The organism is Arthrobacter sp. 05N425 (assembly GCF_056397125.1).
The window spans coordinates 1-55,855 of the sequence record NZ_JBFTMU010000014.1; the positions used below are offsets into that span (position 1 = coordinate 1).

53 protein-coding genes, 1 tRNA gene and 1 other RNA gene (1 of these 55 cut by a window edge) are annotated in these 55,855 nt (G+C 67.9%); 26 read left to right on the forward strand and 29 right to left on the reverse strand.

From position 1 onward, the window contains the following. Window positions 1–42: 42 nt before the first annotated feature. Window positions 43–675 carry a uracil-DNA glycosylase family protein gene (locus AC1DGE_RS14260; RefSeq protein ID WP_441417922.1) on the reverse strand — a complete coding sequence of 211 codons (633 nt, stop codon included), beginning with the start codon at window positions 673–675 and terminating at the stop codon, window positions 43–45. Between the two features lie 196 nt (window positions 676–871). Continuing rightward, on the reverse strand, window positions 872–2,080 hold the full coding sequence (locus AC1DGE_RS14265) for a cobalamin-independent methionine synthase II family protein (protein WP_441417921.1): 1,209 nt from the start codon (window positions 2,078–2,080) through the stop codon (window positions 872–874). A gap of 378 nt (window positions 2,081–2,458) precedes the next feature. Here AC1DGE_RS14265 and AC1DGE_RS14270 point away from each other — a divergent pair, with 378 nt between their 5' ends. From AC1DGE_RS14270 to AC1DGE_RS14285, 4 genes are all read left to right on the forward strand, one after another. Next, on the forward strand, window positions 2,459–3,748 hold the full coding sequence (locus AC1DGE_RS14270; protein WP_441417920.1) for an adenylosuccinate synthase: 1,290 nt from the start codon (window positions 2,459–2,461) through the stop codon (window positions 3,746–3,748). A 393-nt stretch (window positions 3,749–4,141) separates the two neighbouring features. Continuing rightward, complete coding sequence (locus AC1DGE_RS14275; RefSeq protein WP_476917655.1) at window positions 4,142–4,609, forward strand: hypothetical protein; 468 nt, start codon at window positions 4,142–4,144, stop codon at window positions 4,607–4,609. Window positions 4,610–4,697: 88 nt separating this feature from the next. Further along, window positions 4,698–5,246, forward strand: a complete 549-nt coding sequence (locus tag AC1DGE_RS14280; RefSeq protein WP_441417918.1) for an RNA polymerase sigma factor — start codon at window positions 4,698–4,700, stop codon at window positions 5,244–5,246. Then, a complete protein-coding gene (locus AC1DGE_RS14285; RefSeq protein WP_476917656.1) occupies window positions 5,243–5,971 on the forward strand; it encodes a hypothetical protein in 729 nt (242 codons plus the stop codon). The genes AC1DGE_RS14280 and AC1DGE_RS14285 overlap by 4 nt, the downstream gene beginning before the upstream one ends. 109 nt (window positions 5,972–6,080) lie before the next feature. On the opposite strand, the gene AC1DGE_RS14290 is transcribed toward AC1DGE_RS14285, so the two are convergent. The 7 genes from AC1DGE_RS14290 to AC1DGE_RS14320 form a co-directional block, all read right to left on the reverse strand. Next, window positions 6,081–6,578, reverse strand: coding sequence for a CoA-binding protein (locus AC1DGE_RS14290; RefSeq protein ID WP_441417916.1), 498 nt, complete (start codon window positions 6,576–6,578; stop codon window positions 6,081–6,083). Then, window positions 6,575–7,930, reverse strand: coding sequence for an O-acetylhomoserine aminocarboxypropyltransferase/cysteine synthase family protein (locus tag AC1DGE_RS14295; RefSeq protein WP_476917657.1), 1,356 nt, complete (start codon window positions 7,928–7,930; stop codon window positions 6,575–6,577). Before AC1DGE_RS14295 ends, AC1DGE_RS14290 begins: the two co-directional genes overlap by 4 nt. After that, window positions 7,930–9,147, reverse strand: coding sequence for a dimethylsulfone monooxygenase SfnG (sfnG, locus tag AC1DGE_RS14300; RefSeq protein WP_476917658.1), 1,218 nt, complete (start codon window positions 9,145–9,147; stop codon window positions 7,930–7,932). The genes AC1DGE_RS14295 and sfnG overlap by 1 nt, the downstream gene beginning before the upstream one ends. Then, complete coding sequence (locus AC1DGE_RS14305) at window positions 9,140–11,245, reverse strand: acetate--CoA ligase (RefSeq protein WP_476917659.1); 2,106 nt, start codon at window positions 11,243–11,245, stop codon at window positions 9,140–9,142. Before AC1DGE_RS14305 ends, sfnG begins: the two co-directional genes overlap by 8 nt. Continuing rightward, window positions 11,236–12,147, reverse strand: coding sequence for an ABC transporter permease (locus AC1DGE_RS14310; protein WP_476917660.1), 912 nt, complete (start codon window positions 12,145–12,147; stop codon window positions 11,236–11,238). Before AC1DGE_RS14310 ends, AC1DGE_RS14305 begins: the two co-directional genes overlap by 10 nt. Beyond that, the gene (locus AC1DGE_RS14315; RefSeq protein WP_476917661.1) at window positions 12,147–13,202 is read right to left on the reverse strand and encodes an aliphatic sulfonate ABC transporter substrate-binding protein; all 1,056 of its coding nucleotides are present in this window, start codon (window positions 13,200–13,202) and stop codon (window positions 12,147–12,149) included. The genes AC1DGE_RS14310 and AC1DGE_RS14315 overlap by 1 nt, the downstream gene beginning before the upstream one ends. Before the next feature lie 123 nt (window positions 13,203–13,325). Further along, window positions 13,326–14,186, reverse strand: a complete 861-nt coding sequence (locus AC1DGE_RS14320) for an ABC transporter ATP-binding protein (protein ID WP_441417910.1) — start codon at window positions 14,184–14,186, stop codon at window positions 13,326–13,328. Window positions 14,187–14,524: 338 nt separating this feature from the next. Here AC1DGE_RS14320 and AC1DGE_RS14325 point away from each other — a divergent pair, with 338 nt between their 5' ends. From AC1DGE_RS14325 to AC1DGE_RS14350, 6 genes are all read left to right on the forward strand, one after another. After that, complete coding sequence (locus AC1DGE_RS14325; protein WP_441417909.1) at window positions 14,525–14,950, forward strand: CoA-binding protein; 426 nt, start codon at window positions 14,525–14,527, stop codon at window positions 14,948–14,950. 65 nt (window positions 14,951–15,015) lie between these two features. Further along, a complete protein-coding gene (locus tag AC1DGE_RS14330; protein WP_441417908.1) occupies window positions 15,016–15,429 on the forward strand; it encodes an MmcQ/YjbR family DNA-binding protein in 414 nt (137 codons plus the stop codon). Continuing rightward, window positions 15,426–15,974 (forward strand): DUF1990 family protein, encoded by a 549-nt coding sequence (locus tag AC1DGE_RS14335; protein WP_476917662.1) that lies wholly within the window; start codon window positions 15,426–15,428, stop codon window positions 15,972–15,974. Before AC1DGE_RS14330 ends, AC1DGE_RS14335 begins: the two co-directional genes overlap by 4 nt. Before the next feature lie 12 nt (window positions 15,975–15,986). Next, window positions 15,987–16,589 (forward strand): tetratricopeptide repeat protein, encoded by a 603-nt coding sequence (locus tag AC1DGE_RS14340; RefSeq protein ID WP_441417906.1) that lies wholly within the window; start codon window positions 15,987–15,989, stop codon window positions 16,587–16,589. 50 nt (window positions 16,590–16,639) lie between these two features. Beyond that, window positions 16,640–16,957: a putative quinol monooxygenase gene (locus AC1DGE_RS14345; protein WP_441417905.1), complete on the forward strand. Its 318-nt coding sequence runs from the start codon at window positions 16,640–16,642 to the stop codon at window positions 16,955–16,957. A 67-nt stretch (window positions 16,958–17,024) separates the two neighbouring features. Beyond that, window positions 17,025–17,318, forward strand: a complete 294-nt coding sequence (locus tag AC1DGE_RS14350; protein WP_476892878.1) for a DUF503 domain-containing protein — start codon at window positions 17,025–17,027, stop codon at window positions 17,316–17,318. 83 nt (window positions 17,319–17,401) lie between these two features. On the opposite strand, the gene purL is transcribed toward AC1DGE_RS14350, so the two are convergent. The 3 genes from purL to purS are packed head-to-tail and all read right to left on the reverse strand — an operon-like array spanning window position 17,402 to window position 20,743. Beyond that, on the reverse strand, window positions 17,402–19,735 hold the full coding sequence (gene purL / locus AC1DGE_RS14355; RefSeq protein ID WP_441417903.1) for a phosphoribosylformylglycinamidine synthase subunit PurL: 2,334 nt from the start codon (window positions 19,733–19,735) through the stop codon (window positions 17,402–17,404). After that, window positions 19,732–20,490 carry a phosphoribosylformylglycinamidine synthase subunit PurQ gene (purQ, locus tag AC1DGE_RS14360; protein ID WP_441417902.1) on the reverse strand — a complete coding sequence of 253 codons (759 nt, stop codon included), beginning with the start codon at window positions 20,488–20,490 and terminating at the stop codon, window positions 19,732–19,734. The genes purL and purQ overlap by 4 nt, the downstream gene beginning before the upstream one ends. Before the next feature lies 1 nt (window position 20,491). Continuing rightward, window positions 20,492–20,743: a phosphoribosylformylglycinamidine synthase subunit PurS gene (purS, locus tag AC1DGE_RS14365; RefSeq protein WP_011690410.1), complete on the reverse strand. Its 252-nt coding sequence runs from the start codon at window positions 20,741–20,743 to the stop codon at window positions 20,492–20,494. A gap of 245 nt (window positions 20,744–20,988) precedes the next feature. On the opposite strand from purS, the gene AC1DGE_RS14370 reads away from it, so the two are divergent. Both AC1DGE_RS14370 and AC1DGE_RS14375 read left to right on the forward strand, forming a co-directional pair. Next, window positions 20,989–21,174 (forward strand): hypothetical protein, encoded by a 186-nt coding sequence (locus tag AC1DGE_RS14370; protein ID WP_441417901.1) that lies wholly within the window; start codon window positions 20,989–20,991, stop codon window positions 21,172–21,174. A 290-nt stretch (window positions 21,175–21,464) separates the two neighbouring features. After that, window positions 21,465–24,725: a S8 family serine peptidase gene (locus tag AC1DGE_RS14375; RefSeq protein WP_476892877.1), complete on the forward strand. Its 3,261-nt coding sequence runs from the start codon at window positions 21,465–21,467 to the stop codon at window positions 24,723–24,725. Window positions 24,726–24,826: 101 nt separating this feature from the next. On the opposite strand, the gene AC1DGE_RS14380 is transcribed toward AC1DGE_RS14375, so the two are convergent. The 4 genes from AC1DGE_RS14380 to AC1DGE_RS14395 form a co-directional block, all read right to left on the reverse strand. Continuing rightward, window positions 24,827–25,207, reverse strand: coding sequence for a serine protease inhibitor (locus tag AC1DGE_RS14380; protein ID WP_441417899.1), 381 nt, complete (start codon window positions 25,205–25,207; stop codon window positions 24,827–24,829). Beyond that, entirely contained in the window at window positions 25,204–26,184 is a 981-nt protein-coding gene (locus AC1DGE_RS14385) for a 3-methyladenine DNA glycosylase (RefSeq protein ID WP_476892876.1), read from the reverse strand. The genes AC1DGE_RS14380 and AC1DGE_RS14385 overlap by 4 nt, the downstream gene beginning before the upstream one ends. Beyond that, window positions 26,159–26,722: an SSI family serine proteinase inhibitor gene (locus AC1DGE_RS14390; protein WP_476892875.1), complete on the reverse strand. Its 564-nt coding sequence runs from the start codon at window positions 26,720–26,722 to the stop codon at window positions 26,159–26,161. The genes AC1DGE_RS14385 and AC1DGE_RS14390 overlap by 26 nt, the downstream gene beginning before the upstream one ends. 69 nt (window positions 26,723–26,791) lie before the next feature. Beyond that, on the reverse strand, window positions 26,792–27,286 hold the full coding sequence (locus AC1DGE_RS14395) for a MarR family winged helix-turn-helix transcriptional regulator (protein WP_476892874.1): 495 nt from the start codon (window positions 27,284–27,286) through the stop codon (window positions 26,792–26,794). Window positions 27,287–27,364: 78 nt separating this feature from the next. On the opposite strand from AC1DGE_RS14395, the gene AC1DGE_RS14400 reads away from it, so the two are divergent. Beyond that, complete coding sequence (locus tag AC1DGE_RS14400; protein WP_175322223.1) at window positions 27,365–27,589, forward strand: hypothetical protein; 225 nt, start codon at window positions 27,365–27,367, stop codon at window positions 27,587–27,589. A 183-nt stretch (window positions 27,590–27,772) separates the two neighbouring features. Continuing rightward, on the forward strand, window positions 27,773–28,006 hold the full coding sequence (locus AC1DGE_RS14405; RefSeq protein WP_476917720.1) for a hypothetical protein: 234 nt from the start codon (window positions 27,773–27,775) through the stop codon (window positions 28,004–28,006). Window positions 28,007–28,099: 93 nt separating this feature from the next. Here AC1DGE_RS14405 and AC1DGE_RS14410 read toward each other — a convergent pair whose 3' ends face one another. From AC1DGE_RS14410 to ffs, 5 genes are all read right to left on the reverse strand, one after another. Then, a complete protein-coding gene (locus tag AC1DGE_RS14410) occupies window positions 28,100–29,458 on the reverse strand; it encodes an aspartate kinase (protein WP_175322225.1) in 1,359 nt (452 codons plus the stop codon). A gap of 400 nt (window positions 29,459–29,858) precedes the next feature. Next, window positions 29,859–30,437: a GNAT family N-acetyltransferase gene (locus AC1DGE_RS14415; protein ID WP_476917663.1), complete on the reverse strand. Its 579-nt coding sequence runs from the start codon at window positions 30,435–30,437 to the stop codon at window positions 29,859–29,861. 8 nt (window positions 30,438–30,445) lie between these two features. After that, window positions 30,446–31,045, reverse strand: a complete 600-nt coding sequence (gene recR, locus AC1DGE_RS14420) for a recombination mediator RecR (protein ID WP_146335883.1) — start codon at window positions 31,043–31,045, stop codon at window positions 30,446–30,448. Between the two features lie 51 nt (window positions 31,046–31,096). Beyond that, on the reverse strand, window positions 31,097–34,222 hold the full coding sequence (locus AC1DGE_RS14425; RefSeq protein ID WP_476917664.1) for a DNA polymerase III subunit gamma and tau: 3,126 nt from the start codon (window positions 34,220–34,222) through the stop codon (window positions 31,097–31,099). A gap of 27 nt (window positions 34,223–34,249) precedes the next feature. Further along, window positions 34,250–34,346: signal recognition particle sRNA small type (ffs, locus tag AC1DGE_RS14430), an RNA gene on the reverse strand. 225 nt (window positions 34,347–34,571) lie between these two features. Here ffs and AC1DGE_RS14435 point away from each other — a divergent pair. Continuing rightward, window positions 34,572–34,656 (forward strand) — tRNA-Ser (locus AC1DGE_RS14435). A 101-nt stretch (window positions 34,657–34,757) separates the two neighbouring features. Here AC1DGE_RS14435 and AC1DGE_RS14440 read toward each other — a convergent pair. Beyond that, window positions 34,758–35,669: an oxygenase MpaB family protein gene (locus tag AC1DGE_RS14440; RefSeq protein WP_476917665.1), complete on the reverse strand. Its 912-nt coding sequence runs from the start codon at window positions 35,667–35,669 to the stop codon at window positions 34,758–34,760. 367 nt (window positions 35,670–36,036) lie between these two features. On the opposite strand from AC1DGE_RS14440, the gene AC1DGE_RS14445 reads away from it, so the two are divergent. The 4 genes from AC1DGE_RS14445 (at window position 36,037) to AC1DGE_RS14460 (ending at window position 40,364) form a co-directional block, all read left to right on the forward strand. After that, window positions 36,037–37,155, forward strand: coding sequence for a M23 family metallopeptidase (locus tag AC1DGE_RS14445; protein WP_476917666.1), 1,119 nt, complete (start codon window positions 36,037–36,039; stop codon window positions 37,153–37,155). Window positions 37,156–37,256: 101 nt separating this feature from the next. Next, window positions 37,257–37,742: a glutathione peroxidase gene (locus AC1DGE_RS14450; RefSeq protein WP_476892868.1), complete on the forward strand. Its 486-nt coding sequence runs from the start codon at window positions 37,257–37,259 to the stop codon at window positions 37,740–37,742. Window positions 37,743–38,001: 259 nt separating this feature from the next. Further along, window positions 38,002–39,213, forward strand: a complete 1,212-nt coding sequence (gene fdhA, locus AC1DGE_RS14455; protein ID WP_441418939.1) for a formaldehyde dehydrogenase, glutathione-independent — start codon at window positions 38,002–38,004, stop codon at window positions 39,211–39,213. 206 nt (window positions 39,214–39,419) lie between these two features. After that, window positions 39,420–40,364 carry a phosphodiesterase gene (locus tag AC1DGE_RS14460; RefSeq protein ID WP_441418940.1) on the forward strand — a complete coding sequence of 315 codons (945 nt, stop codon included), beginning with the start codon at window positions 39,420–39,422 and terminating at the stop codon, window positions 40,362–40,364. 47 nt (window positions 40,365–40,411) lie between these two features. Here the strand turns inward: AC1DGE_RS14460 and AC1DGE_RS14465 are convergent, their stop codons facing one another. Both AC1DGE_RS14465 and AC1DGE_RS14470 read right to left on the reverse strand, forming a co-directional pair. Further along, window positions 40,412–42,052, reverse strand: a complete 1,641-nt coding sequence (locus AC1DGE_RS14465) for a stealth family protein (RefSeq protein ID WP_175322233.1) — start codon at window positions 42,050–42,052, stop codon at window positions 40,412–40,414. Window positions 42,053–42,090: 38 nt separating this feature from the next. Further along, window positions 42,091–43,002 (reverse strand): hypothetical protein, encoded by a 912-nt coding sequence (locus tag AC1DGE_RS14470; protein ID WP_476892867.1) that lies wholly within the window; start codon window positions 43,000–43,002, stop codon window positions 42,091–42,093. A 212-nt stretch (window positions 43,003–43,214) separates the two neighbouring features. Here AC1DGE_RS14470 and AC1DGE_RS14475 point away from each other — a divergent pair, with 212 nt between their 5' ends. Next, window positions 43,215–43,514 carry a type II toxin-antitoxin system VapB family antitoxin gene (locus AC1DGE_RS14475; RefSeq protein ID WP_175322235.1) on the forward strand — a complete coding sequence of 100 codons (300 nt, stop codon included), beginning with the start codon at window positions 43,215–43,217 and terminating at the stop codon, window positions 43,512–43,514. After that, window positions 43,507–44,187 carry a LytR C-terminal domain-containing protein gene (locus AC1DGE_RS14480; RefSeq protein WP_441418942.1) on the forward strand — a complete coding sequence of 227 codons (681 nt, stop codon included), beginning with the start codon at window positions 43,507–43,509 and terminating at the stop codon, window positions 44,185–44,187. The genes AC1DGE_RS14475 and AC1DGE_RS14480 overlap by 8 nt, the downstream gene beginning before the upstream one ends. Before the next feature lie 73 nt (window positions 44,188–44,260). Here the strand turns inward: AC1DGE_RS14480 and AC1DGE_RS14485 are convergent, their stop codons facing one another. Then, window positions 44,261–44,899 (reverse strand): TetR/AcrR family transcriptional regulator, encoded by a 639-nt coding sequence (locus AC1DGE_RS14485; RefSeq protein ID WP_441418943.1) that lies wholly within the window; start codon window positions 44,897–44,899, stop codon window positions 44,261–44,263. Between the two features lie 242 nt (window positions 44,900–45,141). On the opposite strand from AC1DGE_RS14485, the gene AC1DGE_RS14490 reads away from it, so the two are divergent. Next, window positions 45,142–45,390 (forward strand): hypothetical protein, encoded by a 249-nt coding sequence (locus tag AC1DGE_RS14490; protein WP_476892866.1) that lies wholly within the window; start codon window positions 45,142–45,144, stop codon window positions 45,388–45,390. A 15-nt stretch (window positions 45,391–45,405) separates the two neighbouring features. On the opposite strand, the gene AC1DGE_RS14495 is transcribed toward AC1DGE_RS14490, so the two are convergent. Both AC1DGE_RS14495 and AC1DGE_RS14500 read right to left on the reverse strand, forming a co-directional pair. After that, window positions 45,406–46,116: a DsbA family oxidoreductase gene (locus tag AC1DGE_RS14495; RefSeq protein ID WP_476892865.1), complete on the reverse strand. Its 711-nt coding sequence runs from the start codon at window positions 46,114–46,116 to the stop codon at window positions 45,406–45,408. A gap of 114 nt (window positions 46,117–46,230) precedes the next feature. Further along, window positions 46,231–46,767: an N-acetyltransferase family protein gene (locus AC1DGE_RS14500; protein ID WP_476917667.1), complete on the reverse strand. Its 537-nt coding sequence runs from the start codon at window positions 46,765–46,767 to the stop codon at window positions 46,231–46,233. A 194-nt stretch (window positions 46,768–46,961) separates the two neighbouring features. Here AC1DGE_RS14500 and AC1DGE_RS14505 point away from each other — a divergent pair, with 194 nt between their 5' ends. Beyond that, window positions 46,962–48,110, forward strand: coding sequence for an MFS transporter (locus AC1DGE_RS14505; protein WP_476893033.1), 1,149 nt, complete (start codon window positions 46,962–46,964; stop codon window positions 48,108–48,110). Window positions 48,111–48,352: 242 nt separating this feature from the next. On the opposite strand, the gene aceB is transcribed toward AC1DGE_RS14505, so the two are convergent. Beyond that, window positions 48,353–50,017: a malate synthase A gene (aceB, locus tag AC1DGE_RS14510; protein ID WP_476917668.1), complete on the reverse strand. Its 1,665-nt coding sequence runs from the start codon at window positions 50,015–50,017 to the stop codon at window positions 48,353–48,355. 205 nt (window positions 50,018–50,222) lie between these two features. Then, window positions 50,223–51,551: an isocitrate lyase gene (gene aceA / locus AC1DGE_RS14515; RefSeq protein WP_441418948.1), complete on the reverse strand. Its 1,329-nt coding sequence runs from the start codon at window positions 51,549–51,551 to the stop codon at window positions 50,223–50,225. A gap of 141 nt (window positions 51,552–51,692) precedes the next feature. Between aceA and AC1DGE_RS14520 the strand changes: the two genes are divergently transcribed. The 3 genes from AC1DGE_RS14520 to AC1DGE_RS14530 all read left to right on the forward strand — a co-directional run. Further along, window positions 51,693–53,204, forward strand: a complete 1,512-nt coding sequence (locus tag AC1DGE_RS14520; RefSeq protein ID WP_441418949.1) for a helix-turn-helix domain-containing protein — start codon at window positions 51,693–51,695, stop codon at window positions 53,202–53,204. A gap of 164 nt (window positions 53,205–53,368) precedes the next feature. Then, window positions 53,369–55,117: a pyruvate dehydrogenase gene (locus AC1DGE_RS14525; RefSeq protein WP_476917721.1), complete on the forward strand. Its 1,749-nt coding sequence runs from the start codon at window positions 53,369–53,371 to the stop codon at window positions 55,115–55,117. A 210-nt stretch (window positions 55,118–55,327) separates the two neighbouring features. Next, window positions 55,328–55,855, forward strand: partial view of a serpin family protein gene (locus AC1DGE_RS14530; RefSeq protein WP_476917669.1) — the 5' end (the start) only. It continues 747 nt past the right edge of the window; the window shows 528 of its 1,275 coding nt (coding positions 1–528); the start codon lies at window positions 55,328–55,330; its stop codon lies off the right edge, out of view.

Here is a 55,855-nt window from a genome sequence, read left to right on the forward strand (position 1 = left end):
CTCACCTTTCGGTGGGCGCCCGCCGTCGTTAACGCGGGTGGGTCAGCTGGCCTTGGCCAGTCCGGTGCGGGCCATGGCGTCGGCGTAGGCGACGCGCATGTCCTCGAGGTACTGCTCCTGGCGGGCCGGGGTGCCGGCGAACGCGCGGCCGCTAAGCGAGCGGACCTTGTACGTCTTCAGGCCGCGGCGCCAGATCATCGGCACCTCGGTCTTGAGCAGCAGGTTGGCCAGGCGGTTGGCTTCGGTTCCGTGCGCCACAATGACGGACGCGCGCGGCACCAGGGCGAGGAACTTCAGCAACGGCTTGAGGCCGGCCGAGATCTGGTCCGGGGTGAACTTGCCGTTCGGCTCCTCGCCCACGTGCCACGGGTGGACGTTCCACGGCATGACGAACTCCGGGCGCAGGCCCAGCTTCCACTGGATGCCGAGCATGCGGGTGGCAGCTTCCTCGTCCCCGGCCGTGATGAAGCCGGACGGATCCGCCGTGCCGATGTTGGAGTACAGGCTGATGATGCGGCACTCGTCGATGTCGTGGGCGGGATCCACGTAGGGGACCGTGGTGCCAGCTTTGGCGGTCTGCAGTGCGTCGCACAGTTCGTTGACCGGCGCGACGTTAGCTTCGTAACGGCGGCTCAGGAGCTGTTCGCGGAAATTTTCAGTGGCCAGGGCTGTCATGTATTGCTGGGTCTCCTGCGGATTGGTAAAGCTGCCAGACCGGCTGCTGGCACGCCAAAGACAGGGCGCGCGGAGGCCGGAGTGGTTTGAAAATGTGGTGTGGACCGATTCCTGTTCGGTCTCTACCAGTCTATCAAGCCCCGCGAAATGTCCGGCGAGTTGCCCGGGCCGGCAGCGGCCGGCCGGCCCGGTCCGGCTACCAGAGCCGCTTGCTGGCCCGCCGTGCGCCTTCCCCGAGCGCTTCGAGCTTGGCATAGGCGATCTGTGGATGGACGCGGCCGCCGAGGCCGCAGTCCGTGGACGCAATCACGTTTTCGCGGCCCACCAGGTCCGCGAAGCGCACGATCCGGTCCGCCACCAGGTCCGGGTGCTCCACGACGTTGGTGGCGTGGGAGACGACGCCGGGGATGATCGACTTTCCCTCGGGAAGCTTGGTGTCCTCCCAGACCCGCCATTCATGCTCGTGCCGCACGTTGGCCGCCTCGAAGGAGTAGGCGCCGGCGTTGATCTGCAGGACGGAGCCGATGATGTCCGCGAAGGGGATGTCCGTGGTGTGCGGTCCGTGCCAGGATCCCCAGCACACGTGCAGCCGGATCTGGTCCTGCGGGAGGTCGCGCAGCGCCCAGTTGGTGGCTTCGACCCGGAGCTGGATGAACTTCAGGTAGTCCTCGAGGCTTGGCTCGGGGTTGATCTGGTCCCAGCTCTCGGCCAGGGAGGGGTCGTCGAGCTGGACGGTCAGGCCGGCGTCGATGATGGCCTTGTATTCCTCGCGCATGGCATCGGCGCAGGCGTAGAGGAGTTCCTCATCGCTCTGGTAGTACTCGTTGGCGACGCGGGCGCAGGAGCCGGGGGAGAGGGAGGCGACGAACCCCTCGGTGAGGCCGGCCGCGGCCAGGCCGGTCTTGAGGTTGGTGATGTCCGAGGCCACGAGCGCCTGGCCGGTGTACGTCAGTGGCCCGGCGATTTTTGGCTGTGTGACGGCTTTGCGGTGGGCCAGGATCCCGGAGGAGGGGTCGTTGTACGCGTCGTTGAACTTTTGCCGGTCACGGCGGTCCGGGAACGAGGTGAGGACGATGTGGCCGGGCGAGGAACGGTGGACCTTGGCGTCGGCCCAGCGGTCCACCTCGGTGGGTTCCAGTCCGCCGAGCCGGGAGAAGGAGTAGTTCCACCAGGCGCCGTAGTCCACCGTGCTGGACATGGTGTGGCCGTACTCGCCGTCGTTGGGGATGTCGACGCCCAGATCCTTCTGGCGCTGCACGACGTCCACCACCGAGGTCTCCAGCAGATCCAGGAACTCGGGGGTGACGCCGTCGGCTTCCTTGGCCTCGTTCGCGGCGATGAGCTCCGGCGTCCGGGGCAATGAGCCGGCGTGGGTGACGCGGATGTGGTCGGTGTTCTGGGACATGGCGCGGTTTCCTTCCATCGGTCCTGGCGGTAGCACCCTCGCTGGCAGGCCGGCCACGGAGGCAGGCTGAGTCCGGCAGGGTTGCTGCGGCGTCAACGGTCCAGGTCCCTCGGCCGCTCGGGATGGTCACTCTCACTTAATTCCACCCACGCCTTTGCCGCAAGTCGTGCCCGCTATGTGTCGCAGTGTCCACGCGGGGAGCAAAAACGGTGCCGGCCACCGATTTCGGCTAAACTTGGGTGGTAAGAGCCCCGGACTCTGGCGTTGATGGTAAGAGCACAGCGGTAGATCCGGGGCATTCTCATGAACGGTGCTGAGCTGCGGTGACCACCTGGTGGATCACACACAGTCCGGCCCGAACGAATGGGGGAGGATCCCATGCCAGCAATCGTGATCGTCGGAGCCCAATGGGGCGACGAAGGCAAAGGTAAGGCCACCGACCTGCTCGGCGGCCGTGTCGACTACGTCGTGAAGCCCAACGGCGGCAACAACGCCGGGCACACCGTCGTCGTGGGCGGTGAGAAGTATGAGCTGAAGCTCCTTCCTGCTGGCATCCTGAGCCCGAACGCAGTCCCGGTGATCGGCAACGGTTGCGTGGTGAACCTTGAAGCCCTGTTCCAGGAGATCGATGGCCTCGAAGCCCGCGGCGCGGACACCTCCAAGCTGCGCGTCTCCGCCAACGCCCACCTCGTGGCGCCGTACCACCAGGTGCTGGACAAGGTCACCGAACGGTTCCTCGGCAGCCGCGCCATCGGCACCACCGGCCGCGGCATCGGCCCCGCCTACATGGACAAGGTGGCCCGCCTCGGCATCCGCGTCCAGGATGTGTTCGACGCCTCCATCCTGCGGCAGAAGGTCGAAGGCTCGCTGCGGCAGAAGAACGAACTGCTGGTCAAGGTCTACAACCGCCGGGACATCGAGGTGGACGAGATCGTGGACTACTTCCTGTCCTTCGCCGAACGCCTGCGCCCGCTGGTCATCGACAGCACCTTCGTGCTGAACAAGGCCCTGGACGAGGGCAAGGTGGTCCTCATGGAGGGCGGCCAGGCCACGTTCCTCGACGTCGACCACGGCACCTACCCGTTCGTGACCTCCTCGAACCCCACCGCGGGCGGAGCCTCCGTGGGCTCGGGCATCGGCCCCACCCGGATCTCGCGCTCCATCGGCATCATCAAGGCCTACACCACCCGTGTCGGCGCCGGACCGTTCCCCACGGAGCTGTTCGATGAGATGGGCCTGTACCTGCAGAAGACCGGCGGCGAGTTCGGCGTTAACACCGGCCGTCCGCGCCGTTGCGGCTGGTACGACGCCGTCCTGGCGCGCCACGCCTCCCGAGTGAACGGCTTCACGGACTACTTCGTGACCAAACTGGACGTGCTCACCGGCATCGAGCAGATCCCCGTTTGCGTGGCCTACGACGTCGACGGCGTCCGCCACGACGAAATGCCGATGACCCAGACCGAGTTCCACCACGCCAAGCCGATTTTCGAGTACTTCGAGGGCTGGACCGAGGACATCACCGGCGCCCGCACCCTGGACGACCTGCCGGAGAACGCCCGGAACTACGTGCTGGCCCTGGAAAAACTCTCCGGCACCCGGTTCTCCGCGATCGGCGTCGGCCCGGACCGCGACCAGACGATCGTGGTCAACGACCTCATCAACGACTGACGCTTCAGCAACCGACGCACGACGGCGGCGGCGGGTCACCTGCAATGGTGGCCCGCCGCCGTCGTCGTTAAAGCCGCAGTTCGGGACCGTCGCGGGGGCCGCCCAAAAAACAAAAAAGAAATTCTCATCGATGCGTAACCTTTCGGTGTGCCCCAGCGATTACTCCTTTGTAAGCGCCGCCCGGAGCCCTGGTCCCCCCACCAGGTCCGGCCGGCCTTGTAGCTGAAGATCCGACCGGCGCCTGCCCCCATCAGGCGCCGGGGACTTCGAGAGAGATCCGACGGGCACCTGCCCCATCAGGTGCCGACAGGACTTCGACCGTAAGTGCTGGCTGGCGCCTGCCCCCATCAGGCGCCGGCCAGCCTTCAACCAACCAAAGGATGTACGTTTTACATGAAGAGTGTTAGCAAGACCACCAAGATTGCTGTCGGCGCCGCGATTCTCGCGGTCGGAGGTTTCTCCGGAATCGGCCTGGCCAACGCGGCCCAGACGTCCAGCACCCAGCAGGCTGAAGTGAACCACGCTACGCCCGCCACCCCCGCTGTTCCGGCTGTTCCGGCTAACACGGAACTGCCCGACGCACCCGCCACCCCGGCCGTTCCGGCCGTTCCCGCTACCCCGAACGCTGACGGGTCCGCCAAGGGCGACGCCGACGTCGAGGGTGCCGCTGAGGGCTCCGTGTCCGCTGACAACGACGGCGTTGCCGTCGACGGTGCCGCCAATGCCAAGGGCGCTGCCGAGGCCAAGGCCCACGCCGGCGTAACCGTCGCCACCCCGGCCGTTCCCGCCGCCAAGGGCGCCCCGGCTGTCAAGGCCGTGCCGGCTGTTCCGTCGGTTGAGCAGCCCAAGCTCGACAAGTAAGCACCAAACGCCTCTCTTCGGAGGCGACGGGGTGCGGCCGCTAGACTATCGGGGGCCGCACCCCCTGCAGTAACGGAAGGAAAGCCTCTTGGCAGACCAGCTGAGCGACGATGAACTGTCAGCAGCTCTGGCTGGCGACCCGTCAGGATTCAGCGCCGTCTACACCGTGATCTCCCCGGCGGTGCTCGGCTACTTCCGGGCCAAGGGCGTTGACGACGCCGAGGCCCTCACCCAGGACGTCTTCGTGGACGTTCTGCCGAGACTGGCCAACGTCACCGGCGGCCACACCGGGTTGCGGACCTTCATCTTCTCCGTCGCCCATGCCCGGCTGGTCGACCACCACCGGCGCGCCGAACGCACACCGTACCTGGCCGAATATGACCCGCTGAACGACGCGCGGTGTTCCGCTTCCGCGGAGGACGAGGCGCTTGGTTCCCTGGGCGGCCTGTCCCACACACTTGCCCGGCTCAACGAAGAGCAGCGGGAAGTCCTGGTCCTGCGGATCGTCGCAGACCTCTCCATCGATCAGGTGGCCGGCATCATGGGTAAGACCCCGGGTGCCATCAAACAGCTTCAGCGGCGCGGGCTCAGTGCCCTGCGCGAACTTGTAACCGAAAAGGACCACGCAGCATCATGACCGGCACGCGCGACCCCCAGCAGGATGGCAGCATCCAGGCGATGCTCCGTGACTCCGGCCTCGAAGCTGCCGCCGAACTCCGCAGCACCCTCGAGCAGCTGCAGGCCCTGGTGCCGGAGCAGGCACCGGCGCCCCGCGCCGACCTTGCCGCGCTGCTCTCCGCCGGTTCAGCTGATGCGGTGGCCCGCTCCGCCGACGACCTTCCGGCCCGCTCCGCCGACGACCTTCCCGCCGGTGTGAGCAGCCTGGCGGACCGGCGGCGCGGCCACAAACGCCGGATGGCCCTGATTGGTGGCGCCGTAATCGGTGCAATGAGCCTCGGCGCCGGCGCCGTGGCGGCCTCCAGCCACGACTTCCGTGAGAATGTGGGCCACACCCTCGGCGTTATCTTCCACCCCGCCGCACCCAGCCGCACCCCTGCCCCTTCCGGCGGCACGCCCTCGAATCTGCCGGCGGCCCCGGTTCCGGTGCCGGCTGGCACGTCTCCGTCCCTGGCTGGTCCGGCGGCGCCCTCGGCCCCGGCAACAGCGCAGGTCCCGAAGCATGCCGGCCCCGTCGCTACTCCTCCCGCCGTCGGCCGCGGCGGAGTTCTTCCGATGCCGGGACACCGGCCCGTAAAGCCCGGCTCCCAGGGCCAGAACGGCCGGGGCCTCGTACCCGGGCCGCTGCCGACGTCCCCCGCACTTCCCGGGCTTCCGACGGCTTTCCCCACCGCCAAGCCGTAGCGGTCGCGCCGCCTGGGCATCCCGGTTAACCCAAGTAGCTCGCAGTTGTTGTCGTTTTGAGTGCTCAATACGACAACAACTGCGAGCTAGTTGGGTTAAGGGGCCTCGTTTAGGCGAGGACCTGCCGCTTGGAGGAGATGACACCGGTGTCGAAGCCCGCCAGGTGCAGGCCGCCGTGGAAGCGGGCGTGCTCGATCTTCACACAGCGGTCCATCACGACGTCGAGTCCGGCCGCTTCGGCTTCCTTCGCGACGTCCTCGTGCCACGAGCCCAGCTGCAGCCAGAGCGTCTTGGCGCCCGCGGCGATGGCCTCGTCCAGCACGCCGGGCAGGTCATCATGCTTGCGGAACACGTCGACGATGTCCGGGCTTTCCGGCAGGTCAGCGAGCGAAGCGTACGTCGGCTCGCCCAGGATCTCCTTCACCACCGGGTTCACGAAGTAGACCTTGTAGCGGGTCGAGGACTGCAGGTAGGTCGCGACGAAGTAGCTCGCCCGCGACGGCTTGTCCGAGGCGCCCACAATCGCGATCGACTTGGCCTGGCGCAGCAGGGCCAACCGCTCGGGCGCCGACGGGCCGGTCCAGGTACGGGTTTCTTCGGTGCTCATGCGTTTGCTCCGATCGTGCAGATATCCGCGGGAAGGACTTCCCCGGCCGATGTGTCCGGGGCTGGCTCTTCGGTTGCCGCGTCCAGGGCCTGGTCGAGGTCCCAGAGGATGTCCTCGATGTCCTCGAGGCCGATCGAAATCCTGACGAGGTCCTCCGGGATGCCGGCGGATTCGAGCTGCGCCGGGCTGAGCTGCTGGTGGGTCGTGGAGCCGGGGTGGATCACCAGGGTCCGCGAGTCGCCCACGTTGGCCAAGTGCGAGGCCAGTTGCAGGGACTCGATGAACTTCTGGCCCGCGGCTCGGCCGCCCTTGACGCCGAAGGAGAACACCGAGCCGGGGCCCAGCGGCAGGTACTTCCGGGCCCGGTCGAAGTGCGGGTGCGAGGGCAGGCCGGAATAGTTCACGTAGGCCACCCGCTCGTCGGCTTCAAGCCATTCGGCCACCGCTTGGGCGTTCCTGAGGTGCTCGTCCAGGCGTTGCGGGAGCGTCTCCACGCCCTGCAGCAGCTGGAACGCCGACTGGGGGGACAGTGCGGGTCCGATGTCGCGCAGCTGCTCGCAGCGCAGCTTGGTGAGGAAGCCGTACTCSCCGAAGTTCCCCCACCAGGAGACGTTGCCGTAGGAGGCCACCGGTTCGGTCATGGTGGGGAACTTGCCGTTCCCCCAGTTGAAGCGGCCGCTTTCGACGATGACGCCGCCGAGGGTGGTGCCGTGGCCGCCGAGGAACTTCGTGGCGGAGTGGATCACAATGTCCGCGCCGTGCTCGATCGGCCGAACCAGGTACGGGGTGCTCAAGGTGGCGTCGACGACGAGCGGGATGCCGGCGTCGTGTGCAACCTTGGCCAGCCCCTCAAGGTCCTGGACCTCCGACGAGGGGTTGGCCACCACCTCGACGAAGATCGCCTTGGTGTTGTCCCGGACTGCGGCGGCGTAGTCCGCCGGGTCGGTGCCGGCCACGAACGTGGTGTCCACCCCGAAGCGGCGCAGCGTGACGTCCAGCTGAGTCACCGTGCCGCCGTAAAGCTGGGATGCCGCCACAATGTGGTCGCCGGACTGGGTGAGCGCGGCGAAGGTAATGAACTCCGCGGCCATGCCAGAGGATGTGGCCACCGCGCCGATGCCGCCCTCCAGCGAGGCGATGCGCTCTTCAAACGCGGCCACCGTGGGGTTGCCGATCCGGGAGTAGATGTTGCCGTATTTCTGCAGCGCGAACAGGTTGGCGGCGTCCTGGGTGTCCTTGAACACGAACGACGTCGTCTGGTAGATCGGCACGGCCCGGGCGCCGTGTTCGGCGTCGGGCGTGGCGCCGGCGTGCAGGGCGCGGGTGCGGAAACCGAACTTGCGGTCAGCCATTACGCGTTCACCAGCTTGTTGGCAGTGCCGGATGCGGCCGGGGTGCCGGACAGGTCGAGCTCGACGCCGTGCTTGCGCGCGAGGTCCGCCTCGAGTTCGCGCACGATCGGCAGGATGTCCGCACCGAACGCGGCGACCTCCTCCTGGAAGTGCAGGTAGCCGGTGAGGAAGAGGTTCACGCCGATCTTCTTGTACTCCACAATCCGCTCGGCGATCTGCTCCGGGGTACCGATCAGCTGGGTCTTGAAACCGTCGTTGTACTGGACCAGGTCCTCGAAGCTGGAGTCGGCCCACATACCCTTGCCGTCCTTGGTGGACGCGCCGGCCTCCTGGACGGCGGCGCGGAAGCCCTCGACGGCGGGCCTGTGCGCCTTCTCGACGATCTCGCGCAGGGTGTCGCGGGCTTCCTTCTCGGAGTCGCGGGCGATGACGAAGCCGTTTAGGCCGAACCTGGGGGAGGGGAGAACTGCCGGGAGGGTTCCCTGGGCACCGCGCCCGGTGTCACCGGCAGCGGCAACCACGCCGGCGATGTTCTCCTTGAAGCCTTCCAGGTCCTTGCCGTTGGAGAAGTACCAGTCCGCGACCCGGCCTGCCGTGGCCTGGGCCGCGGTGGAGTTGCCGCCGAAGAAGATCTCCGGGTGCGCCCGCCCGGGCACATCCACGGGGGCCGGCTGCAGGGTGAAGTCGGTGATGTTGTAGTACTTGCCGGACTGGCTGTACTCCTGCTCGGTCCACAGCCCGCGGAGCACGCGGATGAACTCCTCGGTCCGGACGTAGCGCTCGTCGTGTTCGAGCCATTCGAGGCCGAAGTTCTCGAATTCGGCCTTGAGCCAGCCGGAAACGATGTTCACGGCGGCGCGGCCGTTGGAGATGTGGTCCGCGGTGATGATGAATTTAGCCAGCACGCCGGGGTGCCACATGCCCGGGTGGACGGCGGAGATCACTTTGAGCCGCTCGGTGGCGGCCAGCAGGGCGAGGCTGAACGAGGTGGCCTCGTGCTGCTTGTCCGCGCCGTAGGAGGCGGCGTAGCGGGTCTGGGTCAGTGCGTATTCAAAGCCGGAGTTCTCGGCGATCCGGGCCAGCTTCTTGTTGTACTCGAAGTCCCAGCCGGTGCGCTGTTCGATGGTGGACACCACCAGGCCGCCGGAGACGTTGGGGACCCAGTAGGCGAACTTCAGGGGTTCGGAAAGACGGGCGACGCTGCTGGTGTCAGTCATTGGTGTTCCTTACTTCTGGGGTATTTCTGGTGTTATTGCGGTCGCGCAGGACGGTCTGGATGCCGGCGATCGACGGTTCATTCTGCAGGGAGGTCGTGTCGCCGAGCGTGGTTCCTTCGAACAGTTGCGTCAGCAACCGGCGCATGATCTTGCCGCTGCGGGTCTTCGGCACGTCGGGAACGACGACGACGTCGCGCGGCTTCGCGATCGGCCCGATCCTTTCTCCGACCCAAGCCTTCAAATCGGCGGTGATTTCCTCCGTAGCCGCGCATCGCGCGAGCGAGGAACGAGCGAGTGAAGTGATCGGACCGGGGTCCCCGGGCGAGCTTGCGAGCTCGGGGGAGTCCGGGAACGCTAAGCGGCGGGAGGGGATCATCGCCGATTCCCGAAGCACAACGAACGCCACAATCGCGTGCCCGGTCTTCGGGTCGGCGACCGGGCAGACGCCGGCCTCCACGACGTCCGGGTGCGAGACGAGGGCAGATTCGATCTCGATCGTGGAGAGCAGGTGCCCGGAGACGTTGAGGGTGTCGTCCACCCGCCCGAGGATCCAGATGTCGCCGTCGTCGTCGTACTTGGCGCCGTCGCCGGCGAGGAACCAGCCTTGCTCGGCGTACTGGCGCCAGTAGGAATCGAAGTAGCGTTGCGGGTTGCCCCACACGGTCCGGGCGATGGCGGGGCCGGGGGCGTCCACCACGATGAAGCCCTGGACTCCGGGCGGGACGGTGTTGCCCGCCTCGTCCACGATGCGGGTGCCGACGCCGGGCAGCGGCCGGGCCGCGCAGCCGGGTTTGAAGTCGGTGTCCGTCGGGGCGGGGGAGAGGATGGTGGCGCCGGTTTCGGACTGCCACCAGGTGTCCACCACCGGCGCCGTGCCGGCGCCCACGTTCTCCCGGAACCAGCGCCATGCCTCGGGGTTGACGGCTTCGCCGACGGTGCCCAGCAGACGGATGGAGGAGAGGTCGTAGCCGGCCGGGACGCCGTCCGGGAACCAGCCCATCAGCGACCGGACCAGGGTGGGGGCGGTGTAGTACTGCGTGACGCCGTAGCGTTCGATGATTTCGAAGTGCCGGCCCGGGTGCGGGGTGTTGGGCGTGCCCTCGAAGATCACCTGCGTGGCGCCGTTGGAGAGCGGGCCGTAGAGCTCGTAGGTGTGGGCGGTGACCCAGGCCAGGTCCGCCGTGCACCAGTGGACGTCCCGGTCGCGGAGGGCCGGGTCCGGGTTGCTGAAGAGGTGCTCGAAGCTCCAGGACGCCTGCGTGAGGTAGCCGCCGGAGGTGTGGACCAGGCCCTTGGGCTTTCCGGTGGTTCCGGAGGTGTACATGATGAACAGGGGTGTCTCGGCGTCGAACGCCTCGGGTTTGTGGACGTCGGAGGCGGCCCCGACTGCGTCGTGCCACCACACGTCACGGCCTGCGGCCATCGGGACGGCGGCCAGGTGTTCCGGCGCGGTGGTGCGGTTGACCACCAGGACGTGTTCGATAGCGTTGTCCCCGGCGACGGCCGCGTCCGCGTTCGCCTTCACCGGCACGGCGACGCCGCGGCGGAACTGCCCGTCGGTGGTGACCAGCAGCTTGGCGCCCGTGTCTTCCACCCGGAACTTGAGCGCCTCGGCCGAGAAACCGCCGAACACGAGCGAGTGGATGGCGCCGATCCGGGCCACGGCCAGGGTGATGATCACCGTTTCGGGGATCACCGGAAGGTAAATGACCACCCGGTCGCCCTTGGCGATGCCGAGCTCCAGCAGGGCGTTGGCGGCCTTGCCCACGTCGCGCTGCAGTTCGGCGTAAGTGATGGTGCGGCGGTCGCCGGGCTCGCCCTCGAAATGCAGTGCCACCTTGTCGCCGCGTCCCGCCGCTACATGACGGTCGACGCAGTTGTAGGCGACATTGAGCTTCCCGCCGTCGAACCAGCTGATCTGCGGGCCCATGCCCGCCGAGGCGTCGGCCGGGACGCAGCGGTGCGCGGTGTGCCAGGGCTTGTCCTGGCCCGGCCCGTCCGCCCAGTCGAGCCGGAGGGCGGCCGCCTCCCAAAACGCGATGCGCCCTTCCCCGGTGGAGGGGAGACTGGCCGGTGCTGTCTCGGTAGCTACGCCCATCGTTTCACCGCCCATTTCTCGGCGAGGCCCAGCAGGGCGTCGGTGACCTTACCGATCACGGCCAGCAGCACGATCGCCAGCAGCAGCCGGTCCGTGCGGCCGTTGTTCTGCGAATCCGTCAGCAGGAAACCGAGCCCCATTGAGGAGGCGATGAGTTCGGCGGCGACCAGGAACAGCCAGGCCTGGGCCAGCGCGAGCCGGAGCCCGGAGAACACGGCCGGCACGACCGCCGGGAGCTGGACCGTGGTCAGCAGCTTCACGCCCTTGAGCCCGAAAGCCCGCGCCGCTTCGACCAGGTTCCGGTCCACGTGACGCAGCGCGAGTGAGACCGTGGTGAAGACCGGGAAGAACGCGCCGATCAGGATCAGGGTGATCTTGGAGTCCTCGCCGATCTTCATCCAGAGGATCAGCAACGGCACCCAGGCCAGCGACGGGACGGCCCGGAGTGCGCCGATGGTGGGCGCGAGCAGGGCATCCGCGAGCCGGGACAGGCCCACCAGGGACCCAAACACCAGTCCCAGCGCCGCGCCGGCCGCGAAGCCGATCAGCACGCGCTGGGTGGAGATCGCGATGTGCTGGCCGAGTTGGCCGCGCTGGAGCAGGTCTAGGCCGGCCTCCAACACCATGGCCGGCGGCGGAAGCTGGACCACGCTGAACACCCCGGCGGCCGTGGAGAGCTGCCAGGCGGCCAGCATCGCAGCGGGAATGATCAATCCAAGGAGCAGACGCGCCCAGCCGTTGGCCAGGATCCCGGCGGGGGACCATCCGTTCGCCGGGGAGCCGCCTCCACCCGTGACGGGGGAGTCCGGCTGGGCGGCGTCTGCCGGAGTTGCGGGGACGGCTGCAGCGCGCCCGTCCGCAACGTTGTTGCCGGTGAGGTAGGGATTTCCGAGGTGGGTCATCAGGAATCCTTGATGGCGGACGCGTCCGCCTTCTTCACCAGCGAGTCATCGAGAAGCGAGGCGACGGCGTCGTCGATCTGCTTCTGGCTTGCAACGTCCCCGGTTTCCACGAAGGTCGGGCCGATCTTCGCCAGCACCTTGCGCTGGGCCTCGCCCGGCGCCGGGTTGACATCGAGGTTGCTGCGCTGCAGCACCACGGTCTTCGCGACGGCGAGGTCCAGGCCGGCKGCGTCGGCGAGGATCTGTGCGGTTTCCTCCGGGTTGGCCGCCGCCCAGGCACGCGCCTTCTCGTAGGCGTTGACGACGGCCTGCGCCTGCTTGGGCTTCTCCTTCAGGAAGGATTCGGTGGCGTTCAGGAAGCCGTAGGTGTTGAAGGATAGATTCCGGTAGAAGAGCTTGGCGCCCTTCTGCTCGGCCCCGGCCATGATCGGGTCGAGCCCGGACCACGCATCCACCGAGCCGTTATCCAGCGCCGCACGGCCGTCGGCGTGCTGCAGGTTCTGCACGGTCACGTCCTTTGCGGACAGGCCGGCTTCGGAGAGCGACTGCAGCAGGAAGAAGTACGGGTCGGTGCCCTTGGTGGCCGCCACCGACTTGCCCTTGAGGTCGGCCACCGTGCTGATGCCGGAGCCCGGCTTGGTTACGAGCGCCGCCCACTCCGGCTGCGAGAAGATGTCAATCGCCTTGATCGGCGATCCGTTGGCCTTGGCCAGGAGGGCAGCCGAGCCGGCGGTGGAGCCGACGTCGATCGCGCCGGACCGCAGCGCCTCGTTGGCCTTGTTCGAGCCGGCGGACTGGACCCAGTTGACGGTGACGCCCTGGTCCTTCAACGCTGTCTCGAGCCAGCCTTTCTTCTTGATCACGAGGCTCAACGGGTTGTAGGTCGCGAAATCGATGTTCAGTGCGGCGGTCCCGGCGGCGCCGCTTGCTGCGGGCTTGCCGGAACCCTCGCCGGCGACGCAGCCGGTGAGGGCCAGGGCGGCGGAGACGGCCGCGGCCGTGAGGACCGAGCGGCGGGTGGCGGAGCGGTGGTTGGTCTTGCGGGCGAAGGGCATGGAGGTTCCTTTGAGAACGGTGGATGCGGATGCGGAGGAGGGGAAGGACGGTGGGGCGGGCCGGCGCGGCAGGCTCTGGCTGTGGCGCGGCCCGCGGCCGGTTGTCCGGGGAGCGGTGGGTGGTTAGTGGCCGTCGACGCCGAGGCTGGCCAGGAGCGAGGCCCGCATTCGGGCCAACTCCGCGGAAGCCCGGTCCCGGGGACGTTCGCCGGGGACGACGACGGTGCGGACAATCGTCGCGCCCGGCGCCGGGGTGCCGGATTCGGTTGCGCGGGCTGGTTCCTTGCCGAGGACGATGATGCGGTCGGCCAGCTGGAGGGCTTCGTCGACGTCGTGGGTCACCAGCAGCACGGTGGTGGGCTCCGCCCGGTGGACCTGCAGCAGCAGGTCCTGCATCTTGATCCGGGTCAGGGCGTCGAGGGCGCCGAAGGGTTCGTCGAGCAGCAGGACGCCCGGGTTGCGCGCCAGGGCGCGGGCCAGGGAGGCACGCTGGGCCATGCCGCCGGAGACCTCGCGCGGCCGGTGCTTGGCGAAATCCTGCAGGCCCACGAGTTCAAGGAGCCGGGCGACCTTGGCCTTGCCGTCCCTGGCGCTGACACCGGTGGGCAGGCCGATGGCGATGTTGGCCTGCAGGGTGTGCCAGGGCAGCAGGCGCGGCTCCTGGAAGGCGAAGGCGCAGCGCGCATCCACACCCTGTACCTGGACGCCGTCGATCTCGACGGCGCCGGCACTGGGGGCATCGAGGCCGGCGGTGGCGCGCAGCAGGGTGGACTTGCCGCAGCCGGACGTGCCCAGGATGGCGAGGACTTCACCGGCCAGGACATCGAAGTCCACGTCGCGGAGCACGGTGTGGGCCTCGCTGCCGGAACCGAACGCTCGGCGCAGGCCGCGGAAGGACACCGGCAGCGCGGGCGTGCGGGTGGTTTCCCCGGCGGAGGCGTCCGCGGACGCGACAGTTGCGGAGGGGGACAGGACAGCAGTCATAGGAGTACTCCATCGGTCCTGGCAGTAGCACCCTACGGAACGAGCCTCCGGCACGGGTGGTCAGTCCGGCCGTTCCCGTGGCTCGCTACCTTGCTATCGGCGGGTTCCGGGGAGGAACTCCGACGACCAGGGTTGCTGCGGCTTCATCGATCCAGGTCTCTCGGCCGCTCGGGATGGTCACTACCCACTAAAACGGAATCACCGATTTCCCCCAAATCCGGCGCGTAATATTCGGACACCTGCCCGCGTTGCACGGGCTGCCGGTCGATTGTTCGAAATGCGGCCCGGGCGGCCCGGTGCGGCACGGCCCAGTCAGTGGTCGGCCATAGGCTGTCTACATGACCCATGTGAACGACCCCGCGGTTATCGAACGGCTCCTGCGCACCAAGGGCAGGTGGGCGATCGTGGGCCTGACCACCAACGAGTGGCGCGCCGCCTATGACACGTCGCTGTATATCCGCGACCGGCTCGGCATGGAGATCATCCCGGTCAATCTTCCGGCCGACCCGGTACACGGCGAGACGGGCTACGCCAGGCTGTCCGACATTCCGGCGGCCAAGCAACCGCTCGACGTCGTGGACTGCTTCGTGAATTCGCACAGGGTGGGCGACGTGGTGGACCAGGCGATAGCCGTCGGAGCGAAGGCTCTCTGGCTGCAGCTGGGCGTCATCGACGAAGCCGCCGCCGCACGTGCCAAGGCGGCCGGCCTGGACGTGGTCATGAACGCGTGCCCGGCCCAGGAGGCGCCGCGCTTGGGGCTCTGACGGCCGCCGTCGCCGACGGCGACCACTGCCGGTAGCTGCGCTGACGGCCGGGCTAGGCTGGGAGCATGGACGCAGCAGCACTCCGCAGGATTTGCCTGGGCTTCCCGGGCGCCTTCGAGGACTATCCGTTCGGCCCCGATACCGCGGTCTTCAAGGTCCGCGCCGCGGTGCCCGGCGGGGCGCGGCACGAGGCCAAGATGTTCGCCCTGTCCGCACTGGACCCCGCGGACTTGGTCGTGAGCTTGAAGTGCGAACCCGCGCTCGCCGAACAGTTGCGGGCTGCGCATCCGGAAATTACCGGCGCCTGGCACCTGAACAAGCGGCACTGGAACGGGGTGCGGCTGGACGGTTCGTTGCCGGATTCCATGGTCCGCGACATGGTGGAGGACTCCTACGACCTTGTGGTCGCCGGCCTGAGCCGCCGCCAGCAGGAGCAGCTCGGCTGGGCCCGGCTGGCCCGCGGGGAGGCGCAGCCGTGACCGGGCCGCGGATTGCCAGCGGCGAGCTGAACTATGCGGGGATCGGCGCCACCGAGACCGGCGCCCTGCCGGACGGGATCGAGTGCCTCGTCACCCAGGCCTACGTCGGCGACGGTGAAGCCGCCTACCGCCGGGCGGTGCAGGGCCTGCTGACCTGGCAACTGCACAAGCGCGCCGGGTTGCGCGTCCGGGCGGAGTCCGACGTCGTGCGCCCGGGGACGCGCGTGGTGAGCGGGTTCGGCGTCGGCCCGTTCCGGATCAACGCGCCCTGCGAGGTGGTGTGGGTGCGCCGACCCGTAGCCGGCGGCGGGCCGCAGTCCGCGGGATTCGGCTACGGGACCCTGCCCGGGCATCCGGTCCGCGGCGAGGAATCGTTCGAAATTTCGCTCGACGCACAGGGTCTCGTGCTGATCAAAGTCACCGCTTTCGGGGTTCCGGCCAACTGGTTCTACGCGGCCGGGGGCGCCGTCACCGCCGGGGCGCGCCGGATCGTCACTTCCCGATACCTTAGGAGTGCGCAAGAACTGGCCGCAGGTGTGAACTGAGAGGTGCAGAAAATGCTGAATCAACAGACCCTTGACCGCTTCTGGAACTTTGACGACCCCGGCCTTTCGGAGGCCCGCTTTCGCGCGGCGATCGCGGATTCGGCTTACGACGACGACGAACGTGCCGAGCTCGCCACCCAGCTGGGCCGTGCGATCGGCCTGCAGGGCAGGTATGAGGAAGCCGACGCGCTGCTGGACTCCATCGACGGCGACGAACCCACGGTGGCCGTCCGGGTGCTGCTGGAACGCGGCCGAGTGCTGAACAGCAGCGGCCACGCCGAGATGGCGGTCCCGCTGTTTGAGCAGGCCGCCGAACTCGCCGACCACCTGGGCGAGGATTTCCTGGCCGTCGACGCCCTGCACATGCTGGCGATCGCGGACACCGCGCACGCCGAGACGTGGACCCGTAGCGCCCTGGAGTACGCGTCCACGGCGCATGACGCCCGGACCCGGCGCTGGATGGTGGCGCTGCACAACAACCTCGGCTGGACGCTGCACGAGGCGGGACGCTGCGCCGAGGCCATGGTCGAGTTCCAGCTCGCCGAGCAGTGGGCGGAAAGGGTGGGCACGCCGCAGCAGCAGGAACGCGCCCGGGCGGCCATCGATGCCTGCTGAGGCTCTGCCAGAATTGAAGCTCCGGAATTCCCAATGAAAGGCAACAACTCGTGATCTTCATCGTCGTTAAATTCAAGGTCAAGCCCGACTGGTCCGAGCGCTGGCTCGGCCTCGTGGAGGACTTCACCCAGGCCACCCGGCAGGAGCCCGGCAACCTGTGGTTCGACTGGTCCCGCAGCGTGGAGGACCCCAACGAATTCGTCCTGGTCGAGGCCTTCAAGGACGACGCCGCCGGCGACCACGTCAACAGCAGCCACTTCAAGCAGGCCATGGCGGACATGCCGCAGGCACTGCAAGAGACGCCCCGGATCATCAGCCGCCAGTTCGACGGCGAGGGCTGGGACCGGATGGGTGAGCTCACCATCTGACCGGCGTCGATTGCTCCGAGCTTGCAAGGCTAGGGAGCCGGTGGGAAGCAGTCGATAGGCTGGGGTCATGTGGATCGGTTGGATTGAATTCGACGTCCTGCTCGGCGACGTTCACACCCTCAAGGAGAAGCGCTCAGTCGTGCGGCCGGTCTTGGCCGAGCTCAAGCGCCGCTTCGACGTCTCCGTGACCGAGGCGGGATTACACGACCAGTACCGGCGTGCCGTGATCGGCGTCGGCCTGGTTGCGGCTGACCGGGCGCACCTGATCGAGGTGCTTGCCGCCGTCGAACGCTTCATGGCCGCAAGACCGGAACTCGAGCTGCTCAGCGCCCGCCAGCGCGAACTGCGCAGCGACGATTAAGAAGCAACGCGGGGTCACTTACGGCCCATCCCGAGGGGATTTATGGGCGGTAAGTGACCCCGCGTTGCTTGGAGCCGGAAGTGCTAGCCGAAGTACTTCGGCAGGGTCGCCTCGTGGGCTTCGCGGAGTGCGTCCAGGCCCAGGGTGTCGACGCCGTTGATCTCCAGCTTGCCGCTCTCCGCGTCCACGACGCCGATCCGGACGTGCTCGAAGCCGCGGGCGGTGCACATGTCCTTGAACCGGATTTCCTCCGAGCGGGGCACTGCCACAATGGCGCGGGCCTGGGACTCGGAGAAGAGCGCGGTGAACAGGTCCACGCCGTCGCGGTCCATCACGTCCTGCAGCGAAATGCGGGCACCGACGCCGTAGCGCAGCGCGGACTCGACGAGGGCCGCCGCGAGGCCGCCTTCGGAGAGGTCGTGCGCGGAGTCGACCATGCCGTCGCGTGAGGCGTTGATCAGGATTTCACCGAGCTCGCGTTCCGCGGCGAGGTCCACCTTGGGCGGCAGGCCGCCCAGGTGTCCGCGCAGGTTGGACCATTCCGAGCCGTCCAGTTCCGCCGCCGTCGTGCCCAGCAGGTAGATGGCCTGGCCGTCCTCGCGCCAGCCCGAGGGCGTGCGGCGGGCGACGTCGTCCAGCTTGCCGAGCACGGCGACCACCGGGGAGGGGTGGATCGGCACGCTTCCGGTCTGGTTGTAGAGCGAGACGTTGCCGCCGGTGACCGGGATGCCGAGCACCATGCAGGCGTCGGACAGGCCGCGGATGGCCTCGGCGAGCTGCCACATGACGTCGGGATCCTCGGGGGAGCCGAAGTTCAGGCAGTCGCTGACGGCCATCGGCACGGCGCCGGAGGTGGCCACGTTGCGGTACGCCTCGGCGAGGGCCAGCTGCGCGCCGTGGTACGGATCGAGGTAGGTGTAGCGGCCGTTGGCGTCGGTGGCCAGGGCCACGCCCAGGCCGGTTTCCTCGTCCACCCGCACCACGCCGGCGTCGTCCGGGAACGCCATGGCGGTGTTGCCGCCGACGTAGCGGTCGTACTGGTCGGTGATCCAGGACTTGGAGCACATGTTCGGCGAGGCGACGAGCTCGGTGACCGCGGCGGCCAGTTCCGCCGGGGCGGCGGGGCGGCCGGTGTCCTGCACGGAGCCGGTGAAGGCGTCGGCCTGGACGGCGTCCTGCCACTCCGGGCGGGCGTACGGGCGGTCGTAGACCGGACCGTCGTGGGCCACGGTGCGCGGGTCGACGTCGACAATCACTTCGCCGTCCCAGGTAATGATCAGGCGGCCGGTGTCGGTTACCTCGCCCAGCCATGAGTACTCCACGGCCCACTTGTCCATGACCGCTTCGAACGCGGCGATGTTCTCCGGGGTGACCACGGCCATCATGCGTTCCTGCGACTCGGACATCAGGATCTCGCCCGGCGTCAGCGTGGGGTCGCGCAGCAGCACGGAGGTCAGCTCGACCTCCATGCCGCCGTCGCCGTTGGAGGCGAGCTCGGACGTGGCGCAGGAAATGCCGGCCGCACCCAGGTCCTGGATGCCCTCAACCAGGGATCCCTTGAAGAGTTCCAGGCAGCATTCGATCAGGACCTTCTCGGCGAAGGGGTCGCCCACCTGCACGGCGGGGCGTTTGGAGGGCTTGGTGTCATCGAAGGACTCCGAGGCCAGCACCGAAGCGCCGCCGATCCCGTCGCCGCCGGTGCGGGCACCGAACAGCACCACCTTGTTGCCCTTGCCGGAGGCGTTGGCGAGGCGGATGTCCTCGTGCCGCATGACGCCGACGGCGAGGGCGTTGACCAGCGGGTTGCCCTGGTAGACGGAGTCGAAGACCATTTCGCCGCCGATGTTCGGCAGGCCCAGGGAGTTGCCGTAGCCGCCGATGCCGGCCACGGCGCCGTGCATGACGCGGGCGGTGTCCGGGTGGTCGATGGCGCCGAAGCGCAGCGGATCCATCACTGCCACCGGGCGGGCGCCCATCGAGATGATGTCGCGGACAATTCCGCCGATGCCGGTCGCGGCACCCTGGTAGGGCTCCACGAACGACGGCGAGTTGTGCGACTCGATCTTGAACGTCACGGCCCAGCCGTCGCCCAGGTTGGTGACACCGGCGTTCTCGCCGATGCCCACGAGCATGTCCTTCTTCATCTCCTCCGTCACCTTTTCGCCGAACTGGCGCAGGTGGTTCTTGGAAGACTTGTAGGAGCAGTGCTCGCTCCACATCACGGAGTACATGGCCAGCTCGGCGCCGGTCGGGCGCCGTCCGAGGACCTTGACGACCTCGTCGAACTCGTTCTGCTTCAGGCCCAGCTCGGCCCAGGGGAGCTCGGTGTCCGGGGTCCGGGCCGCGTTCTCCACGGTGTCGATGTTGAACTTCTTGGCGGTCTCCGCGGGCGCCGCCACTGCGGGTGTCTCCGTCATTTGTTGTCTCCCACGATCTTGTTCAGGACAGAGGTGAAGAAGCCGAGGCCCTCGGTGCCCGAGCCTTCTTCCGGGCCGAAGCCGGCTTCGACGGCGTGCTCGGGGTGCGGCATCAGGCCCACGACGTTCCCGGCGGCGTTGGAGATGCCGGCGATGTCGCGGCGGGAGCCGTTCGGGTTCCAGCCGACGTAACGGAACACCACGCGGCCCTCCGCCTCAAGCGCGTCGAGCGTCTTCTCGTCCGCGATGTACTGCCCGTCCTGGTTCTTCAGCGGCACCGTGATTTCCTGGCCTAGAGCGTAGTCGCGGGTCCAGTCGGTCGTGTTGTTTTCGACCCGCAGGACCTGGTCCCGGCAGAGAAACTTCAGGTGGTCGTTCTTGATCATCGACCCGGGCAAAAGGTGCGACTCGGTGAGGATCTGGAAGCCGTTGCAGATGCCGAGGACCGGCAGCCTGGCGTCCGAGTTGGCGGCATCGATGACCTTGGCCATCAGCGGCGCGAAGCGGGAGATGGCACCGGCGCGGAGGTAGTCGCCGTAGGAGAAACCGCCGGGGATGACGACGGCGTCGACGTCGCCCAGGCTGGTGTCCGCGTGCCAGAGGGCCACCGGGGTGGCGCCGGCCAGGCGCACCGCGCGGGCGGCGTCGCGGTCATCGAGCGTGCCCGGGAAGGTGACGACGCCGATCTTGGCACCGGCGAGCTGGGGGTGAGCGGCGACGGCCACGGCCTCACCGATCAGGGGAAGTTCAGTCATCTCAGGCCTCGACGACCTCGACGTTGACGACGTCCTCAATGACCGGGTTGGAGAGCAGGGTTTCCGCGGCGTTCCGGGCCTGGGCCAGGATCTCCTCGGTCACCTCGCCGTCGACGGTCAGTTCGAAGCGCTTGCCCTGGCGGACAGAGCTGAAAGCGGTGAAGCCCAGGCGGGGCAGTGCACCCACGATGGCCTTCCCCTGCGGGTCGAGAATCTCGGGCTTGGGCATGACGTCGACAACGATCCGGGGCATCCGGCAACTCCTGTGCGTGAGCATTGGGTAAGGGCGCAGCGGAGTAGTGCCGTCTCACGCCGATCCGCTGTGTGGTGAGGACAACGGTGTTTAACAACAACATGGAACGGGCGCTCCGCGAGCTTGCACGGCCATTCTACCGGGCGGCGTGCATCACGGCGCATTCGTGACCGGGCGGTGCTCCCGGCGGCCCGGGTCTGGGGCGGCTATGGTCTCTGCAGGGTGCGCTCAGTAGGATGAGCCCCATGGCTGAGAAATCGAAATCCGTGTTGCTTCCTGTGATGGCCGCCGCCGTCTTCGCGGGCCTTGGCAGGATGGTGTTGCAGAAGATCAAGGCGGACCGGGCAGCCAGGTCCAGCAATGTGGCCGGCCCCCTTGATGACAAGACGAGGGCCTGGATCAGCGAGGTTGTCCGAACGCCCCGCCAGTAGCCAGCCGGTGCGGCCGGGGCCCAGCAGCCCCCATTAATTTCCCGTTTAAAGCCGAGGCGGCGTCGCCGCCCCGGCTTTGCCATGCCCCGGGAACGCGTCGATTGTCGAGTGATGTGACTAATTTCGATTAGTCACCTGTGGTCTATGTCATATTCAGCTCTCAGTCTGTACTGTATGAATCGGCTGGTATCCGCTGGGGGCGAGAGTCACCTCCTGATCCCGCACCCGAACCAGCCGTCGTCCCCGGCAATGGCGCCGGGACCGTTCCTTCTGAAAGGTTCCAATCACTCGTGAAATCACCAGGAAAGAGCTTCCTTCGAAGCGGGGGACTCCGGAGGGCCGCGGCACTGACCCTGGGCTTGCCGGTTCTCCTTTCAACAGTCGCCATTGCGCCCGCCACCGCGGCGCCGGCCCAAGGATCCGGCGTCGCCGGAATCGCGCAGAAGAATCTGGACCCCGCCAACTACCGGGATGGTCGGTACATCGTCGTGCTGGCTGAGAAACCGGCGGCCACGTACGACGGCGGGACGGCGGGTTTGGCGCCGACCAAGCCGCAGCAAGGCAAGAAGCTGGACACAAAGAAACCGGCCGTCCGGCAGTACGAAGCCCACCTCGAGAAGAAGCAGGCCGAAGTCGCCGGGAAGCAGAACGTCGCGATCAAGCGCCAGTTCACCGCGGCAGTCAACGGCTTTAGTGCGAACCTGACCTCAGACCAAGCAATCAAGCTGGCGAAGAACCCGGACGTGCTGGTGGTTGCACCTGACACCGAGAACGCTCCTGACTACTCCAGCACCGATTTCCTCAAGCTCAGCGGTGCCAATGGCACCTGGAACACCAAGTTCGGCGGCCAGGCGGCGGCCGGCAAGGGCGTCGTCGTCGGTGTTATCGACACCGGTTACACGCCGGGCAGCGCCTTCTTCGCCGGCGACCAGGTCAAGCCGCTCGTCGGCAGCCCGGTGGTCGGTGTGCCGTACCGCACTGAAGACGGCAAGATCGCCATGCTCAAGGCCGATGGAGACACCTTCGTTGGCGAGTGCCAGAAGGGCACCGAAACCGGAGCGGACTTTGACGGCTCGGCCTGCAACTCCAAGGTGCTCGCGGCGCACTACTTTGCCGACGATTTCACGAGCTATGTCAAGCCCGAGAACCGCTCTCCGCTGGAGAAGCTCTCCCCGGTCGACGTCGCCAGCCACGGCACGCACACGGCCAGCACCGCCGCGGGCAACGCCAATGTGGAGACGTTCGTTGACGGCCGCAGCTTCGGCCTGACCAGCGGCATGGCTCCGGCTGCCAAGCTGTCTATCTACAAGGTCTGCTGGGAAGACACGGATCCGAATACCGGCGGCTGCTATTCCTCGGCATCCGTGGCGGCCATCGATCAGGCAATTCAGGACGGCGTCGACGTGCTGAACTACTCGATCTCGGGCTCCACGACCACCACCACCGACCCGGTGTCCATGGCCTTCCTGTCTGCCGCATCGGCGGGTATCTTCGTCTCCGCCTCGGCTGGCAACTCCGGTCCAACCGCGAGCACGGTCAACCATGGCGCTCCGTGGCTGACCACGGTTGCCGCAAGCAGCTTCTCCCAGGAATTGCAGGGCACCGTCGAGTTCTCTGACGGCACCAAGTTCCGCGGCGCCAGCATCATGAACCGCGAGGTCAAGGACGCGGGTGTCGTGCTGGCAGCCAATGCGGCCGCCACCGCCGGGGACGCCAATGCGGCACTGTGCGGACCCGACACCCTGGACCCTGCCAAGGTCGCCGGAAAGGTTGTGGTCTGTGACCGCGGCGTCTTTGACCGCGTTGCCAAGAGCGCGGAGGTCAAGCGCGGCGGCGGCGTCGGCATGATCCTGGTGAACCTGAGCAACTCCTCACTCGATACGGACAAGCACTCCGTTCCGACCGTCCACGTGAACCCGCCGGCCACCGAGGCCATCAAGGCCAAGGTGGCCGCGAACCCGGCCATCAAGGTGTCCCTGATCAACAAGGACACCACCGGGCTTCCGCTTGAGGCGCAGCCGCAGATTGCCGGCTTCTCCTCCCGCGGCCCGCTGCTCGCCACCGGTTCAGACCTGCTGAAGCCGGACGTTGCTGCTCCCGGTGTTGCCGTACTGGCCGGCGTTTCGCCGATCGGCACTGGCGGGGACAACTTCGGCTTCATGTCCGGAACGTCCATGGCTGCACCGCACGTAGCGGGATTCGGCGCGCTGATCCTCGGCAAGAATCCGAAGTGGTCACCGGCCATGGTCAAGTCTGCGATGATGACCACCGCCTCCGACGTCAAGCTTGCCAATGGAAGCAAGGACCCGGACGTCTTCGCGACGGGTGCAGGCCAAGTCGATCCGGCCCGCGTCCTGGATCCGGGCCTCGTCTATGACGCCAATGACGAGGACTACCTGAAGTTCATCCAGGGCACCGGCGTCGACCTCGGCATGCCGGGTCTCGGCGTGACCAAGCCGCGGGATATGAATGTACCGTCCTTCGCGCTGGGCAACCTCACAGGCAAGATCGAGGTCACCCGCACGCTGACCGCACTGACCCCGGGCACCTACCGCGTCAAGGTCGATGTGCCCGGCGTCAAGGTGACCGTTACGCCGTCCATCCTGACCTTCGGCTACGCCGGCGACAAGAAGACCTTCAAGGTCTCGTTCGAAAACCAAAACGCGGCCCTGGGCAAGTTCGCCATGGGCACGCTGACGTGGCAGGGTGCAAACAAGAACGTCGCGTCCCCGGTTGCTGTCCGCCCCCAGGCGGTCGTGGCGGCCAGCGATGTGGCCTTCTCCTCCGAGGGTGGCACCGGCTCCGGCGCCATCAAGGTGGTCTCCGGCAGCAACAGCCCGATCAACATGACCCTCGACGGGCTGTCGAAGGCCGATTCGTCTGCCATCGAGCTGGTGCCCGGCGATGCGATTCTCGGGGCCAATGATGCAGCGAACTTCGGAAAGTCGGTTCAGGTCCCTGCCGGTGCACCGTTGGCCAAGTTCTCCGCCCTGTCCTCGGATCCGAATGCGGACTTCGATATGTACGTCGTGACCCCGGCCAATCAGCTGGTTCAGGTCGCAACGTCCTCGGCGAGTGAGTCCCTGTCCATCCCCAATCCGGCTCCGGGAACTTACCGGATCTTCGTCAACCTCTACGCCAGCCCCAACGGCCAGGCTACGAAAGCAAGCGTCGATGCGGCCGTCCTTGGCGCCAATGTCGGCAATGCGACTCTGACCCCGAACCCGCTGCGGCTCGCGAACGGAACGTCCGGCCAGGTCACCATGAACTGGAAGGGGCTGGCAGTTGGCTCCTACATTGGACGCGTGACCTACGCAGGCGCCAGTGAGCCGACATTTGTCAGCGTGCTGGTGACCCCGGCCGGCGCCGTAGTGGTTCCGCCGACTTCGGAGGACCAGGACAGCAACGACGGCCCCGGGGAGAGCACGGACCAGGGTAAGCACAACGGCAAGGATCACAAGGACAAGAAGGAGAAGGGCAAGAAGGTGAAGAAGGAGAAGGGCAAGATCCAGAATGCGGAGCTGTCCAAGGCTCCGAACAACGCCATCTAGGCGACTGAACACCAAGTAACAGCGATGGTCGGCGGTTTTCACCGCCGGCCATCGCTGTTTCACTGTGTTCTGACGTGCCTCCGTGTTTAGGCGGCGTCGCCTCAGATGGCCCCGGTTGATCCCGCTGTGCCGCCCAGCAGTGGCGCCATGGCACGCCAGCGGGCAATTTCGCAACCGTCGGTACGGCTGAATTCGCTACGAACGTCGCGGCCCAGGTAGCGTCCGGTGACCACGGCCACCTGCGGGCCGCCGTACTGCTGGGTGCACAGCCGCGGCGGGCCGGGGAGGGGGAAGAAGATTTCCTCGCCGTGCTGGCGGAGGGCCTCGAGTGCCGCGGCAGGATCCGGCAGGGTGGATGCGGCGGAGGCCCCGCCGTCGTCGGCGACCAGGCGGAAACTGACCTCCGGCGCCCCGGGCGCCTCCGTCAGCGTGATTGTGAGGTCGACGTCGTGCGGGCTGTCCGCTCCGTGGGTGGCCGTCATGGGCGTCCTTCCTGGGCCGCGGGAAGCGGGGGAGCCGCGACGGCGGCGGCCTCCAGCAGCGGCGTGAGTTCCTGCAACAGCCGTCGGCGCAGTTCCTGCGAGGCGTCGGCGAAGGCCCGCTGGTGCTCCACGTATTCGGCTTTGCCATCCGGGGTTTCGATCCGGATCGGCGGGTAACCCCATTCGCTCAGTTCGTAGGGGGAGGCCTGCATGTCCATTGCGCGGATCCGCCAGGAGAGTTCGAAGCAGTCCATGACCAGCTCGCTGGGCAGCGCGGGCGCCAGTTTGTAGGCCCACTTGTACAGGTCCATGTTGGCGTGCAGGCAGCCGGGCTGTTCCATGGTCCGTTGGTTCTCGCGGCTCGGCTTCAGGGTGTTCAGCGGCACCGCGTCAGGGGTGTAGAAGCGGAACGCGTCGAAATGCGAGCACCTGATCCGGTTGTCCTCGACCACCCGGTCCGTCTGCTCGGAACCGAGCCGCAGCTTCAGGTACTCGTGCCGCAGTTCGAATTTGTCCTGCCGGTAGACCATGGCCCACTCGTGCAGCCCGAAGCAGCCGAACTGCGCCGGCCGGGCGGCCGTCCCCGCCAGGATGATGCCGGCAAACTGCACGGCGTCGCGCCGCTCGCCGAGGAACCGTTCGACGTCCACCGTCACCGCGTCCGTGCCGGGCGCCAGCCCCGCGGCGGCGAGTTCGCCGGCGTCGGGCACACGGTAGTACTTCCAGCCGGAACGCTCCGCTGTCGCCGGCCCGGACAGCACGACGCCGGCGCCCGGGTGCCAGCGCAGCAGCTGGCCAGGTTTTTGGGTGTAGTACGTGAAGAGGAAGTCTTCCACCGGGTGCTTTTGGCCGGCCGACCTCCGGGCGAGGTAGGGATCGGAATAGGTGCGGACGCGCTGCTGGTGGGCGGCTTCGCGCGCCAGCCAGGCGTCCTGCGGAAGGTGCTGCAGTTTAGACAGCCCCTCCGGTTGAGCCAAGGATGTCCTTTGCGGCCTTCCACTGGGCGATCTCGCAACCGTCCCGCAGGCCGAACTTCGACTCGACTGCCTTACCGTCGACGGAACCGGTGACGGTCGCCTGGTCCGGGCCGCCGTACTGCTGGGTGCACGCCTGGTCGGTGGCCCGGGGTGCGGGGCTGAGGAGCGCCGCATTCTTCTTCAGGGCGGCGCAGGCCGCAGCGGCGCTGGGGTGTTTGCTTTCCGCCGCCGGAACGCCGTTCTGGCAGACCAAGGTGTAGTTGACGGCCTTCGCGCTTTCGGAGGGCTTGATCATGATGGCCAACTCGGCGTTGCCCTGCCCGGGTCCGGCGGTAGGGGCCTCGGCCGACGGCGAGGGAGCCGGCGCGGTGGTTTCGGTGTCGGCGGAGGGGGTGCCGCCCGGCGTCGAGGCGGAGGCAGAGGCAGAGGCAGGGCCGGTGGACGAGGCGCTCGGCGCAGGTCCGCCGCCCGGTGAGCAGGCAGCCAGTCCGACGGCCGTCATCAAGATGAGCGCTGTGGGAATCAGGTTCTTGCGCATGGGCTCTTCTCCTCGGTCTCAGCCCCATTCTAGCGCCGCGGCCGGTCCCGGGCGCGGGGCGGAAGTACCCTAGCTGCGGGTATTGCCGTCCGCCGCCCGGGTGGCGTCGATGAGCCGCATCATGGCGGCATGCAGTTCGCCGACCTGCTCCCGGTCCAGGCCCAGCCGGGCCATCATGGTGCCGGGGACCGCCGTTGCTTGTTCCCTCAGCGCCGCGCCGCGGGGCGTCAGCCGCACGGCGAGGCTGCGCTCGTTGCCCTCGGCCCGTTGCCTGGTGATGTAGCCCGCCGTTTCAAGCCGCCGCAGCAGGGGCGAAATCGTGGCCGGTTCCTGGGCGAGGGCATCGCTGATGTCGCGGACGGTCCGGGGGCTGGATTCCCACAGACAGAGCATCACGAGGTACTGCGGGTGGGTGAGTCCCAGCTTGTCCAGCACCGGTTTGTAGGCGCCGACCACGCTGCGGGACGCGACGGTCAATGCGAAGCAGAGCTGGTGTTCCAGCAGGAGGTCCTCGTCCACGACGGCGGCTGCGGGACTTCCGGGGGTTCCGATGACATCGGTCATCCGGCCTCCTTCAAATAGTTAGTGTGCTAATTATTAGCGTACACTGGTGGAACATCAGGTACGAAGGAGTGGGTAGCGATGGCTAAGGACAACACCGCCCAGCGGTTCATGCGGGCGACCGGAAAGCTGCGGGCCGTCTTTGGCCCGGCCAGCCGAACCTCGCTTGGCCATGAGATGACGGAGCAGAACCGCCAGCTGCTGGCCCAGCGGCAGGCCGAGACCCAGCAGTGGGAGACCCTGCACCGGCCAGACGGCAGCACCTACGTGGTGCCCCGAAACCCCGAGGACAAGTCCCTGCGCTAGGCCGGCCCGGCTCCCGCCGCTGCCTTAGCGGCGGGATCCGACCTTCACACCGGCGAGGGTTCCCACCGCGCATTTTGCCGCCGTCGGGCGTAAAATGGGCACACTGGCGCCGCCCGCGCCACCGCTGTTCCGAATGGCCCATTAGCAGGAAATGGCCTGTCAGTAGGAGAGGGGGTGGGAAATATGGCACATGCGCTGAGGAAGGCTGCACTGAGCCGGCACCTGCACCCATCATCCTGGGTGCGATTCCTGTTTGGACCCGCCTCGCGGGGGGATACCTCCGCTCCGGTCGTGCACAGGCGCGATGATTACGAGCTAGCGTCGGAGACCGATCTCGCCGGCTTCGAAGTGGAAACGGACTCGCAGGGACATCATTACGCCGTCCGCCGGGAAGACCTCCCGAAGGAACAAGTCTGACCCGCGCGGGGGCAGGACGGAAACGAAAAAGGGAGCGGCAGGTGCCGCTCCCTTTCTTATCGGCCGCGAAGCGGTCCGTGGCCTCCAGAAGTCCTAGCGGCCCGTGCCGCCGTAAACCGTGGCCTCGTCCTCGCTGTCCAGGTCGAAGGCCTTGTGGATGGCGCGGACGGCGTCGTCCAGCAGGTCGGCGTGGGTCACCACCGAGATGCGGATTTCCGAGGTGGAAATCATGTTGATGTTGATCCCGGCCTCGGAGAGCGCCGCGAAGAACCGTGCCGAGACCCCCGGGTGCGAGCGCATCCCGGCGCCGATCAGGGAGAGCTTGCCAATCTTTTCGTTGTATTCGATGTTCTCGAAGCCGATCTCGGCCTGGGCGGCGCGGAGGGCGGCGAGGGCGTCGGCGCCTTCGACGATCGGCAGCGTGAAGGAGATGTCCGTCCGGCCGGTGCCGTGGGTGGAGACGTTCTGGACGATCATGTCGATGTTGGAGTGCGCGTCGGCGATGACCTGGAAGATGGCCGCGGCCTTGCCGGGGATGTCGGGAACGCCGACCACCGTGACCTTGGCTTCGGAACGGTCGTGCGCAACGCCGGAGATGATTGGCTGCTCCAAGGCAACTCCCTCTTGAATCGTGATCTTGTCATCGGCACTGGGCAGGACCCAGGTGCCTTCGTTCTGGCTGAATGAGGAACGGACGTGCAGCGGCACCCCGAAGCGGCGCGCGTATTCCACGCAGCGCAGGTGCAGGATCTTGGCACCGGAGGCCGCGAGTTCCAGCATTTCCTCACTGGAGATACGGTCGATCTTCCGGGCGGACGGGACAACGCGCGGGTCCGCGGTGTAGATCCCGTCAACATCGGTGAAGATTTCGCAGACGTCGGCGTCGAGGGCTGCGGCCAGCGCCACCGCCGTCGTGTCCGAGCCGCCCCGGCCGAGCGTGGTGATCTCGTTCGTGGTGCGGCTCATGCCTTGGAAGCCGGCGACAATCGCGATGTGCCCCTTGTCCAGGGCCGTGCGGATCCGGTGCGGGTCAACGTCGATGATCCGGGCCTTGCCGTGGATGCCGTCGGTGATCATGCCGGCCTGGGAACCCGTGAAGGACTGGGCGGAGGCGCCGTATTTGTTGATCGCCATCGCGAGCAGGGCCATGGAGATGCGCTCACCGGCGGAGAGGAGCATGTCCATTTCCCGGGCCGGGGCGGAGTCGGTCACCTGGGCGGCCAGGTCGAGGAGTTCGTCGGTGGTGTCGCCCATGGCGGAAACAACGACGACGACTTCATCGCCGGCGTTGTGGGCGTCCACCACGCGCCGGGCGACCCGTTTGATACCTTCCGCGTCCGCCACCGAGGAACCGCCGAACTTCTTCACGACGAGGTGCTTGGTGGCGGCAGGAATCGCGGGCAGCTCCTGCGGCTGCGGTCCGGGGTGGACTTCGGTAGTGGGCAAACTCATGCGCGCACCCTCACTGGATCATCGGGGTTCTGGGCGAAGCTACTAAACGGCGCAGCCGAACGGCGCGACAGCTACTTCTGAACCAAGTTTATCGCCGTCGGCGGCCCGGAGTTGAATTGTGACCGAACGCCGGACGGACCGGGCCGCTGCCGGTGCCCGCTCTTAATGGACATGCCCGTCGTCCGTCCCGGGGAGAGGACATGTCCCGCTGCGGCCGTGGACATGCCCGTTCGTGGGCCCGAAGGATGGACATATCGGCAATATGTCCATTGGCGGCGTGGGCAGTTGGGCATGTCCAACGCCCGCGCGGGGCCACGTTTGCGCGGGGGCGTTTGAGGGGGACACGTTTGCGCACGGCTGCTACACGGCCTACCGGACCGCCCGCCGCGCGGTAACTCGTTCAGTCGAGCCGGTCGAGCCGGTAGCGCCAAGACGGAAGTTTCTTGCCCGCGGTGTCCTCGGCCGCGGTGAAATAGCGGTCCGGCCGGAAGCCCAGGCTCTCCAGCAGCCTGCGCGAGGGGAGATTGGGTTCGTAGACGCCGGCGAAAACCGTCCGGCATCCACGGGCGGTAAACAGCCATTCCACCAAGGCACCGGCGGCCTCCCTGCCGAGGCCCAGCCCGTGGTGGTCCGGGTGCAGGATGTAGCCCAGGCTCGCGGCATGGGCAGGGATCCTGCCGGGCACGGGGGGAGCCTCTGAGTTCCAGGTCCGGCCGTCTCCAATAACGTCGCCGCTGGCGCGGAGCTGGATGACCCAGCCGAAGTTGAACCATTCCGTGGTGGACGCCGCCGACGCCGCCAGCACCTTGCGCGCCCTGGCCGTGTTCTCCTCCGCGCTGAGGGCTTCGTGGGAGAGATACCGCACGGCATCCGGATTGCCGCGGAACCGCAGGACGGCGCCGTCGTCGTCTGCGGTCAACGGACGTAGGATCAGGCGTTCGGTGCTGATCGGGGCAGGAGCGCCGCCGTCGGGTGCCACGGGACCCGTCAGCTCAGCGCGTTGCGGCGGCCTTCGAAGGCGCGGCCCAGCGTGACTTCGTCGGCATATTCGAGGTCTCCGCCGACCGGGAGGCCGGACGCGAGCCGCGTGACGGCGATGCCGATCGACTTGAGCATCCGGGCCAGGTAGGTAGCCGTTGCTTCGCCCTCGAGGTTGGGGTCCGTCGCGATGATGATTTCCTGGATGGCGCCGTCGTTGAGCCGGGTGAGCAGCTCGCGGATCCGAAGCTGTTCCGGGCCGATCCCGGCAATCGGGTTAATGGCGCCGCCCAGTACGTGATAGCGGCCCCGGAAGGAGCGGGTGCGCTCCACCGCCAGCACGTCCTTGGACTCCTCCACAACGCAGATCACGGAGGGGTCGCGGCGCGGATCCCGGCAGATGTTGCACAGCTCCTGCTCGGTGACGTTGCCGCAGACCGTGCAGAACTTCACCCGCTCCTTCACCGTCGTGATGGCCTCGACCAGGCGCTTCATGTCCTGCGGATCGGCTTCGAGGATGTGGAAGGCAAGCCGCTGGGCAGACTTGGGTCCGACGCCGGGAAGGCGGCCGAGCTCGTCGATCAGCTCCTGAACTGCACCTTCGTACACAATTTCCTCGTTCGTTTGGGGGAGTGGCGGACCGTGCGGCCGCCGGGAGGGCTAGAAGCGCGGCGCCAGCGGGCTTCCGTCCAGGGAACGCTCTTCCAGCAGCTTCCCGCCCAGAATACGCTCGACGGCGGCGCGGCCGAAGACGCCCGACTCCTCGATGGTTTCGTCGTCGGCGCTGGGGACGTCCTGGACGTAGCTGGTGGCGGCGACGGCGGCGCGCGCCGGTGCCTTTGCCCGTCCGGCTTCCGCCTCGGGGCTGTTGGAAAGGCGCTGGTAGAGGCTCTGCCGTCCGGAGGTCGGAGGGGCGCCGACCGGAGCCGTGGCTACTACCGGGGAGGCCGCGGCCGTGATGACCGCGGGCACGGCGGCGGCAGGGGAGAGCCCAGCTGGAGGTGCCTGGGTGGCAACTGCACCGTCGAATCCAGATCCAGATCCGGATCCGGACCCGGATCCGGCCGAAAATGCGCCTACCGGCTCCGGGATCTGGGCAGTCGCAGGCTCGTAGTGCGGCGGCTCCGGCTCGGGGGTGCGCAGCGCGGACTCCGCCGCGGACTCCGGCGAGGTGTGTCGCCCCACGTTTAGTTCCGTGCCGACGGTCCAGACCCCGGGGGACTGCTCGATGGCGCGTGCCCACGGGTCCTCGGCGGCATCCTTGGCGGCCGGGGCAGGTGCCTGGACAGATGACCGGGTCGCAGCGGGGGCTTCCTTGCTGGACCGGGCTCGTGCCGGGGTGCGCGCCGGTGCGGGCGCCGCTGGGGACGCGGGCCGGGCGGCTTCCGCGGCTGAGGGATCCCAGTCCAGCGGCGGTTCTTCATCCAACGGAGGGGCGTCCTCGTCCCGCGGGGGACCCCAGTCATCGTCCGGGTACGAGTAGGAACCGCCGGGCTCGGAGGCCGGGCCGTCGGTCGGTTCAGGGGCCGGGCCTGTGGGCGCGTCGGTTGCTGCCGGGGCCGAGGTCGGGGCGGTCACTGCCGGAGCCGACACCGGCTCGACCGGGGCCGGCTGGGCGGGCTCCGGTGAGGTCGCAGGTGCGGACTGCGGCGCGGGCGTTTCCGCGGCGGCGGCAGGTCCGGTTTCGACCCCATTGCCGGCCGTCGACGGGGATTCCGGGGCAGCCCCGGTCGCGGCGGGGGCAAGGCCCCATGCCACATCCGCCGACGTGGCCGGGGCCTCCCGGCTAGCGGGCGCTTTTGGGTTTGGCTCAGAGCTCGCTGAGCTGTTGGTGCCGCCGGCGACGGCCGTGATCTGGCAGTCGATGCCGATCGTCTTGTGGATCGCCTGACGCAGGTTCTCGGCGTGGTCCGCCCGGCCGAAAGCGCCGGCGAGCCCGGATGTCGTGAAGGAAAGGGTCAGGACCTGATCCTCGAAGTGCCCCACCTGCGCATTTGGTTCGACGAGAGCCCAGGTGCTGCGCTTGATCTTGGTCAGGGTCTGCAGGATCTCGGGCCACGCACGGCGCAAGACCTCGACGTCGGGTCCGGACCCGGAGACCGCCGCGGGGGCGGGTGCATGGGCTGGGGCGGCCGTCGCTGCAGCGGCGCCGGCCGCGGGGCGCTCGGCCGGTTCTTTCCGAGCCGGTTGGGCCGGTGCCGCCGGTTGGGACGGGGCGGTCTGGGCCGATTCGGTCGGTGCCGGCGGTGCTTGCGCCGGGCGGGAGGCGCCGTTCGGAGTCGCGGATTCCTCCACCGGCCAGTCGCTGGTGCTGACCCGCGGGGCCGTGAGCGCTGGCCGTTCCGGCTGCGCTTCCTGCGGCAGCGCCTCCGGGGCCGGGCTGGCCGAGGGCGCGCTGGTGGCGGCAGCCGGGGTCCGGTCCGAGGTTTCGGCAGGCCGGTTGGAGAGCGGGGCGGGCGGAGTTGCCCGATGTGCCTGAGGTGATGCCTGGGCCGCGGCAGCCGATGCCGCTGCAGGGGCGTGGCCGGGAGGCGTAGGAGCCGGTGCCGGTGCCGGTGCCGGTGCCGGTGCGGCAGCCGGCGACGATACGGGGGCGGGCGTCCCGACGTCGTTCCCGGCGTAATTCAGGCGCCGCTCCACCCGGTCGATCCGGGCGGCGATGCCGCGTTCAGTCTGCTCGGAGCTGGGCAGCAGGATGCGGGCGCACAGCAGCTCGAGGTGCAGCCGGGGGGACGTGGCACCGGTCATCTCGGTGAGCGCCGTGTTGGTCACGTCTGCAGCACGGGACAGTTCGGCCGCGCCGAGGTTGTGTGCCTGGTTTTGCATCCGCGCGATCTGGTCCGCGGGCATGCCGCGCAGGATCGATTGGGCGCTCTCCGGCATGGCCTGCACGATGATCAGGTCACGGAAACGCTCGAGCAGGTCCTCGACGAAGCGGCGGGGGTCGTGGCCGGTCTGGATGACGCGGTCCACGGCGCGGAACACGGTAGCGGCGTCGGACGCGGCGACAGCCTCGACGACGTCGTCCAGCAGGGAGGCATGCGTGTAGCCCAGCAGGGCCACAGCCAGTTCGTAGTCCAGGCCGTTCGGGCCGGCGCCGGCCATGAGCTGGTCCAGCACGGAAAGCGAGTCCCGCACGGAGCCGCCGCCGGCGCGGATGACGAGCGAGAGTACGCCCGGGGCCACAGGTACGTTCTCCTGCCGGCACAGCAGTTCCAGATATGCCATGAGCGGCTCCGGCGGGACCAACCGGAAGGGGTAGTGGTGAGTGCGGGACCGGATGGTGCCGATCACCTTGTCCGGCTCCGTGGTGGCGAAGATGAACTTGATGTGTTCCGGCGGCTCTTCGACGATCTTGAGCAGCGCGTTGAAGCCGGCCGAGGTGACCATGTGGGCTTCGTCAATGATGAAGATCTTGTAGCGGTCGCGGACCGGGGCGTAGGTGGCGCGTTCGCGCAGGTCACGGGCGTCGTCGACGCCGCCGTGGCTCGCGGCGTCGATCTCGATCACGTCGAGCGAACCGGCGCCGCCGCGGGCCAGTTCGATGCAGCTGGGGCACACGCCGCAGGGGGTGTCGGTGGGGCCTTCGGCACAGTTCAGGCAACGCGCAAGGATGCGGGCGGAGGTGGTTTTACCGCAGCCGCGTGGGCCGGAAAAGAGGTAGGCGTGGTTGACGCGGTTCTTCCGCAGGGCCGTCATCAGCGGGTCGGTGACGTGTTCCTGCCCGATAACGTCCGCGAACGAATCGGGGCGGTATCTGCGGTAAAGAGCGGTAGTAACAGTCACAGCTAAACCCTACCAATCGGCACAGACATAAAAGACCCCCCATGCACCCGCCAGAGCCCATTTACCCTTGCTACCTTCCGGTCCTGGGGGAGTTCAACAGGATGACGCCACATGAGGGGCCGTCGATTAGTTTACCCGACGATCGGGCGTGCCCCGAATCCGGGTGTTGGCCTGCTGTTTCGCGGCGGAACATGCCCATTCTTCGGGCCGCGGCGTGGGCATATGGCGACTATGTCCAACGTCCGATTGGAGCGTGGGGCATGTCCCGTGGGCGCAGGGCGGAGGGCTCAATTGGGCGAAGCCGGGAAGTTCAGGTAGTCTAGTATCTGCTTTTGATTCAGAAGCTACTGGAGAATTCGCCTAGCGGCCTATGGCGCACGCCTGGAACGCGTGTTGGGTTAACGCCCTCGGGGGTTCAAATCCCCCATTCTCCGCGTTTGGCCCCGGTCCATCGGACCGGGGCCTTTTTGCGTCCTGAGCCAGCGCGCCGCAGACGCGGGCCCCTCCGCAGTGAGGGACCGCCGCCCAGTCACACCTACCCCGCGAACCCCAGCCGGCGGAGCCTTTCGCGTGCTGCCTGCTCGCTCGGGCCAACCCGCCCCAGGGCGAGATGGACGACGCCGAGGGTGACTTTCGTCGCCAGTTTCACCGGCAGCGGGATCGGGCCCAGCCTTGCGGTCCGAAGCCCCAGCATCTCCCGGTATTTTGGCTCCAGGCTGGCCACCGCTGCCGCAAAGAGCACCCGGTACCCGGGCCTGAGTGCGGGGTGGAGCGGGGGATCGCGGATGAAGGCCACGGTTTCGGCAACCTTGGCGCCCGAGGCCAGTTCGCCGTCGTCGTACCAGCGGTCAAGCTGCCGGCGCATGTCAGCCTCGCTCAGCGGCGGCGCCTCCACGCCCATCAGCGTCCCCGCCTGCGCCCACTCGCGGACGTAGGCGTCCGGGCCGCCCGGAATCGGCCCGCCCCAGATCTTGTGCGCGGACAGGAAGGCATCCGTGAAAGCGATGTGCACCCAGCGGAGCAGCTCCGGATCGTTCGCCGCGTATGGCCGCACGACGCCGTGGCCGTCGGTGAATTCTCCGTGCACCGACTCGTGCAGCCGCAGCACCCAGCCGGACGCGGCGCGGGCGGCCCCCGTGGACCCGTAGGAGACGGTGAAGATCCAGCGGATGGTCCCGGCGAGCCGGCCCAGGGGGTCTTCGCGGAAGCGGGAATGGTCGTGCACCCCGGCCAAAGCCCCCGGGTGCAAGGCCTGCATCAGGAGGGCGCGGATGCCGGCAACAATCGTCGGCATGCCCCCGTGCACCGCCCAGACGGCGGAGCCCGGAAGGTGGAAGCCGGCGTCGTCGCCCTCAGCCAGGCGCCCCACCCACTCCGGGACCGCATCCCGGGTTCCGGTGAACGTCTGTTTGAGCTCGGACTGCCACTCCCTGAGGACATTGCGCATACTCCTATTCTTACCCGGTCGGTGCTGGGCCAGTACCTGTTTTCCCTGCGGGGCTACTGGGGCGCCACCCAATCCGCCGCGCGGTGGCCCGAAACCGCCCCGAACCTCGCGCGGACCCAGGCATTGCGGAGGTTCACAGACCCGGTCGAGTGTGTTCACATAGGGGGGTGGGCCCGTTGGGATGGGGGCCTGGCGGAAAAATCGCGGGAGTCACATCGTGGGAAAACACTGGGGAAACTCAACGAGTGCGCAGTCCAAAACTTCGGAGGTCGTCGCGCGCTCTCTGGCGGCAGCCACGGGTCTGGCTCTTGCGGTGCTGGTTTTCGGGCCGTCCGCACCGGCGGGACCGTCAGCCCGGGATGCGGCGGTGCCGCTGGCCACCGGCTCCGCCGGCCCGGGTTTGCTCGCTCCCGGGATCGCCGCTGACCCCGGGGGTGCGGTACGGGAGACCTCAAGGCTGACCGCAGACCGGCATGCCCTCATTTTCTTCGCCCGGACCACGGTCCAGACCACGTCCAAAGACGGCAAGGTCGAGCTCCGGGTCGCGTCGGCAGGCCTCTCGCGCCCGCCGAAGGGCTTCCTGATGGCGCCCCTCGAAACACTGCTGGAGTCATCCCCGTTCGGGCTGCGCACCAGCCCGCTGACCGGAACCGCCGGCGAGTTCCACTGGGGCCAGGATTTTGCCGCCCCGTGCGGGACCCGGGTGTATTCGGCCGACGCCGGTGTGGTGCGGGCCGTCGGATGGCACCCCTGGGGCGGCGGCAACCGGGTGGAAATTGACCACGGCAACGGCCTGATCACCACGTACAACCACCTTCAGGGCATCGCCGTGAAGAAGGGCGAATCGGTGGGAGTGGACGAAGTCATCGCCAAGGTGGGCACGACGGGCTCGTCCACGGGCTGCCACCTGCACTTCGAGACGATCCTCAACGGCTCGCACACCAACCCCTTGGACTGGAAGTTCCTCCCCACGCGGCAGGTGGACCGTCTCGACAACATCCAGATGGTCAGCTATGCGCCTGCTGCCGGCAAGCAGGGTGCCGGCAGCGCGGGGAGCGCCGGCGCGGACTGGGCCATTCCGGTGTCCGAAGATCACACCCATGCGGTGACCGGCGGGGTTCAGGAGACACACGTACCCGAGGTTCCGGCCACTGCCGCGGCGAAGCCGTCACCGACCCCCACCGGCTCGCCGCTAGCGACATCGACGCCGCCCGCTCCGCCGACACCGCCCGCCACGCCGACGCCGACCGCTCCGGCGACGACCACACCGACGCCGGTGCCGACCGCTCCGCCGACGACCGCGCCGGCACCGGCCGAGCCCCCGGCCCCCACCCCCACACCCGCGGTGACTGATCCGGCGTCGGACCCGACCCCGACCGCTCCGACCCCGCCCGCTCCGGCCCCCACCGCTCCGGCGGTCCCAGCGGAAACCGTCTCCACCGAGCCGACGGGCGCCCTGGAACCCGCGATCTCCCCGACTCCGTAGCCACGGCAGTCCGGCGCGGCCCGTACCCATACCCACGCGCCGTGGCAGCGAATTACCGTCGTGAACTGTTCCTGCCCCCAAGCCCGCGAGGAAACCAAGCCATGACATCCCTGCACTCCATCCCGCTGACCCTCAACGACGGCACCGAAACGGACTTTGGCCGGTTCCGCGGCCAGGTGGTGCTGGTGGTGAACGTGGCATCCCAGTGTGGTTTCACCCCCCAGTACGCAGGCTTGGAGGCGCTCCACAACAAGTTCCGCGAAGAGGGCTTCAGCGTCCTCGGCGTCCCGTGCAACCAGTTCGCCGGGCAGGAGCCGGGCGCCGACGCGGAAATCGCCGAGTTCTGCGAACGCAATTTCGGTGTGACGTTCCCGCTGACGACCAAGGCCAACGTCCGCGGCAAGAACCAGCATCCGCTCTATGCGCAGCTGACCAAGTTCAAGAACGGCCTGCTGCCGGGCCTGGTGAAGTGGAACTTCGAGAAGTTCCTGGTGAATCGCGACGGCGAGATCGTGGCCCGATTTGCGCCCACCGTGGAGCCCGACTCAGCCGAGGTCATCGAGGCAGTGCGGCAGGCGCTCGGCTGAGCCGCCGTCGGACCACCGCTGGTCCCTGCCAGCCAGCTTTGGGCGGCGGGGGAATGCAAGGGCACAAGGGGCCCTATCCCTCAGCATGCTTCAGGCCTAGACTGGCGAAACCCTCCGACATTCCGGGCATACCTGCGGCGCAGACACCTCTGCCCGTCGGCCGTGCAGCCGACGTAGCCCCGTGGAGGGCGCATCAGAACGCTTCGTGAGTCACAACTGGGCACTCAACATTGGGGTCCGTGAAACCAGGAGGAAAGTGATGACAGGAAACAAAGCCGTTGCCTACAAAGGGCCAGGAAAAGTCGAACTTATCGACATTGACTACCCCACCTTCGAACTCAAGGACGGCCCGGGGGTCAACCCCGCCAACGTGGGCCGCCCGGTGCGCCATGGCGTAATCCTTAAAACCGTTGCCACGAACATCTGCGGCTCGGACCAGCACATGGTCCGCGGGCGCACCACCGCCCCGGCAGACCTGGTGCTGGGCCACGAAATCACTGGCGAAGTCGTGGAAGTCGGCCCTGACGTCGAGTTCATCAAGGTGGGGGACATCTGTTCCGTCCCCTTCAACATCGCCTGTGGCCGCTGCCGGAACTGCAAGGAGCGCAAGACCGGCATCTGCCTGAACGTCAACCCCGCCCGTCCGGGCGCCGCGTACGGATACGTGGACATGGGCGGCTGGGTCGGCGGCCAGGCCAACTACGTACTGGTCCCGTATGCGGACTGGAACCTGCTGAAGTTCCCCGACCGGGACCAGGCGCTGGAGAAGATCATGGACCTGACCATGCTCTCGGACATCTTCCCGACCGGCTTCCACGGCGCCGTCACTGCCGGCGTCGGCGTGGGCTCCACCGTCTACATCGCCGGGGCCGGACCCGTGGGCCTCGCGGCGGCCACCAGCGCGCAGCTGCTCGGCGCCGCCGTCGTAATTGTCGGTGACATGAACGAGGACCGGCTCAAGCAGGCGCGCAGCTTCGGCTGTGAGACCGTCGACCTGTCCCAGGGCGGACCGGCCGAGCAGATCGAGCAGATCCTGGGAGTCCCTGAGGTCGACTGCGGCGTCGACGCCGTCGGCTTCGAAGCCAAGGGGCACGGCCACGACGCCAAGGAGGCCCCGGCGACGGTGCTCAATTCGCTGATGGAACTCACGGCGGCCGGCGGTGCCCTCGGCATTCCCGGACTCTACGTCACGGGGGATCCGGGTGGCATTGACGAGGCAGCCAAGAAGGGGGCCCTTTCCCTGAGCCTGGGCACCGGCTGGGCCAAGTCGCTGAGCTTCACCACCGGGCAGTGCCCCGTGATGAAGTACAACCGCGGGCTCATGATGGCGATCCTGCACGACAAGGTCCACATCGCGAAGAACGTCAACGCCAAGGCGATTTCGCTCGAGGACGCACCGAAGGGCTACGCCGAGTTCGACGCCGGTGCCGCCACAAAGTACGTACTCAACCCGAACGGCTACCTGAGCTAGCCGCGAAGCAACCGAGTAATCCACTTTCCGGCGGACACAGCCTGCATATACGTAAGCAGGTATGTGTCCGCCGGAATACTCGATTTACACCCTTTTTCAAACATGCCTACTGGAGTTTGCACATTGCCGGCCGAATGTCTGGTTGGATAGATCTAACTGAGAGGGACGCTGGAGGCATCTGCCGCCACCCAACCAGGAAGGTTGCAATGGAGCTCATCGAGGCCGAGCACCCCCGGCCACGTCATTTCCTACTCCACCTGAGCGATCCGCATTTGCTGGGCGGTACGGATCCCCTGCACGGCGCGGTGGACGCAGATTCCCGGCTCAGACAACTCTTCGAGCAAGTCCGTGCCTCCGGCGCGCGCCCCGAAGCCGTGATCTTCACCGGCGATCTGGCCGACCGCGGCGAGGCGGAGGCCTACTCCAAGCTGCGCGGCATCGTGGAACCTGCCTGCCGGGCCATGGGCGCCAAAGTCATCTGGGCGATGGGCAATCACGACGACCGGACCAACTTCCGGACCAGGCTGCTGGACCAGCCGGCCGACGACGCACCTGTGGACCACAGCTACTTCATCAACGGCCTCCGGGTCATCACGCTGGACACCTCCGTCCCCGGGTTCCACCACGGCGAACTGAGCGCTGCGCAGCTGGAGTGGCTCGCCGCCGAGCTTGCCACCCCGGCACCCGACGGCACCATCCTGGCCTTGCACCACCCGCCGGTGCCCTCCGTGCTGGATCTTGCCGTACTGGTTGAACTGCGCGGCCAGGCAGCGCTTGCCGGGGTGCTGCGGAACTCCGACGTGCGAACCATCCTGGGCGGCCACCTGCACTATTCAACGACCGCCACATTTGCCGGCATCCCCGTCTCGGTCGCGTCCGCCACCTGTTACACCCAGGACCTGAACGTCCCGGTGGGCGGAAGCCGGGGCCGGGATAGCGGGCAGTCGTTCAACCTGGTCCACGTCTACGAGCACACGATCGTGCATTCGGTGGTGCAAGTGGGCGACACGATGCCTGCGGTGGGCGAATTCGTCACGGCCGAAGAGGCCCAGCGGCGCATTGCCGCCGCGGGGATCCGGATTCCGCGCCAGGCCAGGCTTGAGGATCCGGCACAAACCCCGGGCCACCGCCGGATCACCACCCGGAACTAGCCGGCAGCTGCTTTCGCCGGCAGCTTCCCCGCGGCTAGTTCCCGCTTTTACTTCTCCCAGGGCGCCTTGATCGGGAAGTACTTCTCCAGGAAGTCCGTCACGAGTTCGGCGCGCTCCTCGGCAGCCACCTCCGGGAAACTTCCGTCGTTGAGGCAGAAGAAATCCATGTTGCGCTTCGAGAGCAGCTTCGGCAGGTAGTTCAGGCCGGCGCGGGCCGTCGTGTCCACGTACCGCACCTTGGCCGCGGTCTGGGTCACGGCCCGGCCGGTCAGCAGCGCGTAGTAGTGGTAGAACGAATTCGTCACGGAGATGTTGTCCGCGGCCCGGAACCGGCTGGCCGCCGTCTTCGCGAATTCGGCCGGGAACTCCTGTTCCATCTGCGCCACGACGCTGCGCCGGAGCGGCGCGGCGGTGTGTTCCAGGTGGCGGGTGGTGATCCGCCCGAACCGGTCCCAGAGCAGCTTGCGGTTCACCCGCGCCGCGTTCTCGAAACCGCTGCGCTCGGCGTCGTTGTCTCCCAGCCCGATCCGCGTCTCCGCCTCAATGAACTTGGTGATCCCGCCCGGGGTGAAGAACATGTCCGGCCGCACTGCCCGGCCGAAGAACATGTCGTCATTGGAATACAGGAAGTGCTCGGAGAGGCCCTCGATGTGGTGGAGCTGGCTCTCGACCGCCTGCGAGTTGTGCGTCGGCAGCACGGAGGGGTCGGCGAAGAACTCCTCGCTGCGGACGATCGTCACGCTCGGGTGGTCCGCGAGCCACTCCGGGGCGGGGGAGTCCGTCGCGATGAAGATCCGCCGGATCCACGGCGCGAACATGTAGACCGAGCGCAGGGCATACTTCAGTTCATTGATCTGGCGGAAGCGTGCCTCGTGGTCGTCTCCCTCGCCCACGACGACGCCGGCCATCCTCGCCCGGCGCGCGGCGATGTACTCGGGCGAGCTGCCGTCCACCCAGGAGAACACCAGATCGACGTCGAAGCTGATGTCGCTGGCGTGGTCGGCGAACATGTTCTCGATGGTGGGCCAGGTGTGGCCGTAGCGTTCGACGGTGCCGCGGACGGCGTCCTGGGCCAGCAGGGTCCGCCGGGTCAGTGAGTTTTCGATCGGCAGGATCAGCTGGTCGCCCTCAAAGCTCCAGAGCTCCAGCTGGACGCCGGCCGAGGCGCCGAACTCGAGGCCGCCGTCCGGTTCCACCCGGGGCCGGTACAGCCGGAAGATCCGGGCCTGGCGGTTGAGTGCAAGCTCACCGTCGGCCACCAGCACGGAGGACTTCTTCTTGGCGTCCACGGTCATCGAGTAGAACGGTTCGTCCCGGCAGGCCTCCACGAGGGCGGCGCGGAGTTCCCGGCGGTTCTTCCAGTCCACGGCGATCACGGGGCGGTCGTTGTTGCCGCGGACCAGCAGGTAGTCCAGCTTTGCCCCGGCAAGCACGGAGCGCACGAACAGCAGGTCTTCCACCATGGCCTGGTACGGCGTGCGGTTTTCATTGATCAGCGCATACCTGCCGTGCCGGCGCACCACGTCGGAGCGCGTCCGGAGTCTGGCGACGGCGGCCGGCGAGGTGATCTCCGCGTGGGCGTGGTTGTCTTCGCTCGCCTGGCTGCCGTAGTAAATCTCGTCCTGGATCAAGGCGTCTGTAATGTCGATTCTCCGAGTGGTTGAAGGTGCGTGGATCTCTACTTGCATAATAACCCGGGGCGCAAAAACGGCCGGGTGCGGGGCGCTCAGCCGGCCAGGGCAGCGCGCCAGTGACGCAGGAAGGCCGCGCCGGCGTCGTCGTGGATGACCTCGTCGCCGAGCCCCAAGTCGGCCGCGGTCAGGATTCCGTACGGCTTGACCGGCACGCCGTCGGCGGGACGGACGTCCACGTGCTTCACCGGGTGGTCGTTGTGGTGCAGCCAGTCGGCCATGGCGTAGTCGGTGCGCGAGTCGCCCACCGTCCGCCAGGCCTGCGGGGTGATGCCCTGGGCGGCCAGCAGCTCCACAGCCCGGCTGGCGCCGAGGTCCTTGCCCAGCCGGACGGATTCGATGTCGGTGGAGATGATGGTGGGGTCGACCCGGTAGTCGATCTGGTCATCGCTGTTCGGGGCGTGGTGGTCCAGCCGCACCACCCCCAGGCCGTGGCGGCCCATCAGGGCCATGGCGTCGGCGTCGAACAGCGCCTGTTCCTCGCGGTAGTCGGAGTTGGCGACGGCGACGTGCTGTTCCACGGAGACCATGGCCCGTTTGGTCTCGTCGTAGAACATGTGGGCGGAGTAATCCTCCGCGACAAGCCGCCGCACATCGTCCCCGAACGCCTGCGGGATGGCGAGTTCCCGGTCCACGTGCACGGCGCCGGCCCCGGCGGCGGTGTAGCTGAACCAGACGGCGCCCTTCTCGCAAATGGCGTGGATGGTGAGCCCCTCCGGCATTCCGGCAGCGATCATCGGCCCCATAACCTGCTCACGGATGAAGGCATCCGAACGGCCGGTGTTGAAAATGACCGGAATCCCGGCGGCCGCGAGGGCCAGCAGGTCCGCGATGATTCCCGGCTGGACGGTGCGGGTGAGCGGACTGGCCACGGGACCGTCGACGTCGAGCAGCAGGGCCAGCGGCGGGGCCGAAGGCACCAGGGCGGAGGTCTCGGTTACAGTCATGCCTCCATTCTCTCAGCCGGGCCGGAACTTCGCCTCCGCCGGCGGACTCGTGACGCCGGGGCTCCGGACGGGCTAAAGCCGGAATGACCTTTCTGTGCCCGGCAGTGACAGCACCGGACATATCGATGACAAATGGTCACTGTTTGGCCACAACCTCCGGCGCCGTGGCGACTTTGATTCCCCTGACCGGTGATCTTCCTTAGGCTTGCATGGTGATCTTCAAAGCTGTGGGCGAGGGACGCCCGTACCCTGACCATGGTTTCAATACGCCCAAGGACTGGGCGGCGTTGCCGCCGCGCCCGGTCCGGCTGGACGAGCTCGTGACCACCAAGCGCACCCTGGACCTGGAAGCGCTGCTGGCCGAGGACTCAACCTTCTTCGGGGACCTCTTCCCGCATGTGGTGGAATTCCGCGGCGTGCTCTATCTCGAGGACGGCCTGCACCGGGCCGTCCGCACCGCCCTGCACCAGCGCACCGCGATCCACGCCCGCGTGCTGGTGATAAATGGCTAGGAAGCCGAAGGATCTCTCGGTCCTGCACGGGCACCACGTCATCACCGGCGCCGATCTGCGGGCCACGTTCGCGGAGCAGGACGAGCTGTACAACCGGGTCCGGAAGCGGCGGCGCATCCTGCACGGCGCGGTCCTGTTGATCCTGCTCGGGCTGCTTGCCGCAGCCATTGTGGTGGCCTTGGCCATCATGAACGGCCAGATCAAGCTCCCGACGGCGGAGCGCAGCCAGGCTGCTGCGCCGCTGTGCCCGGACGCGACGTACGACTACACGCCGCCCGGGAAGATCAAACTGAACGTCTACAACTCCACAAGCCGCCCGGGTTTGGCCCGGACGGTGGCCAACGAGTTTGCGGCGCGCAAGTTCGTGGTGGGGGCGGTCGGCAACACCGAGTCCGGCTACCGCGGTGTGGCACTGGTGGTGTCCGGGGCTGCCGGCCAGTCCGCGGCGTTCAGCGTCCAGCGCAACCTGCCCGGCTCGGACTACGTCCAGGACGGCCGCAGCGACGCCAGCGTGGACGTCATCCTGACCGGGGACTTCAAACAACTGGCCAAGCCGGGGCTCGTGGACCAGACGCCGGGCAAGCTCAGCTGCCCCCGGGAGACCCGCCGGGTAGTCGAAGATCCCAGCCTGCCCGTGGTGCCGACCATCGTCCCGGCCAGCCCCAAGCCCTGAGTCTCCGGGAGGAAGGCGTCCAGGAGGAAGGCTTCCGGGAGGAAGGCTTCCAGGAGGAAGCGGGCGGGCTCGGCTACGCGCTCACGCGCAGGGGGCGGCCGGCGTCGTCGAACCTGGCCCCGGCACCCAGCTGGATGAAGCGTACCGTCCGGGCGATCCGCGCCTCCGCTTCCGGGTCCGCGCCGGCCCCGTCCCCGCGGGCCGCACTGGAGGAGAGCGTGCCGTGGATGAGCTGGGCAAGCTGGGTGATGTCCGCTTCGGGGAGATAGCCCTGGGCCATGCCGTCGCGCAGGATGTCCTGCAGCAGGAGGCTGAGTTCACCGACGTGGTCCGCCAGTTTGGCGAAGGAGGCAGGGGACAGGACAGCCCCCATGGCGGGGCCCGGCGGCAGGTGGCGGCGGCTCAGGTCCGCCACCTGGGCCCGCACGTAGAGCGCCAGCCGCTCCACGGGGTTCTCCAGCGAGGCCAGGGAATCACGCAGTTCGACGAGGAACCGTTCCGTCTCGTCCAGTGCGTAGGCAATGAGCAGCTCTTCGATGTCCGCGTAGTAGTTGTAGACGGCGGTGCGGCCGATCCGGGCGTGCCGGGCGACGTCGGTCATGGTCAGGCCGGGCAGCCCGTGCGTGAACAGCAGTTCGCCGAACGCGGTCAGGATCCGGCGCTGGGTCTCGGCTCGTTGGGCGGCGTTGCTCGCGGCCGAAATCCTGGGCATATGGACACTTTAGCGCGATCTGTCAGTAAAAAGGGGCGAAGCTTCGGCGTGCGTGCGCTCGCCGCCCCCGAGGCTGCCCCCGAAGCTGCCCCGCACCCGTCGGCGGCGTTCGGCGGCAGCCGGAGCCAAACCGGTCCGTGACGCGAGAAAAACATGCACCGGAAACGCCGCCGAAACCTCACCCGTGCATGCTGGTGCCAATGGAGCCCCGACGGAGGGGCTCCGCTGGGGAGGAGTTGGCTATGGGTAGGGAAGGTGCGATCCGGACGTGCGGGGAACTGGCCGCCGGGGACGAGATCGAGGCGTGGCACAACGGCAAGTTGTTCCACCGCGGGCGGGTCACCCAGACAATCCCGCTGATGGAGCTGTTCTGGATCCTGGACGCCCGGACCGGCGCCCGGAAACTGCTCGACGTCGAGGCGCTGGAGATCGTCCGCTGTGCCCCGGCCTCGCGGCTCGGGGTCACCGCAGGCCTGGCTCAGCCCGCCTAGGCCTCGGACGGGGACTCAGACAGGGCACCCGTCCGGGCCGCATGCGACGCCGTCCGAACCGGACGTGCCGGCGTCGACCATAACGAGCGGGTGGCTTTCCTGCCACGCCTGCTCCAGGGCTGCAGTGAAGGTTTCCGCGGGCTGGGCCCCGGAGATGCCGTATTTGCGGTCGATGACGAAGAACGGCACACCGCTGATGCCCAGGGCCCGGGCCTCGGCGAAGTCCTGCCGGACGTCGTCGGCGTACTTGTCCGAACTGAACAGCTCGTCCAGTTCGCCGGCGTCGATCCCGAGGTCGAGGCCCAATGAGGTGAGGTATTCACGGCTGCCGATGTCGCGGCCGTGCTCGAAGTGGTCGCTGAGCAGCCGTTCCTTGGCGGCATCCCGCTGACCGTGCGCGGCGGCGAGGTGGATCAGCCGGTGGGCCGTGAAGCTGTTGGCCACCACGACGGCGTCAAAGCGGTAGTCGAGTCCCTCGGCGCTGGCCAGGGATGCCACGTGCTCGAACATGCCGGCGACCTGGTCCGGGGCCATGCCTTTGCGGGTGCTCAGGTAGTCCAGTTCGGTGCCGTCGTAGTGCTCCGGCAGGGACGGGTCCAGCTGGAAGCTGCGCCACTGCACCTCCACCCCATCGCGGTGCGGGAACGCCGCGAGCGCGGTCTCAAAACGGCGCTTGCCGATATAGCACCAGGGGCAGGCCACGTCGGACCAGATCTCAATCTTCATGCTGGCGACAACCCCGCCGGGCCCGCGCTCATTCCCGTCGGCCCGCCAGCTTCCAAAGTCCGTTCCCGCGGTCAAGGGACGCGGAGGGACGCGGAGGGACGCGGAGGGGCGTGGTCAGGGCGCGAGCGAGCGTTCCATGACGAAGTCGTGCTCCACCGTGCTCCCCAGCCTGAACGACTTCGTGCCGACCTTCCGGAAGCCGGACTTCTCGTAGAACCTGATGGCACGGGCGTTCTGGCTGTTCACGCCGAGCCAGAGGCCGCGGGCGCCCGCGSCCGACGCCGCGACGATGCTGGCCTGCATCAGTTCGGCCGCCGCGCCGAGGCCGTGGTGCTCCGGGTGGACGTAGCACTTGCTTAGCTCCGTGCTCGGCCCGGCCCCGAGGACGGCAACCACGTCCGGATCCTGCGTGGCGCGGTCCAGGAGCAGGCTGTAGCCGCGGAGCGCCCCGCCCGCGTCGAGCACGAGCACGGTGACGTCCGGATCGGCCAAGTAGTCGCGGAAATTGGCTTCGCTGAGTGTGTTGGCCAGGTGCGCGGCGATGTCCTCGGGCTGGGATTCCGGCGGGCAGGCGAGCGGAAAGGTGATGGCGGCGAGTTCGGCCAGCGGGCCCGCGTCGTCGGCCGTTGCCTTCCGGATGAGGTGCGTCATGCGAAAAACCCTAGTCCGCGGACCGCGCTGCTTGACCTTCGTGAAGCTGGCTCCGTCATGTTCCGGCGGGTGCCGGGCGGGCCGCAGCCGCGCGTGATAGCAATGGGACTGATGAAAACATATTTCTGCCCGGATGCCAGTCCGCGGACCGCCGGGTGAGTGCCCTGGCGAAGATCCCGCGCGGCGGGCTCCTGATGATCGCGATCGGACTCATCGCCCTCAACATGCGCGGGCCGTTCGTGGCGGTCGCGCCGGTGGTGGGGAACATGCAGCGCGACCTGGGCTTTTCGCCGGTCGAAATCGGCTTCCTGACGGGCATCCCGGTGCTCTGCTTCGCGCTGGCCGCGCCGCTGGCATCGCTGACGGGCCGGAAGCTGGGGCCGGAGTTCGCAATCACGCTGACCCTGCTGGGCGTACTGCTCGGCGTCGTGGTCCGCTCCGCGGGCGGGGGTGCCCTCGTGATGCTGGGGACCGTGATTCTTGGCATCGCCATCACGATCGGCAACATTGTGGTCCCGCTGATCATCCGGCGCGACTTCAGCCCGGCCAAGCAGGCAGCGGCCATGGGCACCTACACCGCCGCGCTGAATATCGGCTCCTTTGTCACGTCCATGATTACGGCGCCGTTGGCGGAACTGCTCGGCTGGCGTCCGGCCATCGCGGCGTGCGCCCTCTTCGCGGTTGCGGCCGGCGCGGTGTGGGTGCTGGCCGCCGGCAGCAGTTCGCTCCGGCCCGAAGCGATCCCGGGGGCGGATCCGACCCGAACGGCGGGGCGGCCCGCGTCGCGCTGGATCACCGTGGCGCTGACCGCGGGATTCGCCGGCCAGGCGTTTTCCTACTACGGGGTCACCGCCTGGCTGCCCAGCCTCCTTGCCGACGAACTGGGGCTGGCGCCGTCGGCGGCCGGCGCCGGATCCTCGCTCTTCCAGATCCTGGCGATCGCGGGCGGCCTAGGCGTCCCGTTCGTGGCGCGTTTTGCCAGCACGACGACGGTCGGACTCACCTTGGGGGCGCTGTGGCTGACGGTGCCGCTGGGGCTCCTGCTGGCGCCCGAGCTGTGGTGGCTCTGGTCCTCCTTCGGCGGCGTGGCCCAGGGCGGCGGCATCACCCTGATCTTCATCGCCATCATCCGGCTGGCCCGCGACCAGGCCTCGGCGGGCCGGATGTCCGCCGTCGTCCAGGGCTCCGGCTACTGTTTCGGCGCCGCGGCTCCCACCCTGCTGGGCTTCGTGCACGGCATCTCGGGCTCGTGGACCGGGCCCCTGCTGATGATCCTGGGCTCGGTGGCCCTGTTCATCCTGGGCTGCGCGCTGTCCCTGCGCCACATCCCGAAGGCGCACTGACCTCACTGAGCCCGGCCGGGCACCCCGGGTGAACGGACACTTGAGGCCCATGTTTTGTGGAAAACATGGGCCTCAAGTGTCCGCTCGACGCCGTTGTCGGGGACGGGGAGGGTCTTCCGTTGCCGGGCTGCCGCCCCGGATTTCGGGGTGCCTGTTGCGAAGGGCGTGGCAGCCCGGCGGACGGAATTCTTGCTGGGCCCGGGTGCGGACGCCGTAGGCGGCGCCCGCGCCGGGCCGGGCGGCTAGACGGCCACGAGGTCCTCGCAGTTGGCTGCGGTGTCGGCGCTGTCGCGGGCTTCGTGCAGGAAGCGGTCGTAGGCCGGCAACGTCAGGAAGGCGGGGAACTCGTTGCCGAGCGTGACCTCCTCGAAGATGTCCCTGGCATCGGCGAAGCGGTCGCCCTCGAAGCGTTCCAGCTTGGCGAACTCCTCATCCAGCATGTCCTCCACCCACTCGCGGGTGATAACGTCGCCCGCGTCCGTGATGGCGCGGGAGAAGATCCACTGCCACAGCTGCGAGCGGGAGATTTCCGCGGTGGCGGCGTCCTCCATCAGGTTGTGGATGGCCACCGCGCCGTTGCCGCGCAGCCAGGACTCGATGTAGCGGATGCCCACCTCGATGTTGTTCCGCACGCCCTGCTCGGTGATCGTGCCCGTGGTGGAGGAGATGTCAATCAGTGCGCGGTCATCCGGCGTGACATCCTCGCGGAGGCGGTCCAGCTGGTTCGGACGGTCGCCGAGGACGCCGTCGAACACCTCGCGGCACACCGGCACCAGGTCCGGGTGCGCCACCCAGGAGCCGTCGAAGCCGTCGGCCGCCTCGCGGGTCTTGTCGGCGCGCACCTTCTCGAACGCGATGGCGTTGGCTTCCTCGTCCTTGCGGTTGGGGACGGCCGCGGCCATGCCGCCAATCGCCATGGCGCCGCGCTTGTGGCAGGCCCGCACCAGTTGTTCGGTGTAGGCCCGCATGAACGGCTGCGTCATGGTGACCTGGCCGCGGTCCGGCAGGACAAAGCGCGGTCCGCGGGTGCGGAAGTTCTTGATCAGCGAGAAGATGTAGTCCCAGCGGCCGGCGTTCAGGCCCGCGGCGTGCTCGCGCAGTTCGTAGAGGATCTCCTCCATCTCGAACGCGGCCGTGATGGTCTCGATCAGCACCGTGGCGCGGATGGTGCCCTGCGGGATCCCCAGCAGGTCCTGGGCCAGGACGAAGATGTCGTTCCACAGCCGCGCCTCGAGGTGGTTCTCGATCTTCGGCAGGTAGAAGTACGGCCCCTTGCCCTGGGCGATCAGGCGGCGGGCGTTGTGGAAGAAGTACAGGCCGAAGTCCACAATGCCGCCAGCCACCGGGGCGCCGTCGATGAGCATGTGCTTCTCCGGCAGGTGCCAGCCGCGGGGCCGGACCACGATCGTGGGCAGTTCCTCGGCAGCGCGGAGCTTGTACTCCTTGCCTTCCGGGGAGGTGAAGTCGATCCGGTGCTCCAGCGCGTCGGTGAGGTTCAGCTGGCCCTGGATGACGTTGCGCCACGTCGGGGTGGAGGAGTCCTCCATGTCAGCGAGCCACACCTTGGCGCCGGAGTTCAGCGCGTTGATGGTCATCTTCTTGTCCACCGGGCCGGTGATCTCGACCCGGCGGTCGGTCAGTCCCGGTGCCGGGGGAGCGACGCGCCATTCCGGGTCGTTGCGGATGGACTCGGTCTCGGGGAGGAAACGCGGGTCCTGCCCCTTGCTGATCTGCTGGCGGCGTTCCTGCCGGGCCCGCAACAGCTCCTGCCGGCGCTCCGCCGTCGCCCGGTGCAGCTTGGCAACAAAAGCCAGCGCGTCCGGAGTCAGAACCTCGCCCTGCCGGCAAATCGGCTGTGCGGTCAACGTAACCCCGTTGATAGTGAAGTTKTCAGTGAAGCTGTTCATTTCAATCTCTCCTTAGAGAAGAAGCAAGGTCGACGGCGAATGGTGACTCAAGCGCGAGGCCAAAGGTGCCGGGATTGCGGCAGCCTGCGTAAAAGGGGCCCTGTGTCCGGGCCCGTCCTCGCTCAGCGAGGTCGGACCCGGACGCGGGGAATAGCAGGCAGGGCAATGCCGGACCGAAGGCCGGATGCAAGGCCGCCGTCGTGAGTTAGTGGAACTGGCCTTCTTCTGTGGATCCCACGAGGGCCAAAGTGGATGCGTTCGGGTTGAGCGCGGTGGCGATGTCGTCGAAGTAGCCGGTGCCGACTTCGCGCTGGTGCTTAGTGGCGGTGTAGCCGCGGGCTTCGGAGGCGAATTCCTTTTCCTGCAGCTCGACGTAGGCGCTCATGCCTTCCCGGGCGTAACCGTGGGCGAGGTCGAACATCGAGTAGTTCAGGGCGTGGAAGCCGGCCAGGGTGATGAACTGGAAGGTGAAGCCCATGGCGCCGAGTTCACGCTGGAACTTCGCAATCGTGGCGTCGTCGAGGTGCTTGCGCCAGTTGAACGACGGCGAGCAGTTGTACGAAAGCATCTGGTCCGGGAAATCGGCCTTGACCGATTCAGCGAACTTGCGGGCCAGCTCCAGGTCCGGGGTGCCGGTTTCCATCCAGATGAGGTCGGAGTACGGGGCGTAGGCCTTGGCCCGGGCGATGCAGGGTTCGATACCGTTGCGGACCTTGTAGAAGCCCTCGGCGGTCCGTTCGCCCGTGATGAATTCCTGGTCGCGCTCGTCGACGTCGGAGGTGATCAGGGTGGCTGCCTCGGCGTCGGTGCGGGCGATGACGACCGACGGTGTGCCGGCGACGTCGGCGGCGAGACGGGCGGCGTTCAGCGTCCGGACGTGCTGCTGGGTGGGGATCAGGACCTTGCCGCCAAGGTGGCCGCACTTCTTCTCCGAGGCGAGCTGGTCTTCCCAGTGCACGCCCGAAGCGCCGGCCTGGATCATCGACTTCATCAGTTCGTACGCGTTCAGCGGTCCGCCGAAGCCGGCTTCGGCGTCGGCCACGATCGGCACCATCCAGTCCTCGACGGTCTGGATGCCTTCGGAGAACTCGATCTGGTCAGCGCGGAGCAGGGCGTTGTTGATGCGGCGGACCACCGTGGGAACGGAGTTGGCCGGGTACAGGGACTGGTCCGGGTAGGTGTGGCCGGAATTGTTGGCGTCGGCGGCAACCTGCCAGCCGGAGAGGTAGATGGCGCGGAGGCCGGCCTTGACCTGCTGCACGGCCTGGTTGCCGGTCAGGGCGCCGAGGGCGTTGGTGTACTTGCCCTCCTTGTGCTCCTCCGTGAGCTGCTTCCACAGCTTCTCGGAGCCGCGGCGGGCCAGCGTGTGTTCTTCGGAGACGCGGCCGCGGAGGCGGACGACGTCGGACGCCGAGTAATCCCGAGTGACACCTTCCCAGCGCGGGTTGGCAGCCCACTCGAGCTCCAGGGCGGCGGCCTGCTCTGTTGTGTCCTGGCCGGCCGGCTGCTGGGTGGGCTCAAATGCTGCAGTCATCTTTGTCTCCTTGATGGGTCCCGGCCCGCCAGTCTGCGTCTCTGCAAGTCCTGGCGGGTTGTTCCGAGGTAGTGAATCTTTCTGTGAGATCTACTTTTCTTTACTTTCAAGGGGGTTTCTAGGGGAAATCTATGGAAAGAAATGCACTTCTTCCCGTATTCTCAAGAAATGCATCCAAGCAGCTGGAACCGTCAGGCAGTACCGCCGTCCCACCCCGCCGAACCAGAGGTGGATGTCATCAGCATGGGCCGAAGGGTCCGGCATCTGCGCAAGGCGGCCGGGCTCACGCTCGATGACCTCAGCGCCACGGTCGGAACGGCCCCCAGCCAGCTGAGCCTGATCGAGAACGGCAAGCGTGAGCCCAAACTCGGCCTGCTCCAGCAGCTTGCTGCTGCGCTTGGCGTCAGCATCGACGAGCTGCTCGGCGCCGAACCGCCGAACCGGCGTGCGGCCCTGGAGATTGAGCTGGAGCGTTACCAGCGCAGCCCCATTTACGAGTCCCTGAAGCTGCCCAAGATCCGCATCAGTTCAAGGCTGCCGATGGACGTGCTGGAGTCCATGGTGGGGCTGCAGCATGAGCTGGAACGCCGCCTCAACGAGCAGGTCGCGACGCCGGAAGAGGCCCGGCGCGCCAACGGTGAACTGCGGGCCATGATGCGGGAGCGGAACAATTACTTCCCGGAATACGAGGCGGAGGCGCAGAAGGTGCTGGCGTCGGTGGGCCACACGTCCGGCCCGCTGTCCCACCATGTCATCGCCGACATCGCCGGGCACCTTGGCTTCAGCCTGCACCATGTGGGCGACCTGCCGCATTCCACCCGCTCGGTGACGGACCTCAAGAACCGCCGAATTTACCTCACGCAGAACGCCCGGAGCGACCACGACCCCCGTTCGGTGCTGCTGCAGGCCCTGGGCCACTACGTGCTGGGCCACCAGACGCCCACCAACTACGGCGACTTCCTGATGCAGCGCGTCGCCACCAACTACTTCGCCGCCGCGCTGCTGCTGCCGGAGCAGGCCACCGTGGAGTTCCTGCAGAAGGCCAAGGCGGCCAAGGAAATCGCGGTGGAGGACATTAGGGACGCGTTCGCCGTGTCCTACGAGACCGCGGCGCACCGCTTCACCAACCTCGCCACGCAGCACCTGGACCTGCGCACGCACTTCCAGAAGACGCACAAGAGCGGCATCATCTACAAGGCATACGAGAACGACGGCGTGACGTTCCCGCAGGACCACACCGGCGCCATCGAGGGCCAGCCCTCGTGCAAGAACTGGACCTCCCGGGTGGTGTTCGACGTGCCGGACAAGTTCAGCGCCTACAACCAGTACACCGACACCCCGGCCGGGACCTACTGGTGCACGGCCCGGACGGAGCGTTCCGCCAACGGGGAGTTCTCGCTCTCGGTGGGGGTGCCCTACGCGCAGGTCAAGTGGTTCCGCGGCCGCGACACCACGGAGCGCTCCAAGTCGACTTGCCCGGACGAGAGCTGCTGCAAGCGTCCGCCGGCCGCCCTCGCCTCCGAGTGGGCCGGCAACGCCTGGCCCTCGGCCCGCGCCCACTCGCACCTGCTTGCCGCGATGCCGCCCGGCGCCTTCCCGGGCGTGGACGAGACCGAGGTCTACTCCTTCCTGCAGGCGCACTCCGGGAACTGAGTTCGACGGGACCCGGCACGCTCCCTCAGGTCCGTCGGGCTCGGGGAGCGTTCGGTGGTTTGGTTGCCGAACCTGTGGGAGCGTTTTCTGGGCGTGGCTGACAGGCGCGCAGACTATATTGGCCAGTGTCAGCTCATCGATCCACCTCGCGGGAGCGTGCACCCATGGCCAAGGAACTTGCCACCCAGCTTGTCGAACAACTCCAGGCTGCCGGCGTGCAGCGGATTTACGGGATTGTTGGCGACAGCCTCAATCCGATCGTCGACGCCGTCCGGAAGACCGGCGGGGCCGCGAAGGGCGGGATCGACTGGATCCACGTCCGGCACGAGGAGGCCGCGGCGTTCGCCGCCGCGGCGGAAGCCCAGCTGACCGGCAAGCTCGCGGTCTGCGCGGGGTCCTGCGGCCCGGGCAACTTGCACCTGATCAACGGCCTGTACGACGCCAACCGCTCCGGCGCCCCGGTGCTCGCCATCGCCTCGCACATCCCGAGCAAACAGATCGGCAGCAGCTTCTTCCAGGAAACCCACCCGGACCGGCTCTTCAACGAGTGCTCGGTGTACTCCGAGCTCGTCAGCACGGCCGAGCAGGCGCCGCGGGTGATGCACAGCGCCATCCAGCACGCCGTCGCGCTCCGCGGCGTCGCCGTCGTGACCCTGCCTGGCGACATTGCCGGGCTGGAGGCGACCGCCGAAACCCCGGCGCCGGCAGCCTTCCGGCCGGCCGCCATGGTGCCGGACCCCGCCAGCGTGCGGGAACTGGCGGACGCCATCAACGACGCCGGTAAGGTCGCCATCTTCGCCGGGGCCGGCGTCGACGGCGCGCACGACGAGGTGATCGCGCTGGCCGAACTCCTCGCCGCGCCGATCGGTCACTCGCTGCGCGGCAAGGACTTCATGCAGTACGACAACCCCTACGACATCGGCATGACCGGGCTGCTCGGCTACGGCGCCGCGGCCGAGGGGATCGAGGACGCGGACCTGCTGATCCTGCTCGGCACCGACTTCCCCTACGACCAGTTCCTGCCCGGGACTCGGACGGCGCAGGTGGACCGGGCCGCGCAGAACCTGGGCCGGCGGACCGACGTCGACGTCGCCGTGCACGGCGACGTGCTTCCGACGCTGACTGCGCTGATGCCGTTGCTGAAGCCGAAGAAAAGCCGCCGCTTCCTTGACGCGATGCTCAAGAAGCACGACCGGCTGATGAACAAGGCCGTCGGGGCGTACACCCGCAGGGTCGAGAAGACCGAGCCGATCCACCCGGAGTACGCGGCCTCGCTGCTGGACCAGGTGGCGGCGGAGGATGCGGTCTTCACGGCGGACACGGGCATGTGCAACGTCTGGACCGCGCGGTACATCAACCCGCTGGGCACCCGGCGGCTGATCGGCTCGTACCTGCACGGCTCCATGGCCAACGCGCTGCCGCACGCCATCGGGGCCCAGCTCGCCTACCCCGGACGCCAGGTGATTTCGGTCTCCGGCGACGGCGGGCTCTCGATGTTGCTGGGGGAGCTGATCACCGTCGCGGCGCACCGGCTTCCGGTCAACGTGGTGGTCTTCAACAACTCCACCCTGGGCATGGTCAAGCTGGAGATGCTGGTGGACGGGCTGCCCGATTTCGGCGTCGACGTCCCGGACGCCAACTATGCGGAGGTCGCCCGCGCCCTGGGGTTCCACGCCGTCCGCGTCACGGATCCGTCCCGGATCGAGGCCGCCTACCGCGAGGCGTTCGCGCACCCCGGACCCTCGCTCGTGGAGCTGATCACCGATCCCAAGGCACTCTCGATCCCGCCGAAGATCAAGGGCGCACAGATCCTGGGCTTCGCCACGGCGATGTCCAAGGTGGTGCTGAACCGGGGAGCCGGCGAGGCCGTGAGCATGGCCCGAAGCAACCTGCGCAACATCCCGCGGCGCTGACGGGCCGTCGCGCACCCGCGCGGCGCCCGGCCCGCCGCGCGCGGCGCGCCTCCATTTCGACGGTTCCGTGCGGGCTCGACGCTACGACGCATCGAGTGGGCAGGGAACCGTCGAAATGGCCAAGGGCTAGCGCGGGGCGGCCCCCGCTGGTTGACTGGCCGTGGGCGGACCTCCGCCGCTCCACGCGGTAGTACGGGCCTTGGGGGCGCGATGAAACAGAAGATTCCGGCACGCATTATTGCTTCCGCGGCGGTCGTGGCGCTGGTCCTCTCGGCCTGTGCGGCCTCGCCGCCGGCGCTGTTGAAGGCCGACGGCGTCGAACGCGTTTCGGTGGACCGCGCCGCCCACCCGGCCGAGTTGGCTCAGCTCCGGGCGGCCGCGCGGAAACTGGGCGCAGCGCTCCTCGCGGACGGCGGGGAGGCCGGAAACGGCAACGTGGTCTCGTCCCCGGGCAGCCTGCTGATTGCCCTGGCCATGCTGCGGACAGGTGCGGCCGGGGCAACGGCCGCCGAGATGGACAAAGTCCTGGGCCTCCCCGCCCAGCACCGCGACGAAGCCCTGGATGTTCTGCTTGCATCCCTGGAAGCCTTCGACGGCGACCCCGGCTCGGTGGACGAGAAGAATCCGCCCCGCCGGCCGGTCCTGCACACCGCCAACGGCCTGTTCGTGGACAAAGGTGTGCCCACCGGAGAGGGGTACCTGCGTTCCCTGGCCCGGTACTACGGCACCGGCGTGTAC

Coding starts and splice junctions, on each gene's coding strand:
- AC1DGE_RS14525 (WP_476917721.1), top strand. CDS start 53,369: ATGGCCAAGGAACTTGCCACCCAGCTTGTCGAACAACTCCAGGCTGCC.
- AC1DGE_RS14485 (WP_441418943.1), bottom strand. CDS start 44,899: ATGCCCAGGATTTCGGCCGCGAGCAACGCCGCCCAACGAGCCGAGACC.
- AC1DGE_RS14390 (WP_476892875.1), bottom strand. CDS start 26,722: ATGCGCAAGAACCTGATTCCCACAGCGCTCATCTTGATGACGGCCGTC.
- AC1DGE_RS14395 (WP_476892874.1), bottom strand. CDS start 27,286: ATGACCGATGTCATCGGAACCCCCGGAAGTCCCGCAGCCGCCGTCGTG.
- purQ (WP_441417902.1), bottom strand. CDS start 20,490: ATGACTGAACTTCCCCTGATCGGTGAGGCCGTGGCCGTCGCCGCTCAC.
- AC1DGE_RS14305 (WP_476917659.1), bottom strand. CDS start 11,245: ATGGGCGTAGCTACCGAGACAGCACCGGCCAGTCTCCCCTCCACCGGG.
- AC1DGE_RS14495 (WP_476892865.1), bottom strand. CDS start 46,116: ATGAAGATTGAGATCTGGTCCGACGTGGCCTGCCCCTGGTGCTATATC.
- AC1DGE_RS14380 (WP_441417899.1), bottom strand. CDS start 25,207: ATGACGGCCACCCACGGAGCGGACAGCCCGCACGACGTCGACCTCACA.
- AC1DGE_RS14490 (WP_476892866.1), top strand. CDS start 45,142: ATGGGTAGGGAAGGTGCGATCCGGACGTGCGGGGAACTGGCCGCCGGG.
- aceA (WP_441418948.1), bottom strand. CDS start 51,551: ATGACTGCAGCATTTGAGCCCACCCAGCAGCCGGCCGGCCAGGACACA.
- AC1DGE_RS14320 (WP_441417910.1), bottom strand. CDS start 14,186: ATGACTGCTGTCCTGTCCCCCTCCGCAACTGTCGCGTCCGCGGACGCC.
- AC1DGE_RS14260 (WP_441417922.1), bottom strand. CDS start 675: ATGACAGCCCTGGCCACTGAAAATTTCCGCGAACAGCTCCTGAGCCGC.
- AC1DGE_RS14325 (WP_441417909.1), top strand. CDS start 14,525: ATGACCCATGTGAACGACCCCGCGGTTATCGAACGGCTCCTGCGCACC.
- purL (WP_441417903.1), bottom strand. CDS start 19,735: ATGACGGAGACACCCGCAGTGGCGGCGCCCGCGGAGACCGCCAAGAAG.
- AC1DGE_RS14265 (WP_441417921.1), bottom strand. CDS start 2,080: ATGTCCCAGAACACCGACCACATCCGCGTCACCCACGCCGGCTCATTG.
- AC1DGE_RS14310 (WP_476917660.1), bottom strand. CDS start 12,147: ATGACCCACCTCGGAAATCCCTACCTCACCGGCAACAACGTTGCGGAC.
- AC1DGE_RS14405 (WP_476917720.1), top strand. CDS start 27,773: ATGGCACATGCGCTGAGGAAGGCTGCACTGAGCCGGCACCTGCACCCA.
- AC1DGE_RS14330 (WP_441417908.1), top strand. CDS start 15,016: ATGGACGCAGCAGCACTCCGCAGGATTTGCCTGGGCTTCCCGGGCGCC.
- AC1DGE_RS14275 (WP_476917655.1), top strand. CDS start 4,142: ATGAAGAGTGTTAGCAAGACCACCAAGATTGCTGTCGGCGCCGCGATT.
- AC1DGE_RS14460 (WP_441418940.1), top strand. CDS start 39,420: ATGGAGCTCATCGAGGCCGAGCACCCCCGGCCACGTCATTTCCTACTC.
- AC1DGE_RS14410 (WP_175322225.1), bottom strand. CDS start 29,458: ATGAGTTTGCCCACTACCGAAGTCCACCCCGGACCGCAGCCGCAGGAG.
- AC1DGE_RS14505 (WP_476893033.1), top strand. CDS start 46,962: ATGATCGCGATCGGACTCATCGCCCTCAACATGCGCGGGCCGTTCGTG.
- AC1DGE_RS14285 (WP_476917656.1), top strand. CDS start 5,243: ATGACCGGCACGCGCGACCCCCAGCAGGATGGCAGCATCCAGGCGATG.
- AC1DGE_RS14520 (WP_441418949.1), top strand. CDS start 51,693: ATGCACTTCTTCCCGTATTCTCAAGAAATGCATCCAAGCAGCTGGAAC.
- AC1DGE_RS14465 (WP_175322233.1), bottom strand. CDS start 42,052: ATGCAAGTAGAGATCCACGCACCTTCAACCACTCGGAGAATCGACATT.
- sfnG (WP_476917658.1), bottom strand. CDS start 9,147: ATGACTGACACCAGCAGCGTCGCCCGTCTTTCCGAACCCCTGAAGTTC.
- fdhA (WP_441418939.1), top strand. CDS start 38,002: ATGACAGGAAACAAAGCCGTTGCCTACAAAGGGCCAGGAAAAGTCGAA.
- AC1DGE_RS14400 (WP_175322223.1), top strand. CDS start 27,365: ATGGCTAAGGACAACACCGCCCAGCGGTTCATGCGGGCGACCGGAAAG.
- AC1DGE_RS14370 (WP_441417901.1), top strand. CDS start 20,989: ATGGCTGAGAAATCGAAATCCGTGTTGCTTCCTGTGATGGCCGCCGCC.
- AC1DGE_RS14350 (WP_476892878.1), top strand. CDS start 17,025: ATGTGGATCGGTTGGATTGAATTCGACGTCCTGCTCGGCGACGTTCAC.
- AC1DGE_RS14340 (WP_441417906.1), top strand. CDS start 15,987: ATGCTGAATCAACAGACCCTTGACCGCTTCTGGAACTTTGACGACCCC.
- AC1DGE_RS14470 (WP_476892867.1), bottom strand. CDS start 43,002: ATGACTGTAACCGAGACCTCCGCCCTGGTGCCTTCGGCCCCGCCGCTG.
- purS (WP_011690410.1), bottom strand. CDS start 20,743: ATGCCCCGGATCGTTGTCGACGTCATGCCCAAGCCCGAGATTCTCGAC.
- AC1DGE_RS14450 (WP_476892868.1), top strand. CDS start 37,257: ATGACATCCCTGCACTCCATCCCGCTGACCCTCAACGACGGCACCGAA.
- AC1DGE_RS14270 (WP_441417920.1), top strand. CDS start 2,459: ATGCCAGCAATCGTGATCGTCGGAGCCCAATGGGGCGACGAAGGCAAA.
- AC1DGE_RS14290 (WP_441417916.1), bottom strand. CDS start 6,578: ATGAGCACCGAAGAAACCCGTACCTGGACCGGCCCGTCGGCGCCCGAG.
- AC1DGE_RS14440 (WP_476917665.1), bottom strand. CDS start 35,669: ATGCGCAATGTCCTCAGGGAGTGGCAGTCCGAGCTCAAACAGACGTTC.
- AC1DGE_RS14480 (WP_441418942.1), top strand. CDS start 43,507: ATGGCTAGGAAGCCGAAGGATCTCTCGGTCCTGCACGGGCACCACGTC.